At 59.5% G+C, this 57,671-nt stretch carries 45 protein-coding genes and 1 pseudogene (1 of these 46 running past the window's edge); 12 read left to right on the top strand and 34 right to left on the bottom strand.

Annotation, left to right across the window (positions count from 1 at the left end):
* Nucleotides 1–38, bottom strand: the 5' end (the start) of a protein-coding gene (locus tag AC1D10_RS23085) for a peptide ABC transporter substrate-binding protein (protein WP_477275928.1). 1,555 nt of this gene lie to the left of the window's left edge; 38 of the gene's 1,593 nt are visible here — the first part of the coding sequence; it begins with the start codon at nucleotides 36–38; its stop codon lies beyond the left edge, outside the window.
* Nucleotides 39–407: 369 nt separating this feature from the next.
* Between AC1D10_RS23085 and AC1D10_RS23080 the strand changes: the two genes are divergently transcribed.
* Both AC1D10_RS23080 and AC1D10_RS23075 read left to right on the top strand, forming a co-directional pair.
* Complete coding sequence (locus AC1D10_RS23080; protein ID WP_477275926.1) at nucleotides 408–863, top strand: TadE family protein; 456 nt, start codon at nucleotides 408–410, stop codon at nucleotides 861–863.
* Nucleotides 864–2,630, top strand: coding sequence for a hypothetical protein (locus AC1D10_RS23075; RefSeq protein ID WP_477275924.1), 1,767 nt, complete (start codon nucleotides 864–866; stop codon nucleotides 2,628–2,630).
* 57 nt (nucleotides 2,631–2,687) lie between these two features.
* Here the strand turns inward: AC1D10_RS23075 and bglA are convergent, their stop codons facing one another.
* The 10 genes from bglA to AC1D10_RS23025 all read right to left on the bottom strand — a co-directional run bounded on the left by bglA (nucleotide 2,688) and on the right by AC1D10_RS23025 (nucleotide 18,721).
* Complete coding sequence (bglA, locus tag AC1D10_RS23070; RefSeq protein ID WP_477275922.1) at nucleotides 2,688–4,313, bottom strand: beta-galactosidase BglA; 1,626 nt, start codon at nucleotides 4,311–4,313, stop codon at nucleotides 2,688–2,690.
* Complete coding sequence (gene glgX / locus AC1D10_RS23065) at nucleotides 4,300–6,336, bottom strand: glycogen debranching protein GlgX (RefSeq protein ID WP_477275920.1); 2,037 nt, start codon at nucleotides 6,334–6,336, stop codon at nucleotides 4,300–4,302. The genes bglA and glgX overlap by 14 nt, the downstream gene beginning before the upstream one ends.
* Before the next feature lie 11 nt (nucleotides 6,337–6,347).
* Nucleotides 6,348–7,976, bottom strand: coding sequence for an alpha-D-glucose phosphate-specific phosphoglucomutase (locus AC1D10_RS23060; protein ID WP_477275918.1), 1,629 nt, complete (start codon nucleotides 7,974–7,976; stop codon nucleotides 6,348–6,350).
* A gap of 3 nt (nucleotides 7,977–7,979) precedes the next feature.
* The gene (glgA, locus tag AC1D10_RS23055; protein WP_477275916.1) at nucleotides 7,980–9,425 is read right to left on the bottom strand and encodes a glycogen synthase GlgA; all 1,446 of its coding nucleotides are present in this window, start codon (nucleotides 9,423–9,425) and stop codon (nucleotides 7,980–7,982) included.
* 90 nt (nucleotides 9,426–9,515) lie between these two features.
* Nucleotides 9,516–10,781, bottom strand: a complete 1,266-nt coding sequence (glgC, locus tag AC1D10_RS23050; protein ID WP_379105902.1) for a glucose-1-phosphate adenylyltransferase — start codon at nucleotides 10,779–10,781, stop codon at nucleotides 9,516–9,518.
* Between the two features lie 19 nt (nucleotides 10,782–10,800).
* Nucleotides 10,801–13,014, bottom strand: a complete 2,214-nt coding sequence (gene glgB, locus AC1D10_RS23045; RefSeq protein WP_477275913.1) for a 1,4-alpha-glucan branching protein GlgB — start codon at nucleotides 13,012–13,014, stop codon at nucleotides 10,801–10,803.
* Nucleotides 13,015–13,136: 122 nt separating this feature from the next.
* Nucleotides 13,137–15,605, bottom strand: a complete 2,469-nt coding sequence (locus tag AC1D10_RS23040) for a glycogen/starch/alpha-glucan phosphorylase (protein ID WP_477275911.1) — start codon at nucleotides 15,603–15,605, stop codon at nucleotides 13,137–13,139.
* Between the two features lie 132 nt (nucleotides 15,606–15,737).
* Nucleotides 15,738–16,520: an ATP-binding cassette domain-containing protein gene (locus AC1D10_RS23035; RefSeq protein ID WP_477275909.1), complete on the bottom strand. Its 783-nt coding sequence runs from the start codon at nucleotides 16,518–16,520 to the stop codon at nucleotides 15,738–15,740.
* A gap of 2 nt (nucleotides 16,521–16,522) precedes the next feature.
* The gene (locus AC1D10_RS23030; RefSeq protein WP_477275907.1) at nucleotides 16,523–17,584 is read right to left on the bottom strand and encodes an ABC transporter permease; all 1,062 of its coding nucleotides are present in this window, start codon (nucleotides 17,582–17,584) and stop codon (nucleotides 16,523–16,525) included.
* A gap of 159 nt (nucleotides 17,585–17,743) precedes the next feature.
* Nucleotides 17,744–18,721: a sugar ABC transporter substrate-binding protein gene (locus tag AC1D10_RS23025; RefSeq protein ID WP_379106630.1), complete on the bottom strand. Its 978-nt coding sequence runs from the start codon at nucleotides 18,719–18,721 to the stop codon at nucleotides 17,744–17,746.
* Nucleotides 18,722–18,988: 267 nt separating this feature from the next.
* Between AC1D10_RS23025 and AC1D10_RS23020 the strand changes: the two genes are divergently transcribed.
* The 4 genes from AC1D10_RS23020 (at nucleotide 18,989) to AC1D10_RS23005 (ending at nucleotide 22,979) form a co-directional block, all read left to right on the top strand.
* Nucleotides 18,989–20,215 carry an ROK family transcriptional regulator gene (locus tag AC1D10_RS23020; RefSeq protein ID WP_477275905.1) on the top strand — a complete coding sequence of 409 codons (1,227 nt, stop codon included), beginning with the start codon at nucleotides 18,989–18,991 and terminating at the stop codon, nucleotides 20,213–20,215.
* The gene (locus tag AC1D10_RS23015; protein WP_477275903.1) at nucleotides 20,215–20,661 is read left to right on the top strand and encodes an RbsD/FucU family protein; all 447 of its coding nucleotides are present in this window, start codon (nucleotides 20,215–20,217) and stop codon (nucleotides 20,659–20,661) included. Before AC1D10_RS23020 ends, AC1D10_RS23015 begins: the two co-directional genes overlap by 1 nt.
* Entirely contained in the window at nucleotides 20,658–21,581 is a 924-nt protein-coding gene (locus AC1D10_RS23010) for a carbohydrate kinase family protein (protein WP_477275901.1), read from the top strand. The genes AC1D10_RS23015 and AC1D10_RS23010 overlap by 4 nt, the downstream gene beginning before the upstream one ends.
* 255 nt (nucleotides 21,582–21,836) lie before the next feature.
* Nucleotides 21,837–22,979 carry a DegT/DnrJ/EryC1/StrS family aminotransferase gene (locus tag AC1D10_RS23005; RefSeq protein WP_477275899.1) on the top strand — a complete coding sequence of 381 codons (1,143 nt, stop codon included), beginning with the start codon at nucleotides 21,837–21,839 and terminating at the stop codon, nucleotides 22,977–22,979.
* Between the two features lie 15 nt (nucleotides 22,980–22,994).
* Here the strand turns inward: AC1D10_RS23005 and cysQ are convergent, their stop codons facing one another.
* From cysQ to AC1D10_RS22985, 4 genes are all read right to left on the bottom strand, one after another.
* Nucleotides 22,995–23,807, bottom strand: a complete 813-nt coding sequence (gene cysQ, locus AC1D10_RS23000) for a 3'(2'),5'-bisphosphate nucleotidase CysQ (RefSeq protein ID WP_477276618.1) — start codon at nucleotides 23,805–23,807, stop codon at nucleotides 22,995–22,997.
* Between the two features lie 10 nt (nucleotides 23,808–23,817).
* Nucleotides 23,818–25,755: a sulfate adenylyltransferase subunit CysN gene (gene cysN, locus AC1D10_RS22995; RefSeq protein WP_477275897.1), complete on the bottom strand. Its 1,938-nt coding sequence runs from the start codon at nucleotides 25,753–25,755 to the stop codon at nucleotides 23,818–23,820.
* Between the two features lie 2 nt (nucleotides 25,756–25,757).
* Entirely contained in the window at nucleotides 25,758–26,663 is a 906-nt protein-coding gene (cysD, locus tag AC1D10_RS22990; protein WP_477275895.1) for a sulfate adenylyltransferase subunit CysD, read from the bottom strand.
* Nucleotides 26,664–26,775: 112 nt separating this feature from the next.
* Entirely contained in the window at nucleotides 26,776–27,189 is a 414-nt protein-coding gene (locus tag AC1D10_RS22985) for a hypothetical protein (RefSeq protein ID WP_477276640.1), read from the bottom strand.
* Here AC1D10_RS22985 and AC1D10_RS22980 point away from each other — a divergent pair.
* Nucleotides 27,137–28,435: an O-antigen ligase family protein gene (locus tag AC1D10_RS22980; RefSeq protein WP_477275893.1), complete on the top strand. Its 1,299-nt coding sequence runs from the start codon at nucleotides 27,137–27,139 to the stop codon at nucleotides 28,433–28,435. The genes AC1D10_RS22985 and AC1D10_RS22980 overlap by 53 nt on opposite strands.
* Nucleotides 28,432–29,379, top strand: coding sequence for an NAD-dependent epimerase/dehydratase family protein (locus tag AC1D10_RS22975; RefSeq protein WP_477275891.1), 948 nt, complete (start codon nucleotides 28,432–28,434; stop codon nucleotides 29,377–29,379). The genes AC1D10_RS22980 and AC1D10_RS22975 overlap by 4 nt, the downstream gene beginning before the upstream one ends.
* Nucleotides 29,380–29,428: 49 nt before the next feature.
* Here the strand turns inward: AC1D10_RS22975 and AC1D10_RS22970 are convergent, their stop codons facing one another.
* From AC1D10_RS22970 to AC1D10_RS22960, 3 genes are all read right to left on the bottom strand, one after another.
* Complete coding sequence (locus AC1D10_RS22970) at nucleotides 29,429–29,968, bottom strand: sugar transferase (protein WP_379105877.1); 540 nt, start codon at nucleotides 29,966–29,968, stop codon at nucleotides 29,429–29,431.
* Between the two features lie 121 nt (nucleotides 29,969–30,089).
* Nucleotides 30,090–31,022 carry a glycosyltransferase family 2 protein gene (locus tag AC1D10_RS22965; protein ID WP_477275889.1) on the bottom strand — a complete coding sequence of 311 codons (933 nt, stop codon included), beginning with the start codon at nucleotides 31,020–31,022 and terminating at the stop codon, nucleotides 30,090–30,092.
* Nucleotides 31,023–31,100: 78 nt separating this feature from the next.
* Complete coding sequence (locus AC1D10_RS22960; protein ID WP_477275887.1) at nucleotides 31,101–33,089, bottom strand: UDP-N-acetylglucosamine 4,6-dehydratase; 1,989 nt, start codon at nucleotides 33,087–33,089, stop codon at nucleotides 31,101–31,103.
* 262 nt (nucleotides 33,090–33,351) lie between these two features.
* Here AC1D10_RS22960 and AC1D10_RS22955 point away from each other — a divergent pair, with 262 nt between their 5' ends.
* On the top strand, nucleotides 33,352–34,227 hold the full coding sequence (locus AC1D10_RS22955) for an ABC transporter permease (protein ID WP_477275885.1): 876 nt from the start codon (nucleotides 33,352–33,354) through the stop codon (nucleotides 34,225–34,227).
* A 134-nt stretch (nucleotides 34,228–34,361) separates the two neighbouring features.
* Nucleotides 34,362–34,934, top strand: a complete 573-nt coding sequence (locus tag AC1D10_RS22950) for an ABC transporter ATP-binding protein (protein ID WP_379105869.1) — start codon at nucleotides 34,362–34,364, stop codon at nucleotides 34,932–34,934.
* 222 nt (nucleotides 34,935–35,156) lie between these two features.
* Here the strand turns inward: AC1D10_RS22950 and AC1D10_RS22945 are convergent, their stop codons facing one another.
* The 6 genes from AC1D10_RS22945 to AC1D10_RS22920 form a co-directional block, all read right to left on the bottom strand.
* A complete protein-coding gene (locus AC1D10_RS22945; protein ID WP_477275883.1) occupies nucleotides 35,157–36,998 on the bottom strand; it encodes a rhamnan synthesis F family protein in 1,842 nt (613 codons plus the stop codon).
* A 405-nt stretch (nucleotides 36,999–37,403) separates the two neighbouring features.
* The gene (locus AC1D10_RS22940; protein ID WP_477275881.1) at nucleotides 37,404–38,543 is read right to left on the bottom strand and encodes an acyltransferase family protein; all 1,140 of its coding nucleotides are present in this window, start codon (nucleotides 38,541–38,543) and stop codon (nucleotides 37,404–37,406) included.
* Nucleotides 38,544–38,740: 197 nt separating this feature from the next.
* Entirely contained in the window at nucleotides 38,741–39,499 is a 759-nt protein-coding gene (locus AC1D10_RS22935; protein ID WP_477275879.1) for a class I SAM-dependent methyltransferase, read from the bottom strand.
* Nucleotides 39,500–39,642: 143 nt separating this feature from the next.
* Nucleotides 39,643–41,589 (bottom strand): rhamnan synthesis F family protein, encoded by a 1,947-nt coding sequence (locus AC1D10_RS22930; RefSeq protein ID WP_477275877.1) that lies wholly within the window; start codon nucleotides 41,587–41,589, stop codon nucleotides 39,643–39,645.
* A 41-nt stretch (nucleotides 41,590–41,630) separates the two neighbouring features.
* Nucleotides 41,631–43,616 (bottom strand): rhamnan synthesis F family protein, encoded by a 1,986-nt coding sequence (locus tag AC1D10_RS22925; RefSeq protein ID WP_477275875.1) that lies wholly within the window; start codon nucleotides 43,614–43,616, stop codon nucleotides 41,631–41,633.
* A 52-nt stretch (nucleotides 43,617–43,668) separates the two neighbouring features.
* Nucleotides 43,669–44,712 (bottom strand): NAD-dependent epimerase/dehydratase family protein, encoded by a 1,044-nt coding sequence (locus AC1D10_RS22920; protein ID WP_477275873.1) that lies wholly within the window; start codon nucleotides 44,710–44,712, stop codon nucleotides 43,669–43,671.
* Nucleotides 44,713–45,043: 331 nt separating this feature from the next.
* On the opposite strand from AC1D10_RS22920, the gene AC1D10_RS22915 reads away from it, so the two are divergent.
* Nucleotides 45,044–46,015: a fatty acid desaturase gene (locus AC1D10_RS22915; RefSeq protein WP_477275871.1), complete on the top strand. Its 972-nt coding sequence runs from the start codon at nucleotides 45,044–45,046 to the stop codon at nucleotides 46,013–46,015.
* Nucleotides 46,012–46,914 carry a class I SAM-dependent methyltransferase gene (locus AC1D10_RS22910; RefSeq protein ID WP_477275869.1) on the top strand — a complete coding sequence of 301 codons (903 nt, stop codon included), beginning with the start codon at nucleotides 46,012–46,014 and terminating at the stop codon, nucleotides 46,912–46,914. Before AC1D10_RS22915 ends, AC1D10_RS22910 begins: the two co-directional genes overlap by 4 nt.
* Nucleotides 46,915–46,965: 51 nt before the next feature.
* Here AC1D10_RS22910 and AC1D10_RS22905 read toward each other — a convergent pair whose 3' ends face one another.
* The 10 genes and pseudogenes from AC1D10_RS22905 to AC1D10_RS22860 all read right to left on the bottom strand — a co-directional run.
* Entirely contained in the window at nucleotides 46,966–49,455 is a 2,490-nt protein-coding gene (locus AC1D10_RS22905) for a hypothetical protein (RefSeq protein WP_477275867.1), read from the bottom strand.
* Between the two features lie 8 nt (nucleotides 49,456–49,463).
* Entirely contained in the window at nucleotides 49,464–50,396 is a 933-nt protein-coding gene (locus AC1D10_RS22900) for a hypothetical protein (protein ID WP_477275865.1), read from the bottom strand.
* A 4-nt stretch (nucleotides 50,397–50,400) separates the two neighbouring features.
* Nucleotides 50,401–51,024, bottom strand: a complete 624-nt coding sequence (locus tag AC1D10_RS22895; RefSeq protein WP_477275863.1) for a class I SAM-dependent methyltransferase — start codon at nucleotides 51,022–51,024, stop codon at nucleotides 50,401–50,403.
* Complete coding sequence (locus AC1D10_RS22890; RefSeq protein ID WP_477275861.1) at nucleotides 51,025–52,044, bottom strand: glycosyltransferase family 2 protein; 1,020 nt, start codon at nucleotides 52,042–52,044, stop codon at nucleotides 51,025–51,027.
* Between the two features lie 455 nt (nucleotides 52,045–52,499).
* A complete protein-coding gene (locus AC1D10_RS22885; protein WP_477275859.1) occupies nucleotides 52,500–53,840 on the bottom strand; it encodes a class I SAM-dependent methyltransferase in 1,341 nt (446 codons plus the stop codon).
* A 22-nt stretch (nucleotides 53,841–53,862) separates the two neighbouring features.
* Complete coding sequence (gene rfbD, locus AC1D10_RS22880; protein ID WP_477275857.1) at nucleotides 53,863–54,744, bottom strand: dTDP-4-dehydrorhamnose reductase; 882 nt, start codon at nucleotides 54,742–54,744, stop codon at nucleotides 53,863–53,865.
* Nucleotides 54,741–55,811, bottom strand: a complete 1,071-nt coding sequence (gene rfbB / locus AC1D10_RS22875) for a dTDP-glucose 4,6-dehydratase (protein ID WP_477275855.1) — start codon at nucleotides 55,809–55,811, stop codon at nucleotides 54,741–54,743. The genes rfbD and rfbB overlap by 4 nt, the downstream gene beginning before the upstream one ends.
* 22 nt (nucleotides 55,812–55,833) lie before the next feature.
* Nucleotides 55,834–56,388: a dTDP-4-dehydrorhamnose 3,5-epimerase gene (rfbC, locus tag AC1D10_RS22870; RefSeq protein WP_379105836.1), complete on the bottom strand. Its 555-nt coding sequence runs from the start codon at nucleotides 56,386–56,388 to the stop codon at nucleotides 55,834–55,836.
* The gene (gene rfbA, locus AC1D10_RS22865) at nucleotides 56,389–57,270 is read right to left on the bottom strand and encodes a glucose-1-phosphate thymidylyltransferase RfbA (protein ID WP_477275853.1); all 882 of its coding nucleotides are present in this window, start codon (nucleotides 57,268–57,270) and stop codon (nucleotides 56,389–56,391) included. It lies immediately after the preceding gene.
* A 130-nt stretch (nucleotides 57,271–57,400) separates the two neighbouring features.
* Nucleotides 57,401–57,671: pseudogene (locus AC1D10_RS22860) on the bottom strand (capsular biosynthesis protein CpsI); the annotation flags it as partial.

Genomic DNA, 57,671 nt, shown 5'->3' with positions numbered 1-57,671 from the left:
GTGGCGAACACCGTCGCCTTCAGCATGTTTTTCAGCATGAAGTTCTCCCTGTTGGCGCAGCCGTCGGCGCGCCTTTACGTGTTGACGCCCCGGAGCCGATATCTGACCCCTTTGAGCGCGCCGCCGGTTCCCTTCCAGCGGCTGGTGGCCAAACACTAACGCGGAGAATTTTTATTTCAACAGACTCTCTGGGTCACCCAAAGTAAGGCGGGACGAAAGCTGTGCCGTGACGGCCGAAATACCAGCCGAAACCAGAAGCTTGACTTGGTTTCCTCACCTCGACGCCATTTTGCGGCGAGAATCCGTGGCCGCGCCAGTTTGCCGGAATGTGTTAATGCGTTCTTAAGCAACCATAGGTTACATTACGACTACCTTCTATACGCTTCTATCTCAGACGCATGGCGGTCATGAGTAACAAGGCAAGTAAATTGTCCAAAATTCGCCAAGCAACGCAGAAATTTCAAGAAGAATCAGGAACTTCGGCTGTCGAATTCGCCTTGCTCTCTCCCGTTTTCGTCGTCCTTCTGCTCGGAATGGTTGCATACGGTATATATTTCGGCGCCGCCAACTCGGTCCAGCAGATCGCGGCCGATGCGGCCCGCACTGCAATTGCCGGACTGAACCAGACCGAGCGCCAGACGCTCGTAGCCAGCTTCGTCACCAACAATGCCGGCGGATATCCCTTCGTGGATGTCAGCAAGTTGACCTACCAGGCCAATGACAGCACGGCCGACGGAAGCCAGTTCGTGGTGTCCATCCAGTACGATGCCCGCAACCTGCCGATCTGGAACCTCTTCCCGGGCATAGCCATGCCGGGAAGCACGATCAAGCGCCAGTCAACGATACGGGTCGGGGGCATCTGAATGCTGCTGCGGGCGCGCGATGGGATCGGCCGGCTCGCCCGGTTGATGCTGGGCGACAGACGAGCGAATTTCACCGTCATGACGGCATTGAGCGCGCCGGTCGCGCTGGCGCTGGCCGCAGTGGCCATCGACGAAGCCTCGATCTACACCGAGCGCCGCGAAGCACAGGCCATGGTGGACCTGGCGGCGATCACCGCTGCCTCGAACATCACCAACGTCGAGACCGCTGTCGTGACCACGCTGACCGACAACGGCATGCCGGGGGTTGTCGTGCAGGGCTCGGGACAGACGATCGCGCCAGCCGTCGGCAAAACGGTCGTGTCGGTCACGCGCGGGCGCTACGCAGCATCCGGCGCCAATGTCAGCCAGCGCTTCCAGGCCGGCGTGACACCCTACAATGCCGTGCATGTCACGCTGAAAAAGATCCCCGTCCGCTATTTTGCGAGTTCGCTGATCCCCTCTCCCGTCATCGGCACCGATGCCACCGCCAGCATGACACCGCAGGCGACGTTCTCGGTCGGGTCGAGGCTCGCCAGCGTCAATGGCGGCATTCTCAACGCGCTGCTCAGTGGACTTCTCGGCGGCAACATCTCGCTTAGTGTCATGGATTACAACGGGTTGATCTCGGCCGATGTCAGCGTGTTCTCGTTTATAGACGGCCTTGCCACACAATTGAGCCTGACCGGCGTCACTTATTCGGATGTGCTGGCATCGAAGGCGACCGTCGGCCAGATCGCCACGGCCATGGCCAACGTGCCCGGGCTTGGCAATACGGCCAAGGTGGCGCTGCAGTCGATCGCGTCCAAGTCGACCAGCACTTTCAAGATCCCGCTCAACAAGCTCGTCGATCTCGGCTCCGTCGGCAGCCTGGCGCTTGGGCAAAGACCAGCCGGCCTTGGAGTGGACGCCAGCGCCATGGGCATGCTGACCGCCGCCGCCGTGCTGGCGAACGGTACCAGCCAGGCTCAGGTCAATCTCGGAGCCACCGTACCCGGGCTTCTGTCCACCGCACTTACCATTGCCATTGGCGAGCCTATGCAATCTTCGCCGTGGCTCGCGGTCGATGGCATCGGAACCGTGGTGCGCACCGCTCAGACGCGCATCAAGCTGGTAGCCACCGTCGGTGTCGGCTCGCCCGGTCTCGGCGGCGGTATCAGCCTTTTGGCCGTCAATCTGTCACTCAATGTTGAAGTCGCGTATGCCGAAGCCAAACTGACCGACATCACCTGTCCGACCGGGCCCTCCAGCATCAAGGTTTCCATCGCCGCGCATCCAGGCATTGCCTCGCTGCATCTGGCCAACAGCAACAGTTCAGGCTTCGCCGACTTCAGCCAGCCGCAGACCTTCACCGACGCGGAGATCGCGGATGTCAGCCTCAGACTGCTGCTGATCAACATTCCGCTGATACAGGTGATGGGTTCCGCCGCGACCGCGATCACCAACAACAGCCCGACGACGCTGACCTTCGATGCGACCGACATCGCCAACAAGACGATCAAGACCGTTTCGACGCGCAACATCTCGCAGTCGCTCACCACATCGCTGATCAACAACCTGTCGCTATCGGTCAATGCGCTTGGTCTCGGGATCGATCTGACCGCCCTGCTCGGAACGGTCAAGCCAGCAGTCGTGGCGGTGCTGAACGGCGTATCGGCGCCGGTCGACGACCTGCTCTATAACGTGCTTTCGGCGCTGGGAGTCGGCGTCGGCCAAGCCGATGTGCGTGTCACCGGCGCGACCTGTGGACGCTCGGTTCTCGTTCAATAGGGCACTTGCAGCCAAGTGGGATCACTTGCCTGCAAGCCCCGCGGCCGAAGCACTGAATCAACCGAGCTGACCAAGGAAAAACCCGAGCTCGGGCAGCGCGAGCTTGCTCTCTTCAACAACCGCCGTGCCGCCGACAATGGAAGCGACAGCTCCGATATCCGCCGGCAATGGCCAATTCCCCGGATCCCCGGCGAAGTTGAAGACACAGAGCAGCCTCTCACCGCCGCCTTCCCGGATAAAGGCGAGAATTTCGCCCTCCGCATCGAGAAACCGGATCGAACCGCTGACCAGCGCCGGATGCTCCCTGCGCAACGCCAGCGTGGCCCGATAGGACGCGAGCACCGAGGCGTCGTCAGTGTTCTGGACGTCGACCGCGCGGGCGCGTTGGCTGGCAGGTATCGGCAGCCACGGCTTGGCCGTGGAGAAGCCTGCATTGTCGGCGCCGGCCTCCCAGACCATTGGCGTGCGACAGCCATCCCTGCCCTTGACGCCCGGCCAGAAGCGGATGCCAAAGGGATCGCGCAGATCCTCGAAGGCGAGTTCCGCCTCCTCCAGGCCGAGTTCCTCGCCCTCGTAAAGGCAGATCGATCCGCGCAGGCAGGAGAGCAGCACGATCGAGAATCTTGCGACCGTGTCGGGATCGCTGCCCGGCCTTGTCCAGCGGGTGACATGACGCACCACGTCATGGTTGGAGAAGGCCCAGCAGACCCAGCCATCGGACACGGCTGCCTCGAAGGCTTCGACGCAGCCACGCACATGCGCCGCCGAGAATTGTGCGCCAAGCAGATCGAATGTGTAACACATATGGAGCTTGTCGCCGCCGGTGGTGTAGGCGGCGAGCGTCTGCAGCGAGCGGCCTTCATCGCCGATCTCGCCGACGGCGGTGCGGTCCTGGTATTCGTCGAGCAACGCCCTGAAACGCTTGAGGAACGCCAAGTTTTCCGGCTGCGTCTTATCGAACAGGTGTTCCTGGTAGAGGTAGGTGTTGGTCTCGCTGTTGGTGCCGGCAACGCTTGACGCCAGGGGTGGATTGCTGCGCAGCCAGCGGTCGTGGACATAGTAGTTGACCGTATCGAGCCGGAAGCCGTCGACGTCACGCTCGAGCCAGAACCGCACCGTTTCCAGAAGTGCGTCCTGGACCTCCGGATTGTGGAAGTTCAGGTCCGGCTGCGAGGCAAGGAAATTGTGCATGTAATATTGCCGGCGGGTCGAATCCCATTCCCAGGCCGGGCCGCCGAAGACGGACAGCCAGTTGTTGGGCGCGCCGCCATCGGGCTTCGTGTCGGCCCAGACATACCAGTCGGCCTTGGGGTTGTCGCGGCTGGCACGGCTTTCGACGAACCAGTCGTGCCTGTCGGATGAGTGCGACAGCACCTGGTCGATGATGATCTTCAGGCCGAGCCGGTGCGCCTCGGCCACCAGCGCATCAAAGTCCGCAATGGTGCCGAACATCGGATCGACATCCTGATAGTCCGACACGTCGTAGCCCATGTCGGCCATCGGCGACTTAAAGAAGGGCGACAGCCAGATGGCGTCGACACCGAGCGAGGCGACATGAGCCAGCCTCGACGTGATGCCGCGCAGATCGCCGCTGCCGTCACCGGTCGTATCCTGGAAAGAGCGCGGATAGATCTGGTAGATGACGCAGCCGCGCCACCATCCGGCCTTGTCAGCTGCCGCCATTGCGCTTCTCCCTTGTGCCGGCTTGCGTGGCTATCCGTTCGATCATGAAGATCACCGTCCGCCCCGGCACCGGCCGCGCTATGTCCATCGTCTCGCCTGTTTCGAGGGCTGGCGCCCAAAAAGACCCATCGCGCTCGGGCAAGGAGAACATGCAGGCTCGTCGATCACCGTTGATGAGCACCGCAAGACGGGGCTGATCATCGCTGGCGCCGCCCAGAATCATGACAAGGCGGTGCCGCTGCGGATCCTGCCAGCTCTGCTCGTCGAGCGGCGCGCCTGTCTCGGTCAGCCATGCGACATCAGGCATGTCGGCACCAGCTGATGGCAGGCCAGTGAGGAAGCGCGTGCCGGAGAGCGCCGGCACCGCATGGCGCAGCGTCGAGAGCCGCGCCGTGTACTGCTCCAGCGCCTGGTCGCGCGCTGCCCAGTCGAGCCAGGTGATCTCGTTGTCCTGCGCATAGGCGTTGTTGTTGCCCTTCTGGGTGCGGCCGAATTCGTCGCCGGCCGTCAGCATGATGGTGCCGCGCGAGGCAAACAGCGTGGCGAGCAGCGCGTGCTGATCAATCCGGCGAGCCGCCACCACGGCCGGGTCGCCCGCATCGCCCTCGACACCATTGTTCCAGGACAGGTTCTCGTTGTGGCCGTCGCGGTTCTGCTCGCCATTGGCCTCGTTGTGCTTGCGCTCATAGCGCACGATGTCGGCCAGCGTCATGCCGTCATGGGCGGCGATGAAATTGACCGTGCGGCTGGCGCTTTGTCGCTTCGTGGCAAACACATCGGACGAACCGGCAAGCCGGGTTGCCAACGCGCCGATCTTGCCGGCGTCGCCGCGCCAGAAGCGCCTGACATCGTCGCGGTACTTGTCGTTCCATTCGAGGAAAGGCGGTGGAAAATTGCCGAGCTGATAGCCGTCCGGGCCAATGTCCCAGGGCTCGGCGATCAACACGCGATCGCCCAGCAGCGCGTCCTCGCGCATCGCTTTCAGCAACGGCGCCTCGGCGTCGAATGTCCCTTCGACCCGCCCCAAAATGGGTGCCAGGTCGAAGCGGAAGCCATCGACGCCGGCATCCCGGACAAAATGGCGGAGCGTGTCGAGAACCATTTCCTGGACGATTGGGTGGTCGCAAGCCACCGTGTTGCCGGTGCCGGTGTCGTTGGCCAGCCTGCCGTCCGGTGTGTGCCGGTAATAGGCCTGGCTGTCGAAGCCACGCAACGACAGCGTCGGCCCGAGTCGGTCGCTCTCGCCGGTGTGGTTGAAGACGAGGTCGAGGATGACGCCGATGCCGGCCTCACGCAGCGCGGCGACCGCGTTTCGCAAGTCCATGATGCCGCCTGGCGCAAGGCGAGGATCAAGCGCCATGAAGGTGACGGGATTGTAGCCCCAGGCGTTGCGCAGTCCGAGCGGCGGCAGATGCCGCTCATCGATCGACGCCGTCCCCGGCATCAGTTCGACAGCGCCGACGCCGAGTTTTTTCAAGTGCTCGATAACCACCGGATGAGCGATCGCAGCGACCGTACCGCGCAGCTCTTCGGGAACCTCCGGATGCAGCGTGGTGAAGGCGCGCACCGGAATTTCGTAGATCAGACCACCGGTTCGGAAGAGCGGCGGCGCAGCCTGCACAGGGTTCGGCAGGGCTGCGGCAATCGCCTTCGGCATCAGCGGCGCGGTATTGGCCCCCTCGCCCCGGCGCTGGGCTAGCCGCCAGTCATAGGCGTAGGGCCTGTCGATCCCGACGGCATAGGGATCGATCAGGAGCTTGTCGGGATCGAACCACAGCCCGCGCTCCGGTGCGTAGTCGCCATCGGCGCGAAACCCGTATCGAGTGCCGGGGCCAAGGCCAGCGACGAACCGCGCATGCACGCCCTCGCCTTCCGCCTGCAGCTCAAGCCGTTCGATTTCCCGGTTGCCCTGCTCGTCAAAAATCGAGACCCACAACCGGCGGGCGGCCTGCGACCATGCGGCAAAGCGAATGCCGCCCTCCGAAACAAGTCCGCCAAATCGCGGCCGCTGATCGGCCGGCATCGCAGATTTCATTAAGTGATGACACTCGGCTTGGCGCGGCCGGTATGGCTGCGAATCCCGGCAATATCATCGGCCGCCGATATCAGATCGGCAAGAGCGACTTGGGTGTCGAGATCGTGCCTCGACTTGTCCGGCTCGTAGCGTTCGATGTAGACGCGCAGCGTCGCCCCAGACGTGCCGGTGCCCGAAAGCCTGAAGACGACGCGCGAGCCGCCTTCGAACAGCACCCTGATGCCCTGGTGTTCGCTGGTCGAACCATCGACCGGATCGTGATAGGCGAAGTCATCGGCACTGGCGATGGTCATGCCGCGCACGCTGGTGCCGGGCAGCGCGCCAAGCTTGGCGCGGAGTTCGTCGACCAGCGCATTGGCGCGGTCAGTCTCGACCTCCTCATAGTCGTGGCGCGAATAGTAATTGCGGCCATAGGTCGCCCAATGCTCGGTGACGATCTGCTTGCAGCTTTCGCCGCGCGCGGCGAGGATGTTGAGCCACAGCAGCACCGCCCACAGGCCGTCTTTTTCGCGGACGTGGTTGGAGCCGGTGCCGGCGCTTTCCTCACCGCAGATCGTCGCCATATCGGCGTCGAGCAGGTTGCCGAAGAACTTCCAGCCGGTCGGCGTTTCATAGATGCCGATGCCGAGCTTTTCGGCGACACGGTCGGCAGCGCCGCTGGTCGGCATCGAGCGGGCGATGCCCTTCAGGCCTTCCTTGTAGCCGGGCGCCAGACGGGCGTTGGCAGCAAGCATGGCGACCGAATCCGACGGGGTGACGAAGATACCCTTGCCGATGATCAGGTTGCGGTCGCCGTCGCCGTCGGAGGCGGCGCCGAAGTCCGGCGCGTCCGGGCCCATCATCTCGTCATAGAGATGCTTTGCATGGACGAGGTTCGGGTCCGGATGGTGGCCGCCGAAATCCGGCAGCGGCTTGAAATTGCGGCAGGTGCCGTTGGGCGCGCCAAGCCGGTTTTCCAGGATCTCCTTGGCGTAGGGGCCGGTCACCGCATGCATGGCGTCGAAGCGCATGCGAAAGCCGTATTTGAAATTGGCGCGGATGGCGTCGAAATCGAACAGGCTTTCCATCAGTTCGGCATAGTCGGCGACCGGATCGATGATCTCGACCGGCATGCCGCCGGCCTCGACCGTGCCGATCTTGTCGATGTCTATCGCTGCGATGTCAGTGGTCTTGAAGTTCGCAATCGTCTTGGTCTTTTCGAAGATCGCGTCGGTCAGCTTTTCCGGCGCCGGGCCGCCATTGCCGGCATTGTACTTGATACCGAAATCCTCGTGCGGGCCGCCCGGATTGTGGCTTGCCGAGAGGATGATGCCGCCAAAGGTCTTGTATTTGCGGATGACGTGCGAGGCGGCCGGCGTCGACAGGATGCCGCCCTGCCCGACCATCACCTTGCCGAAGCCGTTGGCAGCAGCCATGGCGATCGCCTTCTGGATGACCTCGCGGTTGTAGAAGCGGCCGTCGCCCCCGATCACCAGGGTCTTGCCCTTGAAGCCGTCCAGGGCGTCAAAGATCGACTGGATGAAGTTCTCGGCGTAGTGCTCCTGCTGGAACACCGGCACCTTCTTGCGCAGGCCCGACGTGCCGGGTTTCTGATCGAAATAGGGCTTGGTGGGGACGGTCCGTATCATGCTTCAGGCAACCCTTTTCGAAAGCAGCGAGCGATAGAGTTCAACGTATTTTTCGGCACTCTTGTCCCACGACACATCGGCTTTCATGCCCTGGCGCTGCAGCGATTCCCAGACCGCCGGACTGGCATGGGCATCGACGAGGCGGCGCATGGCGTGCAGCAAGGCGCCGCCATTGTTGGGCGCGAACTGGAAGCCGGTGGCGACACCGGCCGAGACGGCAGCCTCGTTGGCGTCGATGACGGTATCGGCCAGGCCGCCGGTGCGGGCGACCACTGGCACGCAGCCATAGCGCAGGCCGTAAAGCTGCGTCAGGCCGCAGGGCTCGAAGCGCGAGGGAACCACGATGGCGTCGCATCCGCCTTGCATGATGTGCGAGAGCCCCTCGTCGTAACCGACGACGACCCCGATGCGGCCGCGATGCCGCGCCGCGGCCGCAAGCAGCGCGCCTTCGAGGCCGGCATCGCCCGAGCCCAGGATGGCCAGACGCGCGCCCGTCGCGACGATGCCGTCGATCACCAGCGCCAGTATGTCCATGCCCTTCTGCCAGGTCAGGCGGCTGACGACGCAGACGATCGGGCTGTCGTCGCGATCGAGGCTGAAACGGTCCTCGACGGCGGCCCGGTTGGGTGCGCGCGCCTTCAGCGTCCCGGCTGAGTAGGCGGAGACCAGATGCTTGTCGGTTTCCGGATCCCAAATGCCGGTGTCGATGCCGTTGACGATGCCATAGAGATCGCTGGAGCGCATGTTGATGAGGCCGTCGAGGCCCATGCCGAATTCCGCCGAGCGGATCTCCTGCGCGTAGGTCGGGCTGACGGTGGTGATTGCCCAGGCCGCCTGCAGCCCGGCCTTGAGGAAGCCGACACCGCCGTAATATTCGACGCCGTCGAGCGCCATCGCCACCGCCGGCAAGCCAAGCTCGCCGAAGATGCCGGCGCCGAACTGGCCCTGGAAGGCGAGGTTGTGGACGGTCATCATCGAGGGGATGCCGACCGCCTTGCCGTAGCGCATATAGGCCAGGGTCATCGCCGATTGCCAGTCATGGGCATGGACGATGTCCGGCTGGTAGCCCGAGATGGCACCGCCGGCGATGTCGCCGCCGACCTGGCTCAGCGCCGCGAAGCGCCGCCAATTGTCCGGCCAGTCGACGCCGGTCGCGTTGCCATAGGGGCCGCCGGGACGGTCGAACAGATGCGGCGCGTCGAGCACGAAGAGTTCGAGCCCGGCGAGTTGGACAGAATGGACGGAAGCCTTGCCGCCCTGCAGCAAGGGGTACTGCAGAACCGCCCTCTTTTTCTTGAAGGCGGCCATCACGGTCGGAAAGCCGGGGATGAGCGTGCGCATGGTCACGCCCTTGGCCGCCAGCGCGATGGGCAGCGCGCCGGTCACGTCGGCAAGCCCGCCGGTCTTGATCAGCGGGAAGATCTCGGGCGTGACCGACAGAACCTGCATGCGCCTACAATCCGATCCTGTCCGTTCTAGAGTTCTTTGTTTGGCACAATTCCGGACGGAAAACCGTTTCAGACCTTGCCTGGAATTGCTCTAAAGCTTCAGCTTGTCGATCATGTCCTGTGTGACCAGGCAGATGCCCTTTTCGGAAACGCGGAAACGCTTGGCGTCGAGGACGGGGTCTTCGCCGACCACCAGCCCTTCCGGTATCCTAACACCGTGGTCGATGACGACGCGCTTCAACTTTGCGTTCCGGCCGACATGAACGTCGGGCAGCATGACGACTTCTTCGAGCGTCGAATAGGAGTTGATGCGCGCGCCGGTGAAGATCAGGCTTCTTTTCAGCGAGGCGCCCGAGACGATGCAGTCGCCCGAGACAAGCGAGGAGACGGCGGAGCCACGGCGGCCATCCTCGTCATGGACGAACTTTGCCGGCGGCTTCAATTCGGCATAGGTCCAGATCGGCCAGTCGCGGTCGTAGAGGTCGAGCTCCGGCGTGATATCGGTGAGATCGATATTGGCTTCCCAGTAGGCGTCGACCGTACCGACATCGCGCCAGTAGGCTTCGTTCTCGGCGGTCGAACGCACGCAGGATTTGGCGAAGCGGTGGGCGATCGCCTTACCGTGCTGGACGATATAGGGAATGATGTCCTTGCCGAAATCGCGGCTCGAGCCCGGCTCGGCGGCATCGCGGCGCAGTTGCTCCATCAGGAACTTGGTCTTGAACACATAGATGCCCATCGAGGCCAGGGCGAACTCCGGCTTGTCAGGAATGCCAGGCGGATCGGCGGGCTTTTCAACGAAGGCGATGATGTTGTCCTTGGCATCGACATGCATGACGCCGAAGCCGGTGGCCTCCATCCGTGGCACTTCGAGGCAGCCGACGGTGACGTCGGCATTGGCGTCGACGTGCTGGCGAAGCATCAGCTCGTAGTCCATCTTGTAGATGTGGTCGCCAGCGAGGATGACCATGTATTCGGGCCCGTAGGCCTCGATGATGTCGATGTTCTGGTAGACGGCGTCGGCCGTGCCTTCATACCACTGCGTTTCCGAGACACGCTGGCTGGCCGGCAGGATGTCGAAACTCTCGTTTCGCTCGGGCCGCAGGAAGTTCCAGCCGCGCTGCAGATGTCTGATCAGCGAATGCGCCTTGTACTGGGTGGCGACGCCGAGGCGGCGAATGCCCGAATTGAGCGCGTTGGAGAGCGCGAAGTCGATGATGCGCGTCTTGCCGCCGAAATAGACAGCCGGCTTGGCGCGCCGGTCGGTCAGTTCCTTGAGGCGGCTGCCACGGCCGCCGGCCAATACGTAGGCCATGGCATCGCGCGCCAGCGGCTGGGTCCGTTTCAAGTCTGCCATTTCTACCCTCCCAAGTTACTCAGTCTGCGACAAGCTCGAGCATGATCGTCGACAACGGCGGCAAAAGCATCGTCGCGAAGATGCTTCCTCCCTCCGCCCGCGCCTCGACCAGGCCGCCATTGCCCTTGCCGGAACCGCCATATTCCGAAGCGTCGGTGTTGATGATTTCGCGCCAGTTTCCGGCCTTCGGCAACGGCACGCGATAATTGTCGCGTGGCACCGGCGTGAAATTGGAGATGACGGCCACCGGGCTGCCGCCCGGCGCGCTGCGCAGCCAGGCAAAAACCGAATTCTGGCTGTCGTCGACGATCAGCCAGGAAAACCCTTCCGGTTCGCAATCGCGGCCATGCAGCGCCGGGCGCGAACGGTAGAGATAGTTGAGATCGCGCACCGTCTGCCAGACGCCACGATGCGGGCGGAACTCAAGCAGGTTCCAGTCGAGCGCGCGTGCCTCGCTCCATTCGCGGCGCTGCGCGAACTCCTGCCCCATGAACAGCAGCTTCTTGCCGGGATACCCCCACATGAAGGCGTAGTAGGCCCGCAAGGTCGCGAATTTCTGCCAGTCGTCGCCGGCCATCTTGCCAAGCAGCGTGCCTTTGCCGTGCACGACCTCGTCATGCGAGAGCGGCAGCACGAAATTCTCCGAGAAGGCGTAGGTCAGGCCGAAGGTGAGATCGTTGTGGTGGTGCTTGCGAAAGATCGGCTCCTTGGAAAAATACTCCAGCGTGTCGTGCATGAAGCCCATGTTCCACTTGAAGCCGAAGCCCAGCCCGCCTTCATGCACCGGTGCCGAGACCTTCGGCCATGAGGTCGATTCCTCGGCGATGGTCATCACGCCCGGATGGTGACCGTAGACCTCCTTGTTCATCTTCTGCAGGAAGCTGACCGCCTCGAGGTTTTCGCGACCACCCTTTTCGTTCGGGATCCATTCGCCCTGCTTGCGCGAATAGTCGAGGTAAAGCATCGAGGCGACCGCATCGACGCGCAAACCGTCGACATGATATTTTTCGGCCCAGAACAACGCATTGTTGACGAGGAACGACACCACCTCGCGGCGACCGAAATTGTAGATCGCGGTGTTCCAGTCGGGATGAAAGCCCTTGCGCGGATCGGCATGCTCATAGAGTGCGGTCCCGTCGAAATTGGCCAGGCCATGCGCGTCGACCGGAAAATGCGCCGGGACCCAGTCGAGAATGACACCGACGCCGGCGCGGTGGGCGCCATCGACGAAACGAGCAAAGCCGTCCGGATCACCGAAGCGGGCCGACGGCGCGTAGAGCCCGGTCGTCTGATAGCCCCAGGACGGGTCATAGGGGTGTTCGGAGATCGGCATGAATTCGATATGCGTGAAGCCCGTCTCGACGACATAGGGGATCAGCCGGTCGGCCATCTCGTCCCATGACAGGAAGGTCCCGTCGTCGCGAAGCTGCCACGAACCGGCATGGACCTCGTAGACCGAGATGGCTTCGCGCCGGTGATCGGCATTGCGCCAGAAATTGCGGTGCGCCTCGTCGCCCCATTCATGCGCCGGCGGCACGGCAACGACCGAAGCGGTGGCCGGACGCAATTCAGATTTGAAGGCGAACGGGTCGGCCTTCAGCGGCAGCCTGACGCCATCGGGGCCGATGATCTCGTATTTGTAGGGCCGCCCGGCACCGATGTCGGGCACGAACAGTTCCCAGATGCCGGTGTCGCGGCGATCGCGCATCGTGTGCCTGCGACCGTCCCATTCATTGAAGTCGCCGACCACCGAGACGCGCCGTGCATTGGGGGCCCAGACAGCAAAATGCACGCCGGTGGCGCCCTCGTGCTCGATAGCATGGGCGCCGAGCTTGTCGAACAGCCTGAGGTGTGAGCCTTGGGCGATGTAATAGTCGTCCATCGGGCCAAGCACCGGACCGAACGAATAGGGATCGGTCAGCCACCAGTCGCCGCCGGCATTGCGCGCGTGATAGCGCAGCGGCTGCCGCTTCCTGATCGAGAGCTTGCCTTCGAAAAAACCGCCATCGTCGCGCCTGGACAGTTCGCCGGCGATGATGCCGGTCAGCGTGTAGGCGGTGACGAACTCCGCATGCGGAACGAAGCAGCGGGCAAACAGGCTCTTGCCGACCTCATGGACGCCAAGGACCGCGAACGGATCGCCATGTGTGCCGGCAACAATCGCCGCGACATCGCCAGCTGTCGCCAGTCCGTCCGGCCCGCTTGTCGCAGCGGTCACGCGCGGCTTCTTCATCAGGCAGTGTCCCTCCCCGGGCACGACTCTTTGTTTTTGTTCATGTCGTTGTCCCAAAACCGCTACACACTTTTGGGCGACATGAACCTGGACCACATTGGTCGCGGTCCCATGCAATCACATCAGACGGGCACGTTCCAGATTTCTTTCGCATATTGGCGGATCGTGCGATCGGAGGAGAACCAGCCGACACGCGCAACGTTGCGGATTGCCCTGGCGTACCAGTCGGGACTGTTGCGCCAGACAGCGTCGACTTCGCGCTGCGCGGCGGCGTAGGCATCGAAATCGGCGGCGACCATGAACCAGTCGCTGGTGTAGAGACCGTTGATCAACTCACGGTAACGCTCCGGATCGTCCGGCGAGAAGACGCCCGACGAAACGGCGGCCACCGCCTGCGACAGTTCCGGTGAAGCCTCAATGACGGCGCGCGGGTTGTAGCCATTGTTGCGCCGCTCGGCGACCTCGGCGGTGGTGAGGCCGAAGATGAAGATGTTGTCGTCGCCGACACACTCCTTGATCTCGACATTGGCGCCGTCGAGCGTGCCGATGGTCAGCGCGCCATTCAGCGCGAACTTCATGTTGCCGGTGCCCGATGCTTCCATGCCGGCGGTCGAGATCTGCTCGGAAAGGTCGGCAGCCGGCATCATGATCTCGGCCAGGCTGACATTGTAGTTCGGCACGAACACCACCTTCAGCAAACCGCGCACGGCCGGGTCGCGGTTGATGACCTTCGCGACGTCGTTGGCGAGTTTGATGATTAGCTTGGCGTTGTGGTAGCTGGGCGCCGCCTTGCCGCCGAAGAATTTCACGCGCGGCATCCACTCGCGTTCCGGGTGCGAGCGGATCTGGTCGTAGAGCGCGATCGCTTCGAGGATGTTCAGGAGCTGGCGCTTGTATTCGTGGATGCGCTTGATCTGGATATCGAACAGCGCCGAGGGATCGACCTTGATGCCGAGCCGGTCGGCGACGAGATTGGCCAGCCGCGTCTTGTTGGCGCGCTTGACGGCGGCGAACTTGTCGCGAAAGGCGGCGTCGTCGGCGAAGGCATCGAGATCCTTGATGGCGTCGATGTCATCGAGAAAGCGGTCGCCGATCGCCTCGCGGGCGAGCGACGTCAGCCCGGGATTGCACTGGATCAGCCAGCGCCGCGGCGTGATGCCGTTGGTCTTGTTGTTGATGCGATCGGGATAGAGCTTGTGCAGGTCGGCGAACACCGTCTCCTTCATCAGATCGGTGTGAAGAGCCGAAACGCCGTTGATGGAATGCGAGCCGACAAAGGCCAGATTGCCCATGCGCACCCGGCGGTCGCCATTTTCCTGGATCAGCGAGATGCGGCTGATCTGTTCGTCCGAGAACTGGTCGGAGGCACGCGCCTCCAGAAGCACTTCGGCGTTGATGGCGTAGACGATCTGCATGTGGCGCGGCAGCAGCCGCTCGAACAGCGGCACCGGCCAGCTTTCCAGCGCTTCGGGAAGCAGCGTGTGGTTGGTGTAGCCGAAGGTACGCTTGGTGATGCTCCAGGCAAGATCGAAATCCATGCCGTGGACGTCCATCAACAGGCGCATCAACTCGGGCACAGCGATGGCCGGATGGGTGTCATTGAGATGGATCGCAGCCTTGTCGGGCAGCGACTTCAGATCGCCATACTGGCTGAGATGGCGCTGGACGATGTCCTGCAGCGAGGCGGTGGAGAAGAAGTACTCTTGCCTGAGCCGCAGCTCCTGCCCGGCCTTGTGCGAATCCGCGGGATAGAGCACGCGTGACAGGGCATCGGCCTTGTTGCTTTCGGCAAGCGCGCCGATATGGTCGCCGGCATTGAACTTGTCGAGCAGGATCGGATCGACCGGCATGCCCGACCACAGCCGCAGCGTGTTGACGCGGTTGGCCCGCCAGCCGACGACGGGCGTGTCATAGGCGACGGCCAGAACATGCTCGGTCGGCTTCCAGACATGGCGCTCGAGCCGGCCGTCCTTCGAGGTGATCGATTCCACCGAACCGCCGAACCCGACCTCGAAGGAGCGTTCGCGCCGTTCGAACTCCCAGGGGTTGCCGTGATCGAGCCAGGTCTCGGGCAGTTCGACCTGCCAGCCGTCGTGAATCTCCTGGCGGAACATGCCATTGGCGTACCGAATGCCGTAGCCATGCGCGGGAATATCGACGGTCGCCATGCTTTCCATGAAGCAGGCAGCGAGCCGGCCAAGGCCGCCATTGCCAAGTGCGGCATCCGGCTCGAGTGCGGCGATGAGGTCGAGATCGACGCCAAGCGAGGACAAGGCCTCTCGCATATTGTCCATCAGGCCGAGATTGGAGAAGGCGTCGCGCATCAGACGGCCGATGAGGAACTCCAGCGACAGATAGTAGACGCGCTTTTCCTTCTGGTCGTAGGCCTCTTTCGTCGCCTGCATCCAGTGATCGACAATGCGGTCGCGCACGACCTTGATCGAGGCGGTGAGCCAGTCGTACTGGGTCGCGACGGTGGTATCCTTGCCGACCCTGTATTTGAGGGCCATCAAGACTTCCCTTGCGAGCGTCTCCGGGTCAGGATTTTTGAGCAGTGGCGGGAGGGGTTCGGATGTCATAGCGCGCGTCATGCTGCCTCTCGTGCGGTTGCCATGATCATACCGGCTTTCATCGTTCCTCCCAGCCCATGCTAGCCGATACTCCCACATGTTCAATCGATTTAGATGAACCCGCGCGGAGTTACCCTGCGGCAATTTGACAGTTCAGGCCGCCAGTGCCGCCTCCGGCGGAACCTTGGCTCCCGTCATGAAGGCCACGGCATCCGACATCGTATATTGCTTGGGATCGATGACGCAGAGGCGACGACCCAGCCGGTGGATGTGAATGCGGTCGGCGACTTCGAAGACATGCGGCATGTTGTGCGAGATGAGCACGATCGGCAGGCCGCGTTTCTTGACGTCGAGGATCAGTTCGAGCACGCGGCGGCTCTCCTTGACGCCAAGGGCGGCAGTCGGTTCGTCCATGATCACCACGCGACTGCCGAAGGCGGCGGCGCGCGCCACGGCGACGCCCTGGCGCTGGCCGCCCGAGAGCGTCTCCACCGCCTGGCTGATGTTCTGGATGGTCATCAGTCCAAGTTCGGTGAGCTTGTCACGGGCGCGCTTTTCCATCGCCGGCCGGTCGAGCATGCGCAGCCATTGGCCGAGGAAGCCGGGTTTGCGTATCTCGCGGCCGAGGAACATGTTGTCGGCAATCGACAGTGCCGGCGATAGCGCCAGGTTCTGGTAGACGGTTTCGATGCCGGCTTCGCGGGCCTCCATCGGCGATTTGAAGGCGACGGGTTTGCCTTCAAGCCGGATCTCGCCTTCGTCGGGCGCGGCCGCGCCCGAAATCGCCTTGATGAGCGACGACTTGCCGGCGCCGTTGTCGCCGATGACGGCAAGGATTTCGCCCGGATAAAGATCGAAGTCGGCATTGTCGAGAGCGGTGACGCGGCCATAGCGCTTGATCAGACCGCGCGCGGTAAGGATGGGTTCCTGGGTCATGACTATGCCGAAACCTTTCTGATCCATTGGTCGATCGCCACGGCGCCGATGATCAGCACACCGGTGAGCAGCACCTTCCATTGCGGGTCGGCGCCCAGCATGTTGAGACCCATGGAGACGACGCCGACGATCATCGCCCCAAACAACGTGCCCAGGATCGAGCCGCGTCCGCCGAACAGAGAAATACCGCCGATCACCGTCGCGGTGATCGCCTGGAGATTGTAGTCGGTGACGGCGGCTGACGGCGAGATCGAGCCGTTTCGGCCGACGGAGACCCAGGCAGCGAAGGCGGCGATCAGCCCAGCAAGGGTGTAGACCGTCATCAGCACCTTCTTGGTCTGGATGCCCGACAGCTTCGCCGCCTCCTGATCATCGCCAACGGCGTAGACATGGCGGCCCCATGCTGTGTGATTGAGCACGTACCAGAGGATTAAGACGAGCACGACCGTGGCAATGACGCCGAGCGTCAGCACCGCCGTGCCGATCTTGAAGCTCATTGCAAAGAGATGCAGCAGCGGCGCCTGGGTGTCGACGTCGGTGTCGCGGATCGTCTCATTGGCCGAATAGATAAAGTTCGTGGCCATGACGATGTTCCAGGTGCCAAGCGTCACGATGAAGGGCGGCAGTTTCATGTAGGCGACCAGCACGCCGTTAAGCAGCCCGCAGGCTGCGCCGGCGGCAAGCCCGATCGCCACGGCGAGAATTGCCGGCATACCGTAGTTGACCGCGCAATTGCCCATGATCACGGCTGAAATCACCATGATCACGCCAATCGACAGGTCGATGCCGGCAGTCAGGATGACCAGCGTCTGGGCAGCGCCCAGAATGCCGACGATGGCGATCTGCTGCAGGATCAGAGTCAGCGTGTAGGACGAAAAGAATCGCCCGCCGATGGTGATGCCGAAGACGATGATCGCCAGAACCAGCACGATCAGCGGCACCGCGGCCGGCGTTGAATGCAGGAAATGCTGGATGCGCTTGACGGCCGATTTGTGCTCGTCGAACGCGGCAACGCTTGTGTCGCTGCCTGAGAGAACCTTTTCGAATTCCTGAGCTTGAGCCATGTTTCCTCCCCGTAGACTTCAGCCAAACGCTGACGCCCGTCCACGCCTTTCCGGTCTGCTGCCGGGATTGTTCGCGGTCACGCGACCCATCGTCCACCCGAAGCGGTCGGGGATCAAGCCCCAACCGCTCAGGTTCCGTAGATGCCTGTCAGACCGGCATCAGCCCCAGCACTTGGCGAGGCCTTCCTTGGTGTCGATGGACTTCACGCCAGTGGCCGGCTTGTCGGTCACCAGGTTGACGCCGGTATCGAAGAAATTCTTGCCTTCGGTCGGCTTCGGCTTGGTTCCGTCCTTGGCGAAAGCAGCGATCGCCTCGATGCCGAGCGCAGCCATCTGCAGCGGATATTGCTGCGATGTTGCACCGATGACACCTTCGGTCACCGACTTCACGCCTGGGCAGCCACCATCGACGGAGACGATCAGCACCTGTTTTTCGAGGCCGACGGCCTTGAGCGCCTGGTAGGCGCCGACAGCGGCGGGCTCGTTGATGGTGTGGATGACGTTGATGGTGTTGTCCTTCTGCAGAAGGTTTTCCATCGCCTTGCGGCCGCCCTCCTCGTTGCCGTTGGTGACGTCGTGGCCGACGATGCGCGGATCGGTCTCGTCGCCGATCTTGTTGGGGTCCTTCACGTCGATGCCGTAGCCCATCATGAAGCCCTGGTCGCGCAGCACGTCCACGGTCGGCTGCGACGGCGTCAGGTCGAGGAAGCCGATCTTGGCGTCCTTGGCCTTGTCGCCGAGCGTGGCGGCAGCCCAGGCGCCGATCAGCTTGCCGGCTTCGAGATTGTCCGTGGCGAAGGTCGCGTCGGCGGCGTCGATCGGATCGAGCGGCGTGTCGAGCGCGATCACCAGCAGCCCGGCATCACGCGCCTTCTTCACCGTCGGCACGATGCCCTTGGTGTCGGATGCGGTGATCAGGATGCCCTTGGCGCCGTCGGCGATGCAGCTTTCGATTGCCGCCACCTGGCTCTCGCTGTCGCCGTCGATCTTGCCGGCGTAGGTCTTGAGGTCGACGCCGAGTTCCTTGGCCTTTGCCGTGGCGCCTTCCTTCATCTTGACGAAGAAGGGGTTGGTGTCGGTCTTGGTGATCAGGCAGGCGCCGACACCGGCCGCGGATGCAGACGACGCAAACGCCATCAGACCCAGAGCAGCGGCGGCAAACACGGTCGATTTCAACAGTTTAATATTGGTCACGATTTTCCTCCCAATGGAACCATCCGGATGCCGGCCAACCGGCATCTGCAGCGCATCCAACGAATTTCTCCCAGCGTGGACGCTGCCTCAACAGACACCAGAGCGAAGTCTCTGTCAATAATTAAATCACTCTTATTTATTATTGACAGCCTTGCTTCGTTCACCCATTCTAGCCCAAAAGCATTGCGGGGAAACGACGGGAGGAACAGGGTGGAGACCGCCATTGCGAGGCACGGTTCGCCCGAGGTGAATGACAGTCTCATTCACCGCGGCACCAACCAGAGCGGCATGCGGGACCACAACGAGCGGTTGGTGCTCTCGCTGGTGCGCCAGCACGGCAGCCTGGCGAAGTCCGACATCGCCCGCATGACCGGGCTTTCGGCGCAGACGGTTTCGGTCATCATGCGCGAACTGGAGGAAGAAGGCCTTCTGCTGCGTCAGGCGCCGTTGCGCGGCAAGATCGGCCAACCCTCCATCCCAATGGCGCTCAATCCCGACGGCGCCTATTTCATCGGCCTGAAGATCGGCCGCCGCAGCGCCGAACTCGTGCTGATCGACTTCCTTGGCCATGTCCGCTCGATGCTGCAGCATTCCTATCGTTATCCTGCACCGCGCGAGACGGTGGACTTCGTCAGCAACGGCATGCGGCAGATGCGCGGCGAGCTGACGGCTGCGCAAGACAAACGCATTGCCGGCCTCGGCATCGCCATGCCGTTCGAATTGTGGAACTGGGCCGATACCGCCGGCGCCCCGCGCGACGCCATGGACGAATGGCGTCACCGCGACATCAGGGCCGACATCCAGGCGCAGTGCGATTTTCCGGTCTACCTGCAGAACGATGCGACTTCGGCTTGTGGCGCCGAACTCGTCTTCGGCCAGACCGGTGCCGCGCGTGACTTCGTCTATTTCTACATCGGGGCCTTTGCCGGCGGTGGCATCGTGCTGAATGGCCGGCTTTTTGGCGGGCCAACCGGCAATGCCGGAGCACTCGGCTCTATGCCTGTGCCGGGGCCGGATGGCATGCCGACCCAGCTGATCGACGTGGCGTCCATCGCCATGCTCGAAAGGGCGCTCAATGCGCGCGGCGTCGAGGCTTCGCATCTGTGGACATCGCCGGAAGACTGGGGCGAGATCGGCCCCGAACTCGATGACTGGATCGCCAGCGCCTCGCAGGCGCTCGCCTATGCCATCGTCGCCGCATCGTCGGTCATCGATTTCGAAGCGGCGGTGATCGACGGATGGATGCCGAAGGCCGTGCGCCGCCGGCTGGTTGACGCCGTCATCGAGGCCATCGCCACGATCGACGGCGAAGGGCTGAAACTTCCCGCCGTTCGCGAGGGAACCGTCGGCATCCATGCCCGCGCCCTCGGCGGCGCCAGCCTGCCGCTTTCCGAACGCTTCCTGATCGGTTCGACGACGATTTCCAGGAGCGCCTGATGCTGATCGGAATCCCGGCACTGCTTGGTCCGGAACTTCTGGCGATATTGCGCGCCATGGGCCATGGCGACGAGATCGCCCTTGTCGACGGAAATTATCCGGCAGAGCAACAGGCCAACCGGCTCGTCCGAGCCGATGGCCATCATCTCCTGCCGGTGCTCGACGCGATCTTGAGCGTGCTGCCGGTCGACGATGCCGTACCAGAGGCGCTGTTTCGTGCCTCGGTCAAGGGCGACCCCTCGCTTGCCGATCCCGTGCACCACGAGATCGAGGCGCTATGCGCAAAACACGCTCCGGGCCGCAAGGTGGTTGCGCTGGCAGGTGCCGACTTCTATGCACGGGTCAAATCAGCGCATGCCATCGTCGCGACCAGCGAGCCGCGGCTCTACGCCAACATCATCATCCGTAAGGGCGTGATCTATCCGCCGGAGACCAGGAAACCATGATCCTCTGCTGCGGCGAAGCCCTGATCGACATGCTGCCGCGCACCACGACGGCGGGCGAGCCGGCCTTTGCCCCCTATGTCGGCGGCGCGGTGTTCAACACGGCCATCGCGCTTGGCCGGCTCGGCGCGCCGGCCGGCTTCTTTTCCGGCCTGTCGTCGGACCTGTTCGGCGGTCAGTTCAGGGACGCACTTGGGGCGAGCAAGGTCAGTTCCACCTACGCGCACACCTCGCCACGTCCGACCACGCTGGCCTTCGTCAAACTGGACAACGGCCAGGCCACCTATACATTCTACGACGAGAACACCGCCGGCCGCATGCTGACCATCGACGACCTGCCGCAGCTCGGCAGCGAGATCGAAGCCATGCTGTTCGGTGCCATCAGCCTGATCTCTGAGCCTGCCGGCAGTGCCTATGAGGAATTCATGAAGCGCGAGCATGAAAGCCGGGTCATGATGCTCGATCCCAACATCCGGCCGAACTTCATCCCGGACAAGGCCAAGCACCTCAGGCGCATCCGCGCCATGATGGCGATGGCCGACATCGTGAAACTGTCGGACGAAGATCTGAACTGGTTCGGCGAAGCGGGCTCGCACGAGGATGTCATCCGCAACTGGCTGGATCGCGGCCCCAAGCTGATCGTCGTCACGCGTGGCAGCGAAGGCGCCATCGGCTACACCAAGGAACACGCCGTCACGGTGATGACGGAGAGGGTCGAGGTGATAGACACGGTCGGCGCCGGCGACACATTCAATGCCGGCATCCTCGCCTCGCTGCAGGAACAAGGCCTGCTGACAAAGACGGCAATCGCCGGCCTCTCGCAGGACGCCATCAGCAAGGCACTGGCGCTCGGTAACAAGGCGGCGGCCGTGACCGTGTCGCGGGCCGGCGCCAATCCGCCCTGGCGGCATGAGATCGCCTGACAAGGCGCCAAACTGCCTGGAAGCGTTGGGATTGTCGATCACTTTATGTTTCGCGTGACCGCGCCGATCCGATATAAACCGGTGGCGGCAGCTGCCGAAGCCCGGATTTCAGGCATCTCGCGCGATCAAGCGGGAAATCCGAGGTAACAGACTGCGACACCTAGGCAATTCGCGGTTTTGCTGCCGCAGCTTTCTCGGCCGGCGCAACTCTGATACCAGCGGCCGGTTATCTGGCTAACCCGTTTTGAGGCCGACATGCAGTTCATCGATCTTGGCGCGCAGCGCGAACGAATCCGCGACCGGCTGAAGGCCGCGATCGACCGTGTCGTCGAAGAAGGCCGCTATATCCTCGGCCCGCAAGTCACCGAATTCGAGAACAAGCTCGCCGCCTATGTCGGGACCAAGCATGTCGTGGCCTGCGCCAACGGCACCGATGCGCTGCTGTTGCCGTTGTTTGCCGCCGGTGTCGGCCCGGGTGACGCCGTGTTCGTGCCAAGCTTCACTTTTGCCGCCACCGCCGAAGTGGTGGCGTTGGCCAAGGCAGAGCCGGTGTTCGTCGATGTCGACCCGCACACCTACAACATCGACATTGCCAGCCTCGAGGCGGCCATCGCGATGATCAAGAAGGAAGGAAGGCTGAAGCCGAAGGCAATCATTCCGGTCGATCTGTTCGGCCTCGCCGCCGATTACGATGCCATCATGGCGATCGCCAACCGCGAAGGGCTGATGGTGATCGAGGATGCCGCCCAGTCGATGGGCGGCTCAACCGACGGCAAGATGTGCGGCTCGTTCGGCGCGGTCGGCTCGACCAGCTTCTACCCGGCAAAGCCGCTTGGCTGCTATGGCGACGGCGGCGCGATGTTCACCAATGACGATGCGCTGGCCGAGCAGCTCAGATCGTTCGCGTTCCACGGCAAGGGCGAGACACAGTACGACAATGTCCGCGTCGGCATCAATTCAAGGCTCGACACGATACAGGCCGCGATCCTGATCGAGAAGCTGGCCATCCTCGAAGACGAAATGGTTGCCCGCCAGGTGGTGGCCAACCGCTACGCCGAAGGGCTTGGCGATATCGTCACCGCCGCCCGCAATCTGGACGGCAGCCGGTCTGCCTGGGCGCAGTATGCGATCGAGACACCCAAGCGTGATGGGCTGAGGGCGCATCTCGGCGAAAAGGGCATTCCGTCGGTCATCTACTATGTCAAGCCGCTGCATGCCCAGGTCGCTTATCGCGACTATCCGCGCACGCCGACCGGCCTTGCCGTGTCGGAGGACCTGCCGAAGCGGATCCTCTGCCTGCCGATGCATCCCTATCTCAGCGAAGCCGACCAGGACCGGATCATCGAGACGATCCGCAACTATATCGGCTCGAATTCGGCGATGGCCGCAGCCGAGTAAAGCTGTCGAGCCGCCTCAGTTGGGGCTGACCTCGCCTGTCCTGCCGCTGGCGCCAACCTTGCCGCTGGCAATGAAATGCGGATTGGCGAAATCCTCGTCATCGCTCTGCTTGCGCTTGCCGTAGACCAGGGGCCGGCCGTCCAACGTGCGCGTCATGCCGCCGGCCGCGCGCAGCACGGCATCGCCCGCCGCCGTGTCCCATTCCATGGTGCGTCCGAAGCGCGGATAGACATCCGCTTCGGCGCTGGCAAGAAGACAGAATTTCAAGGACGAACCGACCGAGACGATTTCGGCCGCACCGAGATCGCGAATATAGGCTTCGGTTTCCGGCGTGTTGTGGGAGCGGCTGGCGACAACGGCCAATGGCTGCACAGCCGTTCTCACCGAGATCGGCCGGCGGTTTGCGATCTGGTAGTCGCCGTCGACCTCGATGGCTTCCGCCCTGCCCGGCCGCCCCGAAAAAAACCGGCCACTGCATGGGGCGAAGACGACACCGACTTCCGGCACGCCATGACGGACAAGCGCGATGTTGACGGTGAAGTCGGTGCGACGGTTGACGAATTCCTTGGTGCCGTCGAGCGGATCAATGAGAAAGAAGGCCCCATGCAGGTCCGGTGGCACGATGCCGGCGGATGCTTCCTCCTCGGCCACGCAGGGAATGTCGGGAAATGCGGCGCGCAGTCCGGCGAGAATGATCTTCTCGCTCTCGCGGTCCGCCTCGGTCACCGGCGACGCGTCGGACTTGCGGTCGACCGCACAGCCGGCGTGGAAGACACGCATCACCTCGCGTCCGGCCGCCAGGGCCAGCCGCTCGAAGATTTCGAGCATCAACCTGTCGTCAGATGCCGCCGCCGTTGTCGTATTGGTCTTCGGCAATGTCTCGCTCGTTCAGCCAGTGTTCCAGGGCGTCTACCATCTCTTCGGCCGATTTGCCGAGCGTCTTCAGATGGATTTCCGGTTCTTCCGGCGCTTCGTAGGGCGAATCCACGCCAGTGAAATTCTTGATCTCGCCATTCAGCGCGCGGGCATAGAGGCCCTTCGGATCGCGCCTGGCGCATTCCTCGAAAGGCGTGTCGACAAACACCTCGATGAATTCGCCGTCGGCCATCAATTCGCGTGCCATGCGCCGCTCGGCGCTGAACGGCGAGATGAACGAAACGATGACGATCAGCCCGGCATCGGCCATCAAACGCGCCACTTCGGCGACACGCCGGATGTTCTCGACGCGATCGGCGTCGGTGAAACCAAGATCGCGGTTGAGGCCGTGACGAACGTTGTCGCCGTCCAGGATATAGGTATGGCGGCCGGTGGCGAACAGCTTCTTTTCGAACAGGTTGGCGATGGTCGACTTGCCGGAGCCCGACAATCCTGTGAACCAGAACACGGCGGGCCGCTGGTTCTTCATGTCGGCACGGACGCGCTTGCCGACATCGAGCGATTGCCAGTGGATGTTTTCGGCCCGGCGCAGCGAGTGGAGGATCATGCCGGCGCCGACCGTGGCGTTGCTGATGCGGTCGATCAGGATGAAGGCGCCAGTGGTGCGGTTCTCGGCGAAGGGATCGAAGGCGATCGGTGTCCGCGTCGAGATGTTGCAGATGCCGACTTCGTTCATTTCAAGCGACTTGGCCGCCTCATGGGCAAAGTCGTTGACGTTGATCCGGTATTTCAGGTCGGTGATGGTGGCGCTGGTCTGGTCGGTCTCGGTGCGCAGGATGTAGGAGCGGCCGGGCAGCAGCGCATGCTCGTCGAACCAGACGATGTTGGCGGCGAACTGGTCGGCAACCTGCGGCCGTGCGGCAGGCGAAACCAGCATGTTGCCGCGTGAGATCTCGACCTCGTCGTCAAGGACGAGAGTGACGGCCTGACCGGCCGCGGCCTGGCTGAGGTCGCCGCCATACGAGACGATCCGCTTGACGCGCGAGGATTTGCCGGACTTGGCGACAACCACTTCGTCGCCGGGCGCGACCGAGCCCGACGCGATCGTGCCGGCAAAGCCGCGAAAGTCGAGATTGGGACGATTGACATACTGGACCGGAAACCGGAACGGCAGTTCGACCACCGCTTCGTCGACCGACACGGCTTCGAGATGCTCGATCAGCGTCGGGCCCGAATACCATTCCATGCTTTCCGAGCGGCGGGAGACGTTGTCGCCGTAGCGGGCGGACATCGGGATCGGCACGATGGTCTGGAAACCGAGATCGCGCGAGAATTGCAGGTAGGCCTCGGTGATTTGTTCGAAGATCGCCTGGTCGAACCCGACGAGATCGATCTTGTTGACGGCCAGCACGATGTGCCGGATGCCGAGCAGCGAGGCAATGATCGAATGGCGCCTTGTCTGGCGCAGCACCCCTTGCCGGGCGTCGATCAGCACGATCGCCAAATCGGCGGTCGAGGCGCCGGTCGCCATGTTGCGGGTGTATTGTTCATGGCCGGGCGTGTCGGCAACGATGAACTTGCGCTTCGGCGTGGCGAAGAAGCGATAGGCGACGTCGATGGTGATGCCTTGCTCGCGCTCCGCCTCGAGGCCATCGACCAGAAGCGCGAAATCGATGTCGTCGCCGGTCGTGCCATGCTTGCGCGAATCGCGTTCGAGCGCGGCGAGCTGGTCCTCGAAAATCTGCTTGGTGTCCGAAAGCAGGCGCCCGATCAGCGTCGACTTGCCATCGTCGACGGAGCCGCAAGTCAGAAAGCGCAGCAGCGACTTCTTCTCCTGCGCCGCCAGATAGTCGCGGACGCCGTCGGTGGGTGCGAGGCTCTTTGCCATGATGTGGCGCATGGTCAGAAATACCCCTCGCGCTTCTTCTTTTCCATCGAGCCGGCTTCATCGCGGTCGATCAGGCGACCCTGCCGTTCGGAGGTGCGTGCGGTCAGCATTTCGCCAACGATGGCTTCCAGCGTGTCGGCATCCGATTCGATGGCGCCGGTCAGCGGATAGCAGCCGAGCGTGCGGAACCGCACAAGCCGGTTTTCCACCGTCTCGCCGGGCCGCAGTTTCATGCGCTCGTCATCGCGCAGGATCAGCATGCCGTCGCGCTCGACCACCGGCCGCTGCTTGGCGAAATAGAGCGGCACGATCGGGATGTTTTCCTGCAGAATATACTGCCAGATGTCGAGCTCGGTCCAATTCGACAGCGGAAAGACGCGGATCGATTCGCCCGATGCGATGCGGGTGTTGAATATCTTCCACATCTCGGGTCGCTGGTTCTTCGGGTCCCACACATGCTGAGCGTTGCGGAAGGAGAATATGCGCTCCTTGGCGCGGGATTTCTCCTCGTCGCGGCGGGCGCCGCCAAAGGCCGCGTCGAAACCGTATTTGTCGAGCGCCTGGCGCAGCGCCACGGTCTTCATCACATGGGTGTGTGTGTTTGAACCGTGATCGAACGGATTGATGTTATCGCGCACGCCATCTTCGTTGACATGAACCAGCAGATCGAAGCCCAGTTTCTGCGCCATCTGATCGCGAAAGGCGATCATCTCGCGGAATTTCCACGTCGTGTCGACGTGAAGGAAGGGAAACGGCGGCTTTGCGGGATAAAACGCCTTCATCGCCAGATGCATCAGCACGGACGAATCCTTGCCAACGGAGTAGAGCATGACCGGTTTGGCGAAGGAGGCCGCAACCTCGCGGAAGATGTGGATGGACTCGGCTTCAAGCCGCTGCAGATGCGTAAGCGCTATGGTCATGGACTGTGAGCGTTCTTTCGTGCCTTCCGACAGAAGACCTTGCCTCAAATCATCGAGCTTTTTGCGCCCGGTTCAAGCCTTGCTTCTGGACAATCTCTTTCGTGCCGGCGTTCTAGCAGATCGCGGTTGTCGAGAACAATGCAAGACTGCCCGGCGGCGCGCGGTTCGGGAATGAATTTTCCATACGCGTCACAAAACCCGGAAATTCCTGCTCACAGGGCGAGCCGACAAGAAAAGCCGGGAAAAATATTGCCTGGCTGAACGCGCAAGTTGCCACCCGCAGGCGCCCGTCGGGTGGCCGTCGATTTCTGATGGCAGCCCCGCCTTGCCGCACTATCGAAAAAGGGGCCCAGCCGCTATACCGGCCGTTGAAGACGAGCGCGACGCATGATGGAACACGTGCAAATTCGAAGCGGTCATATCCGTTTCCGCTAATGACACCTATCGCTCCCAGAGAATTGCGACCTAGAGCATTGAACCGGCTTTCATCCATAAGACAGCAGCTCACGCCCACGCGCGTGAACATCTGCTTCTCCATCCTGTGCTTCTTTTTTCCACCGGTTCTAGGATCGGTGGTCAGTTTTGTTTTCAATGGCGGAGCCCTCGCGTCCGTCGTGCTGATTGCCTCCGGGAAAAGGCGCTTCAACGCCGACCGGCCCATGATCTGGCTGACGGTCGCGATTTACGCCTACTGCGCGGCCAATCTCGTGGCTTCCATCGTCAACAACTCGTTCGTCAGAGATGCGCCACACCTTATCCCGCTCGTCACCTTCCTGTTTTTCCCTGTCTCCTATTCGACCTGGAGCATCACGCACAAAACCACGCTTGCCCGCATTGTCGTGCTCAGCAGCATGGTCGCCTGTTTTGTCGCGCTGCTCATGGCCGTCATCCAGCAGTATTGGGTTGGGGTCAGGGCCGAGGGCGGGGCCGGAAATCCGATCGTCTTCGCAACCGTCCTCTGCCTTGCCGTGGTGGTCTGTGTGGCCGGCGCCTTGTCAGGCATAGAGCGAGCCCGAAGCCCCCTCTTCTACGCCGCGCTGGCCGGGACGATCGCCATAATCTATTCCGGTTCGCGTATTGTCTGGCTGGCCCTGCTGATTGCCGGCATCGCGGTTCTGCTGATCAACCGACACAGGCTCAGAGGCAGGAATGCCGTTCGCCTGCTGCATCTGCTTGTGGCAGTCGGCATCGTGATCGCCGCTTTCGGCTTCCAGGCGATCTCCGGGCGCGTCGACTTTCTGCATTCCGATTGGGATGAGATGGGAACCCACGGCAACTACGACACGTCGTTGGGTATACGCGTTGCGCTTTGGGACATCGGCCTCAAGGCATTCCATGACATGCCAGTGTTCGGACATGGTGTGGGTGCGAGTCAGCTTTTGATCAAGCAGGGCTTTCATGATCAGTTCGCAATGGACACAGGCTTCAACCATTTCCACAACGGCTTCCTGACCGCCTTGGTGCAAGCAGGAATTCTGGGTGCCGCGACGCTGGCGGCGATCTTTGTCGCTGCCGCTGGAAACGCCGCGCGGGTGTTGCGAAACAGCGGCGATCCGGTCGAACGGTTCGGCGCCACCATGATTGTCATCGTCGTGATCACCTATCTCACGGCGGGGATGACGGGCATCCTTGTCGGCCATGACATTCTGGACTCGGTGCTGATGGTCTTCCTGGTGTGCGGAACATATCTTGCCTCCGGACGTCAGGCGCCGTTGCCTGAAGAGCAAGCACTTCCACCAACCACCCGAGAGCTGTTGCGAGCAAGGCAATGAAAGTCCTGGTGACAGGCGCGACGGGTTTCATCGGACGTCTTGTCGCGCACCACCTTCGCGAGGCCGGTGCCGAGCTTCGCCTCGCCTCCCGTCACCCGGAGAGGCTTGGTGCGGGAAACGAGGCTGTGCCGATGCCCGGTTTCGATGCGCCGGCCGCAGCCTTCCTGGAACTGACCAGGGACGTGAACCACGTCGTCCATTGTGCCGGCTTGAACAATGACCAGGGCAATGCCACCGAAGCCGATTATCGGGCGGCCAATGTGGAATTGAGCGCGCGGCTGGCGCATGCCGCGGCCGTACAGGCGAGCGGACGTTTCATCCACCTCTCCTCGATCCGGGCCGTGATCGGCGCTCGCGTCAGCGCAACGATCGACGAGAACACGCTTCCTGCCCCGCAATGCGTCTACGGGCGCTCGAAGCGCGAAGGCGAGATCAAGGTTCTGGAAGCCTATGCATCGCACGGCCGTTCCGATGCCGCCGTGTTGCGCCTGCCTCCGGTCTATGGAAGCGGCATGAAGGGAAACCTGGGGACACTGATGCGCCTGGCTGATACGGCGCTACCGCTGCCCACGGGCGCCTTGACGGGAATCCGCTCGCTGATGTCCTCCGAGGCTGCGGCACGAGCGGTGTCGCACCTGCTGATCCATTCGGGGACGCTTCGCCCGATCTATGTTGGCGCCGATGTGCCGCCGGTCGCGGTCACCGCCATCATCGCCGCCTTTCGCAGCGGTTTCGGACGACCGAAGCGTCTGATCGCGATACCCGCCGGCCTGATACGACCGGCCGCGGCCGTTCTGGGCAGCCGGGCGTTTTGGGACAGCATGACCGCGACGCAGATATGCGACCCTGCCTTGCTGATGTCGCAGGGGTGGGGCCCTGAAACCGGCACGCTGGAGCGGCTCGCGGAGCTAGCCCGGGTCAGCAAAGCTCGACTTCTTGCTTGACCACGATCTTTTCCAAAAGCCGGCTTCGACTTTTGCGATCATGGTCTACTCAGCTTCGATAGAGCGTCCCAAACAGGATCCGAAGGTCGAGCCAGAACGATGCCGTCCTGAGATAGGCGGCGTCCGTTTCGGCCAGAAGCTCGGGGTTCGACATGTCGATGCCCCTGATCTGGGCCAGGCCGGTAATGCCCGGAAGTGCCGCCAAAACACCCAGCCGCCTGCGACACTCGATCAGTTCCGTTTGAGTGGGCAAACAGGGACGCGGGCCGACCAGGCTCATCTCGCGCTTCAAAACGTTCCAGAACTGCGGCAGCTCATCGAGCTTGAACTTCCGCAAGACCTTACCAACCGACGTCACGGAATTCGCGGGCGCCTCGTGCGTCGGCAATGACGGCGTTCCGACGTACATCGTCCGCAACTTGTGACAGCGAAAAGGCAGGCCGTCGCGGCCGACCCGCGTCTGCGAAAAAATGACCGGACCGGGCGACGATGCCCGAACGGCAAGGGCGGCGAGCACCAGAACAGGCGATGTGACCACCAGCAGCAGAGCCGCACCGGCAAGATCGACGATTTGCTTGGTTGCCTTCATGAACGGCCGATCGTGCTCCCTGCCAAAGCCCCGAGGCAACGCCGCAGACGAAGCCCGTCAATCCGGTCGACGTAGCATGAGGTCATCGCCTGGCCAAGCACACCGTGCAGCCGTTCGATGCTCAGATGCGACCCAGGATGAACGCAAGATAGAGCCCCAGCGTGCCGGTAAGAGTCTGCCGATAGACACCAGTTTTGCGCAAGCTGCGCAAACGCTGGAAAAGACTGCCCTGCCGCCCGTTTGTGAACAGGTTGACGCACGCCGCGGCATCCCCGGTCAGCAGGTCGCGATTGACGGCAAGTCCGTCAAGATTGCGATCCGTCCAGCCTGCAAACTCGCCCTTGAACAGACGACCAAGCCGGGAAAACCTTGCCCTCCACGACACGTTGGCGCCAACCAGGTTTGCCGCATGCTGCCGGTAGCGAACCAGCGGCCGCGGATCGTAGCGGACGATGCCGCCAGCGGCGGTCACGATGAGATAGGCCCACCAGTCGTGGCTGACGAACCCGGTCCGCGCGGAGGCCCTGGCCAACAGGTCGCGTGCCGCGGCGTTGAGCAGGATGGTGTTGCCGCCGGCGATGCTTTGCACAAGCGCGTTGCGAAAGGATGGCGGCCGGCGAAACAGCGGCGAATGGCCGACCAAACTTCCCGTTTCTGTCATGGTCGCGGTCCGCGAGCAAAACATCAGCGGGGTTTTTGGGTCATAGGCCTGCATCCAGCTGATGGCGCTCTCCAGCCTGTCGGGCTCCCAGATATCGTCCTGGTCGCAGAAGGCATAGCAGTCCGCATCGATGCGCCGGTCGAGGATCATCGATCGGAAATTGGCGGCGAACCCTTGCCGCGGCCCCTCCATCAGGGTCACTCGACCCTTGGGCCAGCGGGATTTCCATGTCTCGATGATGGCGATGGTGCCATCGAGAGAGCCGTCGTCGGAGATCCACAGGTCGACCAGGGGGTGCGACTGCGCAAGCAGGGATTGCAGCTGCTCATCGATGAAGGCGGCGCCGTCTTTCGTGCCCATCAGGACTGCGATGCGCAGATCTTCTTTGCTCACGAGCTTCCAACATCCTGCAAGTGCCCAGGAATGGCCGGGCTTGTCCGATCCACGATCAAGATCGCTTTCCGAATTGAGTTAGGTCGCCTGCCCGGCCGTTTTCGGGATCACGTCCTGATGAATGGTCCCCCTGGCCTTCTTGGCGCGGTCAAGGCCTGCCAGCACGGCGAGTGCAGCAGCCTTGTCCTGATTCTTCACCGACTGCTGCAGCGTCGTGAGCGCGGCCTGGACATCCGACCATTCCACGACATCCGTGCTCAGGCCAAAGATCTTCGAAATGCCAAGTTCGACGAGTTCCTCATCTTCGCCGTGCAGCGTTTCGTGGAGCTTTTCGCCCGGCCTTATACCGGTGAACCGGATTGGAATGTCCGTGTATGGGCTCTTTCCGGCCAGACGGATCATCGTCTCGGCCACTTCAAGGATCGGCACCGGCTTGCCCATGTCGAGCATGTAGACGGCATAATCTTCGCCGCTGTGCCGCGACGCGGCATCGGCCGCCGACATGATGACGAGATCGACGGCCTCGGCCACGGTCATGAAATAGCGTGTCATGCGCTTGTCCGTGATGGTGACAGGTCCACCGGCCTCGATCTGCGCCTGGAATATGGTCGCCACCGAACCGTTGCTGCCAAAGACATTGCCGAACCGGACGGCTACGAACTTGGTGACCGATCGACGCGCACCCGGCTCGATCGAGGGCGTCCCATGCAAGGCGCTGACGATCTGTTCGGCAGCCCGTTTTGTCACGCCAAGCACCGATGAGGGATCCACCGCCTTGTCGCTCGATATCAGGACAAACTGCGCAACCCCGCACTTGGCGGCGACCTCGGCACAGACAAGCGTGCCGAAGACATTGGTCTGGATGGCCGAATCCCAGTTTTCCTCGAGCAGCGGAACATGCTTGAGCGCCGCGGCGTGAAAAACGATGTCCGGTCTGAATTCCGTGACGACACGCGTTATCTGGCGCCGGTCCGCGACATCGACGATGCGGACCTTGAGACGGTCGTGGTGCTTCTCGTCAATGTACTGGCTCAACTGGAAGATGCCGAACTCGGAGTTGTCGGCGACGAGCACCGCCTCCGCCCCCAACTCCAACGATCGTTTGACCAAGATTCGGCCGATCGACCCGGCACCGCCTGTTACCAGAACACGCTTGCCGCCAACAAAAGCACCGATACGCTCGACATCGGACGGCACTGTCGGACGGCGCAGGATCGTTTCCATCTCGACGGCGTCGAGAACCAGCTTCCCGTGCTGTTCCAGTTCCGAGAGACCGGAGAACTGCACGACGGCTATGTCGCCGTGCCGGGCGACGCGGACGAGCTCCGAATATTCCTCGATCTCCCGCTCGGCGCCGCTGCCGAAAATCAGCAAGTCCAGGCTCTTGGTGCCGCTCGCATAGTCTTCCAGGACGTCGATCAGACGCGGCTGGGTCGCAACCACGGCAACGCCTTGAATCCGTGTGCCCGATGGCACGCCGCGCTCGGTCGCCATGATCCCGGCGATGGAATAGTCCGCAGGCTCCGCCGTGCGCGTGAAGCGAATGATCAGGTCGGCTTCTCCGAGCCGGCCAACGAACAACGCTTGCTTGGCCCGCGCCTTGTCGGTCTTGCTGCTCAGGATGCCCCAGCTCGCACCGTCACGCAGGAAGCGGTAGAACAGCCGTGGCGCCGATATGACGGTGAAGGAGACCAGGAAGAAGACGATGAACTGACGCTCATTGAGCCCTTGCACTGGCTGGAAAGAGCGAACCAGCATCGAAGCGGCATACAGAGCGAGCGTCAAAATTGCGCAGCTCTTCAGGATATTGAAAAAGTCGGGCGTCGAGGCGAAGCGCCAGACGGTCGTATAGAGACCACAATACCTGAACAGAAAATGGCCGATGACAACAATGCCCGCCCAGGTTGCCAAACCCTGGTTGGAGAGCGGATCGAACGAAAGATTCGACCGCGAAAGCACAAGGCTGAGCGCCACGGCGACCAGGACCATGACTACGTCCTGGACCATGATGAAGGCGCGCCGCATCCCCGGCCTGAGTCCAAGTACAGCTTCGAGGTAAGAATTCATTGGACGGCACTAGACTCCAGGCTCACCCGACATGGATATCACCAAAAGTGCGAACACGAAGACCATTCGTGGCCGATCACCTTTCTCAAAGTGCCATCCCCGGCCCCCGCCGGTGCTGTATCGCATACTGCGGGCCCGAAGTCATAGCCAGATGTTTTTTTCAAAAGTGCGAGAGGTCTTCGGATCTGACCTGACGCCCTATTCGCGACATTAAAACGCAGTGCGTTGCCATAAGCACGTCGCAATGGCTATTAAGAGGTCAGTGGCGGTTCATCATGGGCCTGAAGATTCGAACGGGGCTGGAAGAGATGAAGCGCCGGAACAACAGATTGCGACACTCCCAACAATGATTTCGGCATTAACCGGCGCGCTTGACGACATCTCGAAGGCCATGAGGTTGCACCGGGTCTGGATCGCGCTCGCCCACGAAGACATCGGCGACCAGCACAGACGTACGACCCTGGGACCGCTTTGGATGCTGGTCAACTATTTCGCTTTCGTCGGCACATTTGTCTTTGTTTTCGTGACCAAAGACGCAGGCGACCCGAGCTACATAGCCTATGTAGCCATCGGCATGCTGGTGTGGTTCTATCTCAGTGAAACCATCACCATGAGCGTGTCCCTCTTCCAGCGCGAAGCGAGCTTCATTCAAGGCACGACGCTGCCGTTGTTCGTATATGTGATGCGATTGACGATGCAATGCATCATCCGGGCTGGTTATTCGATGGCGGGCTGCGTTCTTATCCTGCTGCTGGCCGGTTACGGGATCAACACAAACTGGCTGCTGTCGTTGCTGGGCCTGTTGCTTATCATCTTGGCAACTCCCGCACTCGTCACGCTCTTTGCGTTCCTGGGCGCTTTCTTTCCCGATAGTGAGTTCATCGTCGGGAACATGATGCGTGTGGGCATGTTCTTCACGCCGGTCTTCTGGGTCTATGGCGGGCAAGAAGGCGTTCAAAAATACGCCTACCACTGGAACCCGTTCACCTATTTCCTGGAGGGCGTGCGCGAGCCGATCACGGCGGGCATATTTCCGACGCACGCCTTGATGGTGACGGGTTACGTCTGCCTCGGCGTCTGGGCCCTTGCGTTGCTGCTGCTGGGCCGTTATCGCAAGCGCATCGTTTTCCTGATCTGAGTTCCATGACCTCTATCAAACTGAACAATGTCAGCCTCGTGTATCGGCTGTTTGAAAAGTTGACGCTTTCGGCGCCTGGCCGACGTCGGAGCGCTCTCGGCGGCAACATAGCAAAGTCGGGCACCAGGCAGGTCGTGCAGGCGCTCGATGATGTCAGCTTCGAACTCAAGGCCGGCGACCGGTTGGGGCTTGTCGGCCCGAATGGCGCCGGCAAAACCACCCTGCTCAAGGTTCTCTATGGAATCTATCAGCCATCGGGCGGCACCATATCGATTGCGGGCAAGGTCGATGCCCTGTTCAACATCAGCATAGGGTTTCGTCCCGAGGCAACGGGGCGCAGAAACATCGTGCTGAGGGGGTTGATCAGCGGTTGGACCGCGGCCGAGATCGAAGAGAAGATGGAAGAAATAATCGATTTCAGCGAATTGGGCGATTTCATCGACCTGCCGTTCAAGGCGTACAGCCAGGGCATGGCGGCACGTCTGGCATTTGCAGCGGCGACCACGCTCGAGCCTGAAATTCTGCTGATGGATGAATGGATTGGCGCCGGCGACGCGTCGTTCCAGGAAAAGGCCAAACGGCGGATGGACGAACTGGCGGAAAAGGCCGGCATCATCGTGCTGGCCAGTCACGATCACACGCTGATCGAGCGCGTTTGCACGAAGAGACTGACACTTCAAGCCGGACGGGTGGAGTCGCTGACTTAAATTCGCCTGGCGATTGTTTGCCTCGTATCCGCGGCTTTGAAGTCGTTCCTCCGAACAGGTGGCAAATGTCACCGAGTGCCTGCCAGAGTGCGTCGAAGATCTGGCTGCCTTCTGCACGGGTGCCGAAACCTTAGACGCATGGCTGCCCGAGTGAATTCGCTTTGAACGCCATCCATTCAGGCCAAGTGGCGCCTTGCCCGAGCGAAATGCCCAGGCTTGAGCTCAGTTTGTTGCGCCGCGACCAAGCGTGGTTATCCATCGCAGACCGCGAAAAAGCGGCCTGAGGGCCCTGAACGCTGTTGGCGATCTAAACAAGATTGCTCTCTTGATCGAGAAGACGAGGCCACGAAAGGATCTTGCCACTCCCAGGTTGCCGAATTCCGCCGGCGATCCATTCGCTAACAATGCTTGCAATTTGGCCTCCAACATCACGTAGTTGTGAGCTGCGTGACCCGCGGTCACTACGTGTCGGAAGGTATATCCCGCGTCGATTGCGACATAGGCGATGAGCCGCTCTATGGCGTGGACCAAACTCCCATCCCGATAATCCATGTTGGCAAAATCGTCCCAGCTCCATCTATGTACGAAAAGCTTCCTTAGTGCTGCAGGACGAAACCAGTACATTCCACCATAAGGCGCAACGGGCGAATTGTCGTCCAGGTGCACGATCAGGCCCAGCTGTTTGGCCAGCTTTGCAACGTTGCCTTTGTTGCCAAACCATGAGTTTCCCATGGTCGCATAGCCAATATGGATCATCGGCGGTATGACGAGGCCAAGCGCTGGATTCTTAGCAAAAAGCTCAAGCAGATTTTCAACATATCCAGGGGTATGAAGTAGGTTCTCAAAGGTGTGAAGTTTGAACAACTCCCCCTTTGTACCGTCTTGGGCAGATCGCTTGGAATGGATCCGGCAGATCAGGTCGTAGCGGTCCTCAAGCACGTAGTCCCGACACCCGATGAGGAGAGCGGAGGTATCCCTGCCGTCATTCTCGACAACCAGAACGACGGCATTTCCGACGTTCGGTGCCTTCGCGATTGCTTGCTGGATCAACGCCTGCTTGTCGGCATTGTCGGTCGTGACGATCAGGTCGTAGCCCTTCGGCACGTTTTCGGCGTAGCCTAGAATCTCATCGATCATGTCGACGTGATACACATGCGCGAGAACCGCTATCCGATAGTCGTCCCAATTCCTTTGCGCACCAATACGTGTATCCGGCAGGACGGAGAGCAACGCGGCATTGCCATTTAGCGTACGAGGCGGGCCCAGGCGGCCAACGCTCTTCCATACCAGCGACAAATCATAATCCGATTGCTTCTCTACTATCTCCAAGGCACGCGGCAGGTTGATGGCCTCGCGCTCGAGAAACAGCGTGTCTTGAAAAAACAGCCGCTTCTTCAGGATCGGGCTCCGATCCTGCAGCGTTTTGTCCGGCTCCATCAGAACTGGATATGCCGTCTTATATCGTTCGGGATCGAGCAACACCGAACATGTGTAGCCCAAGGCTTGGAAATGCCCTGTGAACACCGTCTCGTGCTTCGCGATTGAATCCATATAGGAGTTGATGGGCGCCATCTGGGTCCAATAGTCACGAAACGCCTTCGACTGATGCAAGGACCGCCGCACGGCGATGAAATGGGAGTTGAGATGGAAGGGCAGTTCCGCTTTTCTGACGTCGATCGGATTGGGCCGTATCGCGCCATGAGCGGAGATCCCCCAAAAGTCACATTGGCGTTGGTCCATCTCGGAGAACATTTCCGAGAAGGGGAAAATCGGCCCGTAAAAAGTGTGGTTGAAGAGCAAAATCTCGTCGAAGTGTGAAAGTTCGTCCCAGCCGATATGTTCGAGCGCAGTCCGATAGGCCCATACATCGAACCCTTTGTTTTCCCTGATCAGGAAGCTGTCGGCAGCTTCGGAAAGGCGAGACTGGGCCTCTTCGTCCACCGGACCGTTGCAGACCACCAGCAGTTTCTCGACAAAAGGCCTGATCGACGCAATCAGGTGAAAGTAATAATCATCCATCTTGCCGTATTGGTCGTAGTAAAATGCAATTGCCAGACGTCTCATCGACCTATCTCTCTCGGGTGCAAACGGCACCTAAAAATCAAACTGGAAGCGGTTCTCGATACATCAATATCCGGAATGCTGGAGGACGCTCCGATATGGGATCGATGGTGGCGCTGACCACATGCTGCCAAGCAAACGTCATCGAGGGATGATGTTTCCGGGTCGCTTCATAGAGGTCCGTGACAGCGTCGAAAAAACAGGCATTCCAAGGCCGCTGGTTAGAATGGGCGCCATCCCGCAGGGTGTCAGGCGCACGCATTAAACCATTCGGCGCCGATAAAAAAGGCCGCAGAAATGCAATCTCTTCGGCGCTCACGTGTAGCCTGTTGAATGAACCCTTGCCTTGGCCATGCCCCAGATCTCCAGAGCGAGCACCCCAAGGAAGCCTTAGGACGGAACAATCCGCTACCCCCCTGAAGACTCCGCGAGGACCGCCTCCCCCCTTGGAATCGGGTCGACCTTCTTGCGGCCGGCAACCCGAGACGAAAAACCCTTGCCCCACTTGTTGATTGGATCCTCAACAAAGTAATTCAGCAGGAAGGCGGCCGGGATCACCAAGGCCAAAGTCATCATCAGACTGAGCATGAAGGCAATCGTCTGATCCGCGACCAACCCCTGGATCGACCTCATGGTCGGAATGAGCACGACGATAAAGAGGCTGTGAAGAAGATAGACCGAGTAACTGATTCTCCCCAGCCATGCCGAAACAGGATTGACGATCAGAGCGACCGGGAAAAGGCCCAGCCCGATGACCAACGCGCCAAACATCACCCCTTCCCAATAATATTTATCAAAAATAGCGACCTTATTTGCGGTGATTGCAAAAAACATCACAGGCACAAACGCCAGAAGAGCCAATCCTATCCGCTTCCTTTCCGGACGCTTCTCCAATATCGGCAAAAAGTAAAATGCGATAAGGCCGAACGTAAAAATTGGCGCACGATAAAGAATTGAATATATATAGTAATTAAACGGATCAGCAACAAACAAGTTTACATCCATGAAGAAAATAGTCGCTATGCTTATAGAAACAAAAAACACAAAAACCGAAAGAATTACACCTTTAGCGAATCGATACAACAAGGGGAATATCATGTAAAATACCATTTCCACTCCAACCGTCCAGCCCGCTGGAACGATGGAAGTCTGGTAGCCTGGAACCAAGTTAAACAGAAATGTCATATTCAACAGGATCGATTTTCCATCGATCTTTACGCCGCTGAAGTTGTGAATGCACATGACCACGATAATCAGGTAAAATAGGGGAGCAATCCTGAAAAACCGACGCAGCGCGAACCCCAGCATCGGGCGAACTTCGCGATCATGAACCGGCATACTCAGGCACAGTGAAAACGCACTCACCACGAAAAACAGATCCACTCCCATGGTGCCGTTTACGACGAACAGATCGAGAAACGGTGCAACTTGAAGACGCGGAGATGGTAGCATCGCTACGTGCACAACGACGACCCAAATGGCCGCCAGCCCACGCAAGGCGTCCAAGAAGGGCACCCGGTTCGGGGCTGCGTTGTAGCTGCCTGCCAATTGATAACCTCATCGAAACTCTAGCAGCACCCCTACTTGGAACACCATGGCTGCGCAACCTGTCGGCTTTGCGTGGGCATCATTTCGGCAACGGCTACGTTAAGTCCGGCGCCACCATCGACACTGCGGGATCTATGATTGCCAGCAGGCAGCATACCATTGGCAGCAGTTGATTTCTGTTCCGGCGGTTTTTCCAGTCAGCTTTCGGCCCCCAGCCGTCGCTTCAAAATTGCGCAGAATTCAAAAGTGTTGTGCGGCGTGGCATAGATTTGCTCCACGTCCAACCCGATGAGGCCGAGATTGGATAGTACCTCTATTCCCGTGCGGAAACTTTGGGGCGTAAACTGCCAAGCGTGCACATCGATGTAGGCCCCGCCGGAATTGTCGTACCCGCCCATGGCCGAAGAAACAGTCGTCAGGTCATGCCGAAATTTTGGCACCCCGTGATCTCCGATCCAATGGCGAGCCGCGTCATTGTGCGTCGTTAGAGCTATGTGTTCGATGACGCTCTTTGCGCTGTGAACCCTGTTGCCCCGAGCATTGATGAAATCTGCAATTGAGCTCTCTGGAATGAAATGATCGAAGCAATAGCGCTTGTCCGGGATAATCAGGAGGTATCTGCCCGTCGGCACGAGAATCCTCGCCACCTGGTTCAGATGGTAGATCAAATCCGGTTGATGCTCGACGCAGTGACTGCTCAGGCAAAAATCAAACGTCTCGCCCACGATACTCAAGTCGCCATTGCTGGAGACATAGTGAATATCGACAGGGCTAGAGTAAGCATAGCCGATCGCATCTGCCCTCTTGATCAGTCCCTGTTTGTCCATGACGTCGAAATATTTTACATTTGGGCCACGCAGGGTCGGATTCGTGAAAGGCCCCAGCTCGAGGGTCGATTCGCGACCAACAAGGGAAGCGAGATCGTTTCGGTTGAACTCTGGCGGAGCGGCGTCCATGTTGAATTCCTCGGTTGGTTCGGCTTCATGTGGTACGCTTGGGATTTGACGTAGCGGCCGCGCTTGAGGCTGAAATTCCACTGATGGATGAGTGGATTGGCGCCTGAGACGGGTGATACCAGGAAAAGCGCAGCTCTTTTCCGCTATCCGCCGTTGCGCCGGGAATTTGGTTTCAAGACCGCCCTCATGCCGCGATAGATCGGCCTTAGAATTTTGAACAGCATTGGCGCCCTGAACTTCAGAGAGGTTTTGATGGCAAAATTGAGTTCAGCCAGAGAGTGTTTCACTGACGTCAGCGTCACGGGCATCTGCATCGCTGACATATGCATCGCTGAGGCTCCCAACGGATAACCGGCGTTCTTCCACTCAGACAACATTTGATAGTGCAACGGAAAGTCGTTTAGCGGCAACGCGCCGACAAGTTTTTGCATCTTGAACTCGAGCATGGCGTAGTTGTGCGCCGCCTGATGCGCGCACACAATGTGGTGCGTTGTGTAACCCGCATCCTGGGCTGCATACGCGGTCAGCCGCTCGAGCGCATGAGCCAGACCGCCATCGAGATGATCCGGTTCGGCATTGAAGTCTTCCCATTTCCACTTGTGTTCGAACAATTTGCGCAAGGCGCGTGGCCGGAACCAGAACATGGTGCCATAGGCGGCCACCGGAGTGTCTGGATCGAACTTGACGTCGATCTTCAACAGGCGCGCGGTTTCCTCGACCTTGGGCCTGTTGGCGAACCAGACATGCCCCATGGTCGGGTAAGAGATATGAATTATCGGCGGAATGACGAGACCGATCGAAGGGTTGTCGTGGAACATGTCCAAGACGTTTTGAGCGTAGCCACGGCTATTCAACAAATTGTCGAGCAAATGCCGTTTGAACAGGTTGCTGTTCGACGCCTGCACCTGGGGCGACTTTTTCGTATGCAAGCGGCAGACATAATCATAACGATCGCCGACCAGCAGGTCGCGCAGGGAGATGAAAAGCGAGGACATGTCGCGGCCGCGGTTCTGTTCGACGACGCGGACGATGGCCTTGTTTATGCCAGGGCGTTTTGCCAGGGCGGCTTCGATCTCGGCCTTTTTCTTCGGCGTATCCGTGGTGGCAATGAAATCATAGGGAACCGGAATGTTCCCGGTCCGATCCAGTATCTCGTCGAGCATTTCGGTGTAGTAAATATGCGCGCAAACGGCCACCTTGCCGTAGTCGGCGGGAGCATCGTCGTCTTTGATCCGTTGGTCTGGCAGAACGCTCAACAGCGCCGCGTTGGTGTTGAGGTTCCTTAATTCCGAAATGCGTAGAACGTTGCGCCAAATCAGATTCATGTCGTAGTCGGATGTCTCCTTGAGCACTCGCAAAGCGCGTGGCAAATCGACAGGGTTATGCTCGAGGAAAGCTGGATCATGAAAGAATAAACGCCGCTTTAGCAGTGGAAATCGGTTGATGATTGCTTCATCCACGTTGATAAACGCCGGATAGTGCGAGCCATATTTCTCCGGATCGAGATACGCTTCCGCCGAATAGCCAAGATCTGTAAAATGCCTCGTGAACTGTGATTCATGAAGCAGAACCGCATCCACGTACGTTTTTATTTCCGGCAAGTTCGTCCAGTATTTCTTGAATGCATCCGATTTCAGCATGCCTTTTCGGATGGCGATGAAGTAGGTTTGGAGATGCCAGGGCAGATGGCCCGTTCCGGTAAATGGATTTGGCGTCATTTCCTTATGAGCGGCGCTGCCCCAGAAGTCACAATCCCGGCTTTCCATTTCCAAAAACATTTCCGAGAATGGAAAAAGGGGGCCGTAACAGGTGTCATTCAGCAAAATTAGTTCGTCGTATTTGGAAAGAGCATCATAGCCGATGGCGTCAATTCCAGCCTTGTATCCCCAAACGTCGAATCCCTCATTCTCGCGCACCAGAAGCTGATCGCAGCTGGCTTTCACCGCTATTTCGGAATGTTTGGACAAGTCCCCGTTGGAAACGACAATGACCTTGTCGACAACCTCTCGCAGTTTCTCGAGCAGAAAGATGACATAGTCATCTGCAATTCCGCGTTCGTTGTAGAGAGAAAACACTGCAATACGGCGCAAATTGATACTCCTGCCGATTTATACCATAAATATCACTAATTCTATTGTCGCGTCTTGCGCTGTTCATCACGCCGCGAACCAGGCTTCAAAACTGCCCTCGTGCCGCGATAGAATGGCCTGAGTATTTTGAAGATAAAGGGCACTCTGAATTTCAGAGAGCTCTTGATGGCCAGATTGAGTTTGGCCAAAGAGTGCTTCACCGACGTCAGGGCCACTGTCTCCGTGATTGGCGTCGCCGTCACAGCCCCAGCCGCCGACGGATGGTTGCCCATGGGGTAGCCGGCTTTTTTCCACTCAGACAGTATATGGGACTGCCACGGGAAGTCGCCCGGCATCGCGCTTGCAAGCTTTTGCAGCTTGAATTCCAACATGGCGTAGGTGTGCGCGAGCTGATGCGAGCACACAATGTGCTGTGTGGTGTACCCGGCATCCTGGGCCGCATAGGCCATCAGCCGCTCAAGCGCATGAGCCAGATCGCCGTCGTCAAAGTATGGCTCGGGATCGAAGTCTTCCCATTTCCACTTGTGTTTGAAAATTTTGCGCAAGGCGCGTGGCCGGAACCAGAACATGCCGCCATAGGCAGCCACCGGAGTGGTGTCATCGAACTTGACGTCGATGTTCAACAGGCTCGCGGTTTCTTCAACCCTGGGCTTGTTGCGAAACCATGAGTGCCCCATGGTTGGAAACGAGATATGAATCATCGGCGGAATGGCGAACCCGATCGAAGGGTTGTCGTGGAACATGTCCAAGACGTTTTGAACGTAGCCACGGCTGTTCAGCAAATTCTCGAACATGTGACGCTTGAACAGATTGCCCTTGGATGCCTGCACCTGAGGGGTTTTTTTGCTGTGCACGCGGCAGACAAGGTCATAACGATCGTCGACCAGCAGATCGCGCGTGGCGATGAAAAACGCCGACATGTCGCGCCCGCGGTTCTGCTCGACGACGCGGACGATGGCTTTCTCTATGCCGGAGCGCTTCGCCAGTGCGGCTTCAATCTCAGCCTTCTTTTCCGGCGTATCGGTGGTGGCAATGAAATCATAGGGAACTGGAATGTTCCCGGTCAGATCCAGCATCTCGTCGATCATGTCGGCGTAGTAGATATGCGCGGAAACAGCCAGCTTGCCGTAGTCGGCAGGGGCATCGGCGTTTTTGATCCGCTTGTCCGGCAAGACACTCATCAGTGCGGCGTTGCTGTTGAGATTTCTCAGTTCCGAAACGCGTAGAACATTTCGCCAAATCAGATTAAGGTCATATTCGGATGTTTCTTTAAGCACCCGCAAAGTGCGTGGCAAATCGATCGCATTATGCTCCAGGAAAGTTGGGTCATTAAAAAACGCACGTCGCTTTAGCAGTGGAAATCTATTGATTATTGCTTCATCAACGTTGATGAACGCGGGATAGTGCGAGCCATATTTCTCCGGATCGACATACGCTTCCGCCGAATAGCCAAGATCTGTAAAATGCCTCGTGAATTGCGATTCATGAAGCAGAACGGCATCCACGTACGTTCTTATCTCCGGTAAATTCTTCCAGTATCTCTTGAACGCTTCCGATTTCAGCATCTCTTTCCGGATGGCGATGAAGAACGTCTGAAGATGCCAGGGCAAATGACCCGTTCCGGTAAATGGATTTGGCGTCATTTCCTTGTGGGCAGAGCTGCCCCAGAAATCACAATCCCGGCTTTCCATTTCCGAAAACATTTCCGAAAAGGGGAAAAGAGGTCCGTAGCAAGTGTCGTTCAGCAGGATGAGTTCGTCATACTTGGAAAGTTCATCGAAGCCGATGGCTTCCATTCCGGCTTTGTATCCGCCGATATCAAATCCCTCGTTCTCACGGATCAGAAGCTGGTCACATACCTTTTCCACCGCGACGACAGAATATTTTGAAAGATTCCCATTGGAAACAACAACAACTCTCTCGACCAATTCTCGCAGCTTTGTGAGTAGAAATATGACATAGTCGTCTGCGACGCCACGTTCATTATACAGAGAAAACACAGCAACCCGGCGCAATACAGAGCTCATTTCTCGTTCCCTCAAGAAATCCAGATTGCCAAACCAATTCTAGGCCCAAATTTTAGCCGAGTTGTGAATCTATCCATTCGGAAAGCTGGCCGATCCCCTCGTCCACACTTTTCAAAGGTCGCCAATCCAGTTCGCGGACCGTCCTGCCAATGTTGGCGACAGCGCAGCGCACGTCGCCGTTGCGGAACATGCCGTTGACGCGCGGTTCCGGCGCCCCATACCGCTTTGCGATGATCCTCGCCAGGTCGAGAACCGTGGTCTTGGAACCGGTACCGACATCATAGGCGAGCGACTGTGACAGATCCGTGGCTGTGGCTTTGTCGAGGGCCGATGCCACATCATCGATGAAAACGAAGTCCCGTCCAATATCACCGTCCTCATAGATCGGAATGCTCTTGCCTTCCTTGGCCATCCTGATGAACAACGACACAATTCCCGTGTAGCTATTCGTCAAAGACTGGCCAGGACCATATACGTTCTGAAGGCGAAGCACGTTGACGATCGTTCCGAACGACAGGGCCCAGGCTCGCAATATCTGTTCCTGGGTTAGTTTCGTTGCTCCATAGATACTGGTTGGATTCGGGATGGTTTTTTCCGCGTCCATGGGGAGAGATTCAAGCCCGGGAAAATCCCACTCCGCGCGCTCAAGCTGCTGCTTCGATCTCTGACCCGGATACGTTACCGCGCCTGCCGTCTTGGACCGCCACGCCCCTTCTCCATAGACGGCGCGGCTCGAAGCCAGAACAAAGCGCTCGGGGACGTGCGATACTGCAGCGAAAGCATCCAGCATGCGGGTTGTGCCAAGGACATTCACAATCGCGTGGCGAGAAGCCTCTGTGAGCGACTGCCCCGTGCCCGTTTCAGCCGCCAGATGCACCACAATTTCCGGTCGGGCGGTTTCCAATGCCTGCACCCAGGTAGACGCCTCGGTCACATCGGCAACCATGAGTTCAACGCGAGGGTCAAGTTCGGCGGGACGTTTCCGTTCAGCATGAATCTGCGGATGCAAACTGTCGATGACAATTACACGGTCGAAACGGTTGGCCAAAGTGGTCGACAGCGCACATCCAATGAATCCGGCTCCACCGGTCACCATACATATTCTGGACATTCAAACAGCATTCCAAGTTTCATTGGCCCGGCTGTGCGTTACCAGCGTCGATCTCGTTTGAATAGGCACAACATGGCAATTCCAGTCGAATCGGGCTTGTGCGGCAAGTTCGGCATCCGTGCCAGCCTGCGGAAAGGTGTACCAAGCGTCCGCTCAACGCCGCGGCAGCGCCGACACCAAGTTGCGGCGGGCCTCTGTTGATCAGGCCGCCTTCGCGGGCAGGCTGAAAATTCGAATTTGAAGTTTTGAAGATTGGACAGGCGAAGTTTGTTCAGGCTAAAGAGGTGCCAAATAACGCCGTTTAGGGAGCACAGGCATGAACGTCGCTCATCCGAAGGCTCATCTCTATTCGTCGAATCTGAAAGAGATAAGGGTCCCCGAAGAATTGCTCCAGCGCAGCACGTTCTGGATAATCGCCTACGCGGCAAAGCCCTTCATATTGATCATGCTTGCCATGCTGGCCGGTCTGATGATTGGCCCCCTCTGGGTCGCCGTGCCTGTCGCGGCACTACTTCTTCTCGCCGCACAACGTCATTTTCAGACGCTGATTCATGACGCCGCGCACTATTTTTACAGCCGGAACCCATCAAGGAATGACACCTTGACCAACTGGCTTGCGGCCGGGTGGATCGGCATGGAAGTCGCGAGATATCGCAAGATCCATATGAAACATCACGCACACAATGGCAGCAAGGATGATCCCGAGCATGTCAGCTTCGCGACGGTGAGCGCCGACGGCGGCCTCGCCTGGATGATCGCCCGCTACGTCCTCGGCCTGGAATCTGTGCGTCTCTTTCTAAAATATTTCGCGAAGTCGGACGCCCCTGCAAAGAAGTCGGATACCCCTGCAAAGAAGCAAGGCGGTTCATCCGGAAAGCTCTGGTCGATGAAGCATATCTTCGCCTGCCAGCTTGTCCTGGCCACTGTGATGGTTGTTTCAGGGCTATGGTGGGAATATGCCGCCTGGCTATACCTCGCTGTGACATGGAACCCACTGCTCAGCCGCCTACGTTTTATGGCCGAGCACCCGGGCGAGGACGATATGACGGTGACCACGCTGGCGACCGTTCTTGAGAACACCTACTTCGCTCCGCAGAGCTTCAACTACCATCTGGAGCACCACGGCTGGCCGATGGTTCCTCCCTATCGGCTGTCGAAAATGCACCGATTCCTGCGCGAGGAGGTGCGCTTTTACGATGATCGCGGTGAGCTCCTGTCGCCCAGCTACATCGGGAAGCTCTTGGAGTTGTCCCACGATCGCAATGAGCCGAAAGGGATCAAGATTTGAGCGACATCTGCCTGCTGTGCGCCGCCGAACACAAACCCGGGCAAATGTCGCCGATCTACACCTCGATCGCAGACTATGAATACGCGGTTCCGCGGCAATCCAACTATTTCGAATGCACTGATTGCGGGTTTGTGATGCAGATCCCAAAGGTGCCTGCGGCTGAGATTCCGTCACTATATCCCGACGACTACCTGGCCTATTCGAAGCCAAAGAGTTCGGTGTTCGGCGCCTTGAAACGCGCGATCGTAGCTCGCGACGCCAGGAAGGTGCTGGCTGTTGCGAAATCGCCCGCTCCTCGCATCCTTGAGGTCGGCTGCGGTAACGGCTCCCTCCTGGAAAGCATCCTGGAAATAAATCCAAAAGCGTCCGTGTGCGGCATCGACATCAAGGATCTCGGCCTGAGCGCCAACCCACGCATCGACTTCCACCTTGGCCAGATCGAGGAAGTGGACCTGCCGGACGGCTCGTTCGATGCGATCTATTGCTCAAACCTGATTGAGCATGTCGTCGATCCCGTTGGGTTCATCGAGCATATGCGGCGGCTGCTACGGCCTGGCGGCGGCGCGCTCGTCATCACGCCGAACCATCTGTCGCTCGATCGATACGTTTTCGGGCGGCGTTGGGGAGGATATCACTATCCTCGCCACCTGACGTTGTTCAACCATCGAAACGTCGTCACGGCGATGAGGATTGGTGGGCTGGAGACCGAGCGCGTATCCGGCGCCTATGCGTGGTGGGCAATTTCTCTCGCCAACTCGCTGTTCAAGGAATCTGCTCGGCGCGGCCGCGGGGTCATGCATACGGCTTTGTCGGTGATGTTCTTGCCACTGGATCTGGCCATCAACCTGTTTCGGCCGCACGGGTCAATGACCATCAAGGCGCGACGCCCGAGTAACTGAATCTTGCCTCAACCAATGCCCGAGTTCGGCGAGTCATCTCCGGGCGACCAATTACCCGGTGCCTGTTCGTGGCCTGGAAGATCTACGCGTCAACGCGATTAGGAGAATGACCGAGGCTGCAAAGCCGGCGATGCAAAGCTCCAGCGTTTTCAGCAAATGACTGCTGTCGTAATAGAAACGAATTTTGCCTGGTCCGTTCACCTCGACGGCAGGGAAAAAATCCAAGAATTTGTTCAGTTCTACCGGTCTTCCATCCAGCGTGGCTCGCCAATATTTGTTGGTGCGAATGGGGAAAACGACCCATCCACGGGCTGCCCCCGAATAGTCCACTGTCAGGTCGTCCGGTTCGTACGCCGCGAGTTGCACAGGGCCAAAATCCGCGTCCGGCTGCCCGCTCAGCCTATTCACATAATAGCCGGAACCCGAAACCGCGTGATTTTCGATAACACTGATCCCCGGCTCGACCGACGCGATCGAGAAATTCTGGGGAAGATCGATCTTCTCGAAAATCTTTATTATTGGCATGCCGGGAAACACCTTCGACCCAACCTGATAAGTTGCCCCCCCGGCGGTTTCGAAAACCCAGGCGCTGAGTGGCTTCTGGCTATCGGGTTTGGTCATCGAAATGACGTATCGATACGTTCCGGCCACAAGCGGCACGTCTTGACTGAAACCGAAGGTGGCGAACAGGTTGTTGCGCACCGCCTCCGGCGGTATTTCGGAATGAGCCACGAGGCGTCCATCCTTGTAGAGATCCAATGTCAATGCCGAAGGGGCATAGTCCTGATCATAGGTTCCGAACAACACCTGGACGTTCATCACGCTAACCGGCTTGTCGATCGTCACGTTGCCTTGAAGTGCGCCACTGTTAAGGGCGGCAGTGGGTCGCTGGCCGGTTCCGACGGTTTCATAAACCGCCGAGGTGCAGCCTTCCTTGCCGAGGATGAAGCGAACAGCAGCATAGACAATATCCCGACTGGAGAAATTAATGTCGGAGCACTGAAATATCGAGGCCGTATATGTCACCTGATGAGAAGGCACTATGTCAGCGGCTATCGGCTTTTGCGCGTCGGTACGAAAACCGTGAGCAAACAATTCCGGCAATCGATAATTTGACAAAGATCCTGAGAAAAGGAAACTTTCGTCCGCAAGAACACTTTGACCTGGAAGTATCTTTGATGATACATATGATATAGAAGGCGTATCTGGAAAGAACGTTGCAATATCAGGTCGCGCGTTAAATTGCCTGAAGGAATATCCGAGATTTACCGCCTGAAGAAGGCATATCAGTATTACAACGTGAAACCTGTAAGTCTGTTCAAATTTTGTCGGCAACATACAAGAAATGGAATACGACGACAATATTGCTGCCGAAAGCCCGAACAATAGCGTCACTCTATTCCAACCATTATAATCAAACGATGGAATTAGCCTTACCAGGCTGGCGGGCGCCGCGCCGAATGCAGTCGCCATGGTAAAGATGGCCAAGAGCAACCCAAAAACAGCAAACAGATTGGGTTTCCTGAAAATAAAATATGGAGCAAGAAGGGTAAGGATTGCAGCGGGCAGCCCCGCCGAAAACGTCCGCTCGACGCCAAGATGGTTGCTAAAATCAAATCCAAACATGTTAATGATGTCGTAAGGCGTGAATATCGTTCCACCCACTCGGATCGACAAATCGGTTCCGTCGAGGATGTCCTTGACCCCCAGAAGCCCAGGAAGGGCAAGGAACGCGCCCGCAACACCTGCGCATCCCAGCCCGATTGCCCGCCTGACCATCGTCTGATTGATGCCGGTGCTCCTGAGTTCGACAGCGAGAACCACGATCGCCAGTATCAAGGAGGAGATGCCTCCCAAGACGGCCACAAATGGGAAACCGGCCAGCGCCATCAGGGCTAAGCTGAAAGCGAACCCCAGAGCCCAGCCCAAGCGGCCCGTCTGCCAATACCGAAGCTGGGAGGCGAGAACCCACGGAATAAGAGCGCTGGTTGTCAGATGCGGCCAATGCGCCCAGGCGATGTTGAAACCGCAAAATGCAAAGACCATGGCGCCGAAAATCGCGGCCACGTGATTCCTGAACATGAAAAAAAGCAGAAAATACGCGCCGAAAGCAGCCAGGAGATAATTGGCCAGGATAGCGAACGTGTATCCCATGGCCTCATTCGGCGTGAGGGCATAAATCAGAAACGGTATTGAAAGGCCTTCATAAATCGCCGCCTGAATGCCGGTTGCACCCAGTTGATGGAGGGGGTTCCACAGCGGGATATGCCCTTCCCGCAACTCTCGCCTGAACTCCCGCCAGTTTGGCAGCCGGTGATCCAGCGCGTCAGAGCGCTCCAGATTGACAATTGGAGAGTCGATCCCGGCATTGTCCCATCCCGGATAGGACAACAACACATCCATCGGTGCCAGTGTTTGCCGAGCAGGGTTCACGCCTACGATCCCCAGGACGAGAGCGAAAAGAAGCGCCATCGAGACCGCATGCCGCAAAAATGAGGGCTGCCTCAGCAAGGATTTGTTTTGCGTGGATGTTTCGGTCATTAGCACATTCATGCGCTTTTCCGCTTTCGCAATATCAACGCCACAAAGGCGATCAGGCAGTCTCCAAGAACGGTGACGAGCCGGTTGCCGAGGGCAACCGCGGTAGCCGATGGAGGCGGCAGACCCGCGGCAGTAAGCCCCATGATCAGAACGGCCTCGCGCACGCCAAGCCCGCCCGGCGCTCCCGGAACGACAAAGCCAATGAGCCAGGCCGCGGCTCCTATGCCTATCAACTCCGCCATTTGCCCCCCATCGTTCAGGGTCCTGAAAAGCGCAACGATCAGCAACCCATTGCCAATGAAAAACAGTACATAGAGGACAAAAGCTTCGGCAGATACGACAAGCGCCCTGCCCCCGATGTCTGCCATCCTGGAGCGGAATAAAAGTCCCATCCCGATCGCAAGCGCCAAGAGACCGGCGGCGATCAATCCCATTGTCAAAGCAGGATTGTCGGGACCATACCGAGCATATGCACCTTGAAAAATCGGCCACGCCAGCAATACGCCCAACGCCCCGGCGGCGAGAACAGTGATGGACAATTCCCCTATCTGAGCAACGGCAAGAGCCCTGTTGGACGCCCCGGCACTGCGGGCAAGGGCAAAACGGCCAACCATATGCATCACGTTGCTCGGCAGGTATTTGTAAATCTGCGTCCTTCCAAAAATTCCGAGCGCACGGCCCAATCCAAACGACGGTCCATCGACGAGAACCAGGAAGCGGTACCAGGCGATGCCGACCAGCTGCAGAATGACGGCATAAGCGCTAGCGCAGCCCAATATGGCGATCAAAAAGAGTGGCGAGATAAGGTGTCGTTGCAAATCACCGAAGGAGCGATGGACCGCCAGCCCCACGAAGACAAGCGCTGCAAGACTGACGGCCAGCCCCCCAAGGCGAACTATGGACTTTAGCTTGCTGCTTTTGACCGGCTGTGCCGTCTGCATTGTCTCAGTCACAGCGGCAAAGGACCATCGTCCAAGGAAACGGCTTGCTGACCTTGACGATTTTGAGCGACTTGCTTAGCAAATCAACGAAAGATGAGGATGACCAGTGATTGATATGGCCTGGCGTATTTCCAAGCTCTGTTATATATTTTCCCCTGGCAATATTAAGCACTCTCCAGATCGGCTCTCTCGGCACGCTGACAAGAAGATATGGTTTTGCCAGCGATTTAAGCACAGATAGCGCTTGCTCTGTATTTGGAACATGCTCGAGGACTTCACAGCATATCACCAATTCGGCGGAGTCCCCTTCCGGCCTCAGGTCGAAAAGCGAGCGGGTTTCAAATATCGGAGCTATACCGCGCTTGGCGCACTGCTGATTGGCCTCCGAAACACTGACCGCTTCCAGGTCACTCCCACGGACATTCCACCCCTGATCATGAAGACGAATAGACAAATTTCCTTCGCCACAGCCAACCTCGTAGGCATCGCGAACGCCTGTCTCGGCCGTCATCATATCGAAGTTGCTTAGAAAGCCCTGCATGAGGTATCGTGCGATCGGATTCTGAGTATTGTACTTGTCGTAGAAATTACCCGGAACATTGTCGTAAGCCAGCGGCGTTTCATTCATCTATATTGCTCCGCCTATATTATCTTTCTTAAACTTTGGCTCTTTGTGCTCTAATGCAAATGACCGGATGCGGGCCTTGCCACCATGCTCCTGCTGCAGTTGCCTGATCCTGATTTCTTCAAGCAATTGCCGATTGACTGCGATCAGTTCGGAAATGACGCCACTCATGGCGAGGATGCCGGCAAGCGCAAGCAAGGCGCTGGACAAAACGAGCGACTGGATGTTGCCACTGCCTTCGCCCATCCAGTAGTGGAAAAGGAACCGGACGATCCCGATCAACCCCGGTGTGGCGACGACAGCCGCGCACACCGAGAAGAAGCGCAGCGGACTATAGACGACAAAAATCCTCACAACCGTTATCAGCGAGCGTCGCACATAGCTTGGTATGCTCTTGACCAGCCGCGAGGGCCGGAGATCGCCGTTCACGCGGATCGGTACCGAGGTAATGGGAATGTTCCGGCGTCCCGCCTGGATGATCGTTTCCAGCGTATAAGTATAGCGGTTGAAGACATTGAGCTGTATCGCCGCGTCGCGATGAATGGCGCGGAACCCGCTCGGCGCGTCGGGAACCGTCGTGCCGCTGGCAATCTTGACAACGAAGCTTCCAAGCTTCTGCAGAAATTTCTTGATGGGCGAAAAATGCTCTATCTCACTGATCGGCCTTGCGCCGATGACGATCTGAGCTTTTTTTTCTAATATGGGCCGGACAAGATCGGGAATGCAGGAGGCATCGTACTGGTTGTCCGCATCGGTGTTGACAATTACATCGGCACCTAGTTTTAGCGCGGTTTCAATACCGGTCATGAAGGCTTTGGCAAGCCCCTGGTTATGGGGCAGTGAGACCACGTGATCCACACCGTTTTCCCGGGCAACCTCGACCGTGCGGTCGGTGGAGCCATCGTCGATTACGAGCCATTCCACTGTATCGAAGCCCGCGACCTCACGCGGGAGATCAGCAAGCGTGACAGCGAGTGTCCCCTCCTCATTCAAGCATGGGATTTGAATAATAAGCTTTGACAATCCACCCTCTTTTCTCGAGATCGATCAGCTGCCGTCTTCGCTATGGACCTAGAGAACTTTGCTCCCACGCGCTACCTGCTTTGGCAAAATAACCTGTTTTTGCAGCTGTCAACAATTGTGCGGGAGGGTTCAGGGCGGCGCTGCATTGATGGCGTTCACAGCGAATTCACTCGGGAGAGCCATGAATGCAAGGTTTCAGTCAGGCCTCCCCAGCCTCCCCAGGCGCCTCGCATACACCTTCAGACTGCGCAACCGGAAATTCGACGGCTTGGCAGGCGGAGTGCTGGATCGGTCCGGGGTGCATCCCAAACGCCACAAGCCGGCGCCGCCGGAACGACCAGTCGTCGCGCGAATGAAAAACATCCCGTGATTTGATGTTGCGCCGATTCTGAAGAAACGGACTGCTGATGGAGGGGCCAGCAGCAGAGCCGCCTATCTCCCATTCAATTTCGCTCTCAACGAAAAACCGCGGCGACCGTCTTCAGCAACCACCTGACATTCCCGGATAGCGCTCGCAGGGGAGCAGTTATCCGCCAACTCGTCGAGTGCTTGAACTCTTGAACAACGCGTTCACTTTGCTCTATTTTTGCCTTGAGCGCAGCCGTCACCGCTTGAACTCGTGCGGTCTCGCTGTCGCGCTCGGCCTGCAGCGCGCTTGCCGTCGTACGCGCAACGGATATGTCTGCCTGCAAGACCTGGATCTCTTGAACTCTCTCGGCGAGATGTGCCCTCATTTGAGCGATCTCGTCGGTGCCACTCCGGACCTGCTCGCGTGTTTCGGCTATCTCGTGGGAGAGTTCCTCTATGCGCGCCGCGCGACTCGTCACCAACGCCCTGTTGGTCTCAATTTCCTCTTCCATGGTCGTCGACGACAAGGACCATGGATTTCCGGTTTGATCGAGCGCTTTGTTCGTCGTGCCGCCAAGAGGGATCATTCCCTTGTCGGCGATTGCAACCCGGCCTTGCACATTGCGAACCCCGAGAGCATTTTCCTGACTTGGTCGCTTGGTCACAATACAGAGCGAGTTCAAAAACTCGACGGAATGAATGGATGCCAGCGAAGCTTCCCCGAATACGGTTTTATACCTATCGGAGAAAGTGGCTAAGGCATCCGCCCGAAAGCGGGCCAGCCCCCAATGCTCATGGTTGACCACATCGAGCAGGCGCTTGAAGAACGACATCGACGAAAGAGGATCATAGAGACCGCCCTCGAATTCCTGCCAGTAGCTGCAATGTAAATCTTCCGCTATGTAAACCCCTCCATCAGAAAGATGAGGGAAATAACGGGCGAAAGAACGCACTATGTCTGATGATGTATGCGATCCGTCATCAATTATGATGTCGAATGTCGCGGATTTTGCAACAATTTTTCTTTCTATCTCATCAGTGTTGGCATCGCCGATAACCACGGAGATCTTCTCATCGTCGAAAACCAGACCGCTGCAAGCCATGTCGATATCGCAGCCAAGAATAAGCTCCGAATTCGGGAAATATCGCGGCCAGATTTCGAGCGAACCGCCGTTTTGAACGCCAATTTCCAGCAGCCGAACCGGCCTGTTGCGATAGTTCAAAAGAATCCGGTCATATGCGTCCAGATAGGAAGACCACTTGTCCGACACCTTGCCGCTATGGGCCTCGTACAGATCGCGAAGTGAAGGGGCGCGCGCTCCAAGCGCGGCATTCGCCTTGGTCCGGACGCTCAGTGGCATCTCGCCGTCCGGCTTAGGGCCGAGCGCCGTCGGGTCGACCGCCAGTGGGACGGCTTCTGCATTTTCCGGCGATGGGAACTTCTTCATGCTTCAATGCCCATCCCGTCTCTCAGACCAGGACACGACGCGCCACTGCTTCCGTCGATAGCCGCCAGTCCGGTGCATTCCATCCGAAGACAGAGGCGAATTTCGCGCTCGATAGCCGGGAATTGGCGGGGCGTCGTGCCTTGGTCGGATAGTCCATCGTAGCAATGTCCCGTACCCGCGCCCAAGGGCCACCAGACACTCGGCTTGTGTCCAGGATATGGCGGGCAAAGCCGCTCCAGTTGGCCTCGCCTGTGCCGGCCAGATGATAGACGCCGAACGCAGCGAAGCTCTGGTCGCCATGCAGCATCGCCGCCGAGTGCAGGATCGCGTCGGCGATATCAAGCGCGGAGGTGGGGTTTCCCCACTGATCGGCGACCACGGCGATTTCATCCCGGTCGGCGGCAAGCCGCAGCATGGTCTTGACGAAATTCTTGCCGAACGGGCTGTAGACCCATGCCGTGCGCAGGATCAGATGGCGCGGATTGGCGGCTGCGACCGCCTGTTCTCCGGCAAGCTTGGAGGCGCCATAGACGCCTTGCGGGGCGGTTGCGTCGGTTTCGACATAGGCACCGGAAGCGCTGCCGTCGAAGACATAGTCGGTCGAAAGATGGATGACGGGAATGCCAAGCCGCGCCGCGGCTTCGGCCACTTTGCCGGCGCCGACAGCGTTCACTGCAAATGCCAGATCGGGCTCATCCTCGGCCTGATCCACGGCCGTGTAAGCGGCAGCCGACACGACGATATCGGGCTTCGCGGCCGCAATGGCGTCGATGACGGTGTCGGGTTTTGCCAGGTCGAGCTCCGGACGGCCAATGGCGACGACTTCCACGCCGGCGCGCCCCTGGCCGGCCTCCAGAAGGCTTGTCACAACCTGGCCTTCACGTCCGGTGACAACGAGCCTCACGCTACCCCCTTGCGCACTTCGCCCAATCTTTCACCAGCATAGTGCTGTTCGCGGATCGGCCCCCACCACCATTTGTTGTCCAGAAACCAGTCCACGGTTCTCGCCAGGCCGCTGTCGAAGTTCTCGTTGGGCGTCCAGCCGAGGTCCCGCCCTATTTTCGATGCGTCGATGGCATAGCGGCGGTCGTGGCCGGGGCGGTCGGTGACGAAAGAGATCAGGTCGCGATAGCTCTTGCCGCCGGAACGGGGACGCCTGATGTCGAGCAGATCGCAGATCGTCTCGACGACGCTCAGGTTTGTCCGCTCCGAATTGCCGCCGACATTGTAGCTCTCGCCTGGCGTACCTTTGGTGGCAACCAGTTCCAGCGCGCGCGCATGGTCCTCGACGAACAGCCAGTCGCGCACATTGGCGCCGGCGCCGTAGACCGGCAACGGCTTTTCGTCGAGCGCATTGAGGATGACCAGGGGGATGAGCTTTTCGGGAAAGTGATAGGGCCCGTAATTGTTCGAGCAGTTGGAAAGCACGACCGGCAGGCCATAGGTTTCGTGCCAGGCCCGCACCAGATGGTCCGACGCCGCCTTCGAGGCGGAATACGGCGAAGACGGCGCATAGGGCGTCTCCTCGACGAACATACCGCCATCGAAAGGAAGATCGCCGAACACCTCATCGGTCGAGACGTGGTGGAAGCGGAAGCGGCTCTTCCTCTCTTCGGGCAGGCCGCGCCAGTATTCCAGCGCGGAATTGAGGATCCGATAAGTGCCGACGATATTGGTTTCGATAAACGTGCCAGGTCCGTCGATCGAGCGATCGACATGGCTCTCGGCGGCGAGGTTCATGACGATGTCGATATCGTCCCGGCGGAGGATGTCGAGCACCGCCCTCTCGTCGCAGATATCGGCATGGGCAAAGCGGTAATTATGCGCATTCTCGATCGGCCGCAGCGAGGCCAGGTTGCCCGCATAGGTGAGTTTGTCGAGATTGGTCACGCGATAGGCCGGGTTGGCGCACAGATGCCGGCACACCGCCGAACCAATGAAGCCGGCACCGCCTGTCACTAGAAAATTCATGCTGCTGTCCTCATACAACCCCTCAAGCAAACACCTCGGCGGCGGCCAGAACCGGCGCCTTGAGGTCCTTGTCCGAAAGCTGGAACCCGCCAGCCAATGTCGGCCAGTCGATGCCGATGGCAGGATCGTCGAAACGGATCGAACGGTCGTGTTCGGGCGAATAGGTATCAGTCACCTTGTACAGGACTTCGGTGTCGGGCACGAGCGTCACGAAGCCGTGCGCAAAGCCCTTTGGCACCAGAATCTGGTTGCCCTTTTCAGCGGTAATTTCGAGCGCAACCCATTTTCCGAAGGTTGGTGAGCTACGGCGAATGTCGACCGCCACGTCCAGCAGTGCACCCCGGAGGACACGCAGCAGCTTGTCCTGAGCGCGCGGCGCAAGCTGGTAGTGCAGCCCGCGCAGGACCCCTCCCGCGGCGGAATAGGACTGGTTGTCCTGTACGAAACGCAAGTCTATGCCGGCCTGCGAAAAGCGCTCGGCCTGATAGGTTTCGACAAAGAAACCGCGGGCATCGCCATGTCGTTTCGGAATGATTTCCAGCACGCCTTCGATGCCAAGGGACCTGACCTCCAGCATTTACTCCTCCAACCGCTCGACGACACGCCGGCGCAGGTAGGCGGCATACTCGTTTTTTCCCAGGAGGGTGGCGCGCCGGAGGACGTCGTCTGCCGTCAGCCAGCCCTGTTCGAAGGCGATTTCCTCCGGGCAGGCGACCTTGATGCCCTGGCGATGTTCGATCGTGCGCACGAAGGAGGACGCTTCGTGCAAGCTGTCATGGGTGCCGGTGTCGAGCCAGGCGTAACCGCGCCCCAACCGGTGCACATGCAACTGGCCACGATCGAGGTAGACGTTGTTGACCGCCGTGATCTCGAGCTCGCCACGCGCCGACGGGCGGATCGCGGGGGCGATGTCAACGACATCGTTGTCATAGAAATAGAGGCCGGTGACAGCCCAGTTGGATTTCGGCTGGGCAGGCTTTTCCTCGATCGTCAGGGCGGTTCCGGTGACCTTGTCGAAGGAAACGACACCATAACGCTGGGGATCCTCGACATGATAGGCGAACACCGAAGCCCCCTTTTCGCGCGACGCCGCCGCACGGCAGAGCTGCGACAGGCCTTCGCCGAAATAGATGTTGTCGCCCAGGATCATCGACACGCTGTCCTTGCCGATGAAATCACGGCCGATGATGAAGGCTTCCGCAAGCCCGTTAGGCTGCGGTTGCTCGGCATAGGACAGATCAAGCCCGAAGTTCGATCCGTCGCCAAGCAACTCGCGGAAAACCGGCAGATCCCGCGGCGTTGAAATAACCAGAATTTCGCGAATACCCGCGAGCATCAAAACGCTCAGCGGATAATAGATCATCGGCTTGTCGTATATCGGAAGGATTTGCTTGGAGACTGCCAATGTTAGCGGATAAAGACGCGTTCCACTGCCTCCAGCAAGGATAATTCCTTTCAAGCGGCTCTCCTTGACATGCCGAAACCCCCAGCCCTGACATAAGCCGCTGTGCTTAGGTTCCATGCAATGGCTTGTCAATCTCGGCGCCTGACAAACGGCCGGACTATTTGGCGCCAGAATGCGACCTCAGCTAGGTCTGTCCAAAATACGCCTGGTACCAGTCCACAAACCGCCCTACCCCTTCGGTCACCGTCGTCACTGGGCGGTAGCCGACCGACTGCTCCAGCGCCGATGTGTCGGCAAAGGTATCGGGCACATCGCCGGCCTGCAGCGGCAGCAGTTCGATGATGGCTTTCCTGCCAAGTGCGTTTTCCAGCGCCTCGACATAGGCCGTCAGCTTCACCGGTTTGTTGTTGCCGATGTTGAAGATGCGCCAGGGCGCGCTGCTCGTGGCCGGATCC

Source organism: Mesorhizobium sp. P2_A8 (genome assembly GCF_056404935.1).
The sequence above is the reverse complement of the archived record's forward strand: the minus strand, read 5'-3'. Positions and strand labels throughout refer to the sequence as shown.

What these genes read in the sequence shown, in the direction of transcription:
- AC1D10_RS23080 (WP_477275926.1), top strand. Translation starts at nt 408, where the DNA reads ATGAGTAACAAGGCAAGTAAATTGTCCAAAATTCGCCAAGCAACGCAG.
- AC1D10_RS23075 (WP_477275924.1), top strand. Translation starts at nt 864, where the DNA reads ATGCTGCTGCGGGCGCGCGATGGGATCGGCCGGCTCGCCCGGTTGATG.
- bglA (WP_477275922.1), bottom strand. Translation starts at nt 4,313, where the DNA reads ATGGCGGCAGCTGACAAGGCCGGATGGTGGCGCGGCTGCGTCATCTAC.
- glgX (WP_477275920.1), bottom strand. Translation starts at nt 6,336, where the DNA reads ATGCCGGCCGATCAGCGGCCGCGATTTGGCGGACTTGTTTCGGAGGGC.
- AC1D10_RS23060 (WP_477275918.1), bottom strand. Translation starts at nt 7,976, where the DNA reads ATGATACGGACCGTCCCCACCAAGCCCTATTTCGATCAGAAACCCGGC.
- glgA (WP_477275916.1), bottom strand. Translation starts at nt 9,425, where the DNA reads ATGCAGGTTCTGTCGGTCACGCCCGAGATCTTCCCGCTGATCAAGACC.
- glgC (WP_379105902.1), bottom strand. Translation starts at nt 10,781, where the DNA reads ATGGCAGACTTGAAACGGACCCAGCCGCTGGCGCGCGATGCCATGGCC.
- glgB (WP_477275913.1), bottom strand. Translation starts at nt 13,014, where the DNA reads ATGAAGAAGCCGCGCGTGACCGCTGCGACAAGCGGGCCGGACGGACTG.
- AC1D10_RS23040 (WP_477275911.1), bottom strand. Translation starts at nt 15,605, where the DNA reads ATGACGCGCGCTATGACATCCGAACCCCTCCCGCCACTGCTCAAAAAT.
- AC1D10_RS23035 (WP_477275909.1), bottom strand. Translation starts at nt 16,520, where the DNA reads ATGACCCAGGAACCCATCCTTACCGCGCGCGGTCTGATCAAGCGCTAT.
- AC1D10_RS23030 (WP_477275907.1), bottom strand. Translation starts at nt 17,584, where the DNA reads ATGGCTCAAGCTCAGGAATTCGAAAAGGTTCTCTCAGGCAGCGACACA.
- AC1D10_RS23025 (WP_379106630.1), bottom strand. Translation starts at nt 18,721, where the DNA reads ATGGCGTTTGCGTCGTCTGCATCCGCGGCCGGTGTCGGCGCCTGCCTG.
- AC1D10_RS23015 (WP_477275903.1), top strand. Translation starts at nt 20,215, where the DNA reads ATGCTGATCGGAATCCCGGCACTGCTTGGTCCGGAACTTCTGGCGATA.
- AC1D10_RS23010 (WP_477275901.1), top strand. Translation starts at nt 20,658, where the DNA reads ATGATCCTCTGCTGCGGCGAAGCCCTGATCGACATGCTGCCGCGCACC.
- AC1D10_RS23005 (WP_477275899.1), top strand. Translation starts at nt 21,837, where the DNA reads ATGCAGTTCATCGATCTTGGCGCGCAGCGCGAACGAATCCGCGACCGG.
- cysQ (WP_477276618.1), bottom strand. Translation starts at nt 23,807, where the DNA reads ATGCTCGAAATCTTCGAGCGGCTGGCCCTGGCGGCCGGACGCGAGGTG.
- cysN (WP_477275897.1), bottom strand. Translation starts at nt 25,755, where the DNA reads ATGCGCCACATCATGGCAAAGAGCCTCGCACCCACCGACGGCGTCCGC.
- cysD (WP_477275895.1), bottom strand. Translation starts at nt 26,663, where the DNA reads ATGACCATAGCGCTTACGCATCTGCAGCGGCTTGAAGCCGAGTCCATC.
- AC1D10_RS22985 (WP_477276640.1), bottom strand. Translation starts at nt 27,189, where the DNA reads ATGTTCACGCGCGTGGGCGTGAGCTGCTGTCTTATGGATGAAAGCCGG.
- AC1D10_RS22975 (WP_477275891.1), top strand. Translation starts at nt 28,432, where the DNA reads ATGAAAGTCCTGGTGACAGGCGCGACGGGTTTCATCGGACGTCTTGTC.
- AC1D10_RS22970 (WP_379105877.1), bottom strand. Translation starts at nt 29,968, where the DNA reads ATGAAGGCAACCAAGCAAATCGTCGATCTTGCCGGTGCGGCTCTGCTG.
- AC1D10_RS22960 (WP_477275887.1), bottom strand. Translation starts at nt 33,089, where the DNA reads ATGAATTCTTACCTCGAAGCTGTACTTGGACTCAGGCCGGGGATGCGG.
- AC1D10_RS22945 (WP_477275883.1), bottom strand. Translation starts at nt 36,998, where the DNA reads ATGAGACGTCTGGCAATTGCATTTTACTACGACCAATACGGCAAGATG.
- AC1D10_RS22935 (WP_477275879.1), bottom strand. Translation starts at nt 39,499, where the DNA reads ATGGACGCCGCTCCGCCAGAGTTCAACCGAAACGATCTCGCTTCCCTT.
- AC1D10_RS22925 (WP_477275875.1), bottom strand. Translation starts at nt 43,616, where the DNA reads ATGAGCTCTGTATTGCGCCGGGTTGCTGTGTTTTCTCTGTATAATGAA.
- AC1D10_RS22920 (WP_477275873.1), bottom strand. Translation starts at nt 44,712, where the DNA reads ATGGTGACCGGTGGAGCCGGATTCATTGGATGTGCGCTGTCGACCACT.
- AC1D10_RS22915 (WP_477275871.1), top strand. Translation starts at nt 45,044, where the DNA reads ATGAACGTCGCTCATCCGAAGGCTCATCTCTATTCGTCGAATCTGAAA.
- AC1D10_RS22905 (WP_477275867.1), bottom strand. Translation starts at nt 49,455, where the DNA reads ATGACCGAAACATCCACGCAAAACAAATCCTTGCTGAGGCAGCCCTCA.
- AC1D10_RS22900 (WP_477275865.1), bottom strand. Translation starts at nt 50,396, where the DNA reads ATGCAGACGGCACAGCCGGTCAAAAGCAGCAAGCTAAAGTCCATAGTT.
- AC1D10_RS22895 (WP_477275863.1), bottom strand. Translation starts at nt 51,024, where the DNA reads ATGAATGAAACGCCGCTGGCTTACGACAATGTTCCGGGTAATTTCTAC.
- AC1D10_RS22885 (WP_477275859.1), bottom strand. Translation starts at nt 53,840, where the DNA reads ATGAAGAAGTTCCCATCGCCGGAAAATGCAGAAGCCGTCCCACTGGCG.
- rfbB (WP_477275855.1), bottom strand. Translation starts at nt 55,811, where the DNA reads ATGAATTTTCTAGTGACAGGCGGTGCCGGCTTCATTGGTTCGGCGGTG.
- rfbC (WP_379105836.1), bottom strand. Translation starts at nt 56,388, where the DNA reads ATGCTGGAGGTCAGGTCCCTTGGCATCGAAGGCGTGCTGGAAATCATT.